Origin of the sequence: Qipengyuania citrea (genome assembly GCF_009828015.1) — a bacterium.
In the GTDB taxonomy this organism is placed as follows: Bacteria; Pseudomonadota; Alphaproteobacteria; order Sphingomonadales; family Sphingomonadaceae; genus Qipengyuania; species Qipengyuania citrea.
Window position 1 is genome coordinate 1 of record NZ_WTYG01000005.1, and the last position, 48,746, is coordinate 48,746.

57 protein-coding genes, 2 tRNA genes and 4 pseudogenes are annotated in these 48,746 nt (G+C 62.4%); 26 read left to right on the forward strand and 37 right to left on the reverse strand.

Translation table 11 applies throughout. The features are described 5' to 3' along the window. Positions 1-32 precede the first annotated feature (32 nt). The 5 genes and pseudogenes from GRI55_RS13590 to GRI55_RS13610 form a co-directional block, all read right to left on the reverse strand. Positions 33-1,120: pseudogene (locus GRI55_RS13590) on the reverse strand (IS3 family transposase); the annotation flags it as partial. A gap of 409 nt (positions 1,121-1,529) precedes the next feature. Further along, entirely contained in the window at positions 1,530-2,837 is a 1,308-nt protein-coding gene (tviB, locus tag GRI55_RS13595; protein ID WP_237452559.1) for a Vi polysaccharide biosynthesis UDP-N-acetylglucosamine C-6 dehydrogenase TviB, read from the reverse strand. Next, entirely contained in the window at positions 2,834-3,850 is a 1,017-nt protein-coding gene (locus tag GRI55_RS13600; protein ID WP_160767549.1) for an NAD-dependent epimerase/dehydratase family protein, read from the reverse strand. The genes tviB and GRI55_RS13600 overlap by 4 nt, the downstream gene beginning before the upstream one ends. Positions 3,851-4,221: 371 nt before the next feature. Further along, positions 4,222-4,481 (reverse strand): annotated as a pseudogene (locus tag GRI55_RS15050) (glutamine--fructose-6-phosphate transaminase (isomerizing)); the annotation flags it as partial. Between the two features lie 23 nt (positions 4,482-4,504). Next, on the reverse strand, positions 4,505-5,230 hold the full coding sequence (locus GRI55_RS13610; protein WP_063510573.1) for a queuosine precursor transporter: 726 nt from the start codon (positions 5,228-5,230) through the stop codon (positions 4,505-4,507). A 61-nt stretch (positions 5,231-5,291) separates the two neighbouring features. Here GRI55_RS13610 and GRI55_RS13615 point away from each other — a divergent pair. Continuing rightward, positions 5,292-5,368, forward strand: a tRNA-Arg gene (locus GRI55_RS13615). A 100-nt stretch (positions 5,369-5,468) separates the two neighbouring features. On the opposite strand, the gene GRI55_RS13620 is transcribed toward GRI55_RS13615, so the two are convergent. The 10 genes from GRI55_RS13620 to leuC form a co-directional block, all read right to left on the reverse strand. After that, positions 5,469-5,798 (reverse strand): Hpt domain-containing protein, encoded by a 330-nt coding sequence (locus GRI55_RS13620; RefSeq protein WP_160767551.1) that lies wholly within the window; start codon positions 5,796-5,798, stop codon positions 5,469-5,471. Positions 5,799-5,947: 149 nt separating this feature from the next. After that, positions 5,948-8,347 carry an ATP-binding protein gene (locus GRI55_RS13625; RefSeq protein WP_160767552.1) on the reverse strand — a complete coding sequence of 800 codons (2,400 nt, stop codon included), beginning with the start codon at positions 8,345-8,347 and terminating at the stop codon, positions 5,948-5,950. 262 nt (positions 8,348-8,609) lie between these two features. Continuing rightward, positions 8,610-9,398: an NUDIX hydrolase gene (locus GRI55_RS13630; RefSeq protein WP_202392519.1), complete on the reverse strand. Its 789-nt coding sequence runs from the start codon at positions 9,396-9,398 to the stop codon at positions 8,610-8,612. Positions 9,399-9,688: 290 nt separating this feature from the next. Continuing rightward, the gene (gene grxD / locus GRI55_RS13635) at positions 9,689-10,018 is read right to left on the reverse strand and encodes a Grx4 family monothiol glutaredoxin (protein ID WP_050600158.1); all 330 of its coding nucleotides are present in this window, start codon (positions 10,016-10,018) and stop codon (positions 9,689-9,691) included. Positions 10,019-10,052: 34 nt separating this feature from the next. Continuing rightward, positions 10,053-10,286: a BolA/IbaG family iron-sulfur metabolism protein gene (locus GRI55_RS13640; RefSeq protein ID WP_050600159.1), complete on the reverse strand. Its 234-nt coding sequence runs from the start codon at positions 10,284-10,286 to the stop codon at positions 10,053-10,055. A 4-nt stretch (positions 10,287-10,290) separates the two neighbouring features. Continuing rightward, positions 10,291-10,617: a DUF1476 domain-containing protein gene (locus GRI55_RS13645; protein WP_050600160.1), complete on the reverse strand. Its 327-nt coding sequence runs from the start codon at positions 10,615-10,617 to the stop codon at positions 10,291-10,293. A 92-nt stretch (positions 10,618-10,709) separates the two neighbouring features. Beyond that, on the reverse strand, positions 10,710-11,708 hold the full coding sequence (locus GRI55_RS13650) for an NADPH:quinone oxidoreductase family protein (protein WP_063507103.1): 999 nt from the start codon (positions 11,706-11,708) through the stop codon (positions 10,710-10,712). Then, on the reverse strand, positions 11,705-12,310 hold the full coding sequence (leuD, locus tag GRI55_RS13655) for a 3-isopropylmalate dehydratase small subunit (protein ID WP_063507104.1): 606 nt from the start codon (positions 12,308-12,310) through the stop codon (positions 11,705-11,707). Before leuD ends, GRI55_RS13650 begins: the two co-directional genes overlap by 4 nt. A 79-nt stretch (positions 12,311-12,389) precedes the next feature. After that, complete coding sequence (locus tag GRI55_RS13660; protein ID WP_063507105.1) at positions 12,390-12,548, reverse strand: hypothetical protein; 159 nt, start codon at positions 12,546-12,548, stop codon at positions 12,390-12,392. 6 nt (positions 12,549-12,554) lie between these two features. After that, complete coding sequence (gene leuC / locus GRI55_RS13665; RefSeq protein WP_160767554.1) at positions 12,555-14,012, reverse strand: 3-isopropylmalate dehydratase large subunit; 1,458 nt, start codon at positions 14,010-14,012, stop codon at positions 12,555-12,557. 91 nt (positions 14,013-14,103) lie between these two features. On the opposite strand from leuC, the gene GRI55_RS13670 reads away from it, so the two are divergent. Continuing rightward, entirely contained in the window at positions 14,104-14,529 is a 426-nt protein-coding gene (locus GRI55_RS13670) for an acyl-CoA thioesterase (protein ID WP_063512490.1), read from the forward strand. Between the two features lie 49 nt (positions 14,530-14,578). Beyond that, positions 14,579-15,097, forward strand: a complete 519-nt coding sequence (locus GRI55_RS13675; protein WP_050600166.1) for a sterol desaturase family protein — start codon at positions 14,579-14,581, stop codon at positions 15,095-15,097. Between the two features lie 33 nt (positions 15,098-15,130). Here GRI55_RS13675 and GRI55_RS13680 read toward each other — a convergent pair whose 3' ends face one another. From GRI55_RS13680 to GRI55_RS14925, 14 genes are all read right to left on the reverse strand, one after another. Continuing rightward, a complete protein-coding gene (locus tag GRI55_RS13680) occupies positions 15,131-15,289 on the reverse strand; it encodes a YqaE/Pmp3 family membrane protein (RefSeq protein ID WP_082835542.1) in 159 nt (52 codons plus the stop codon). Between the two features lie 73 nt (positions 15,290-15,362). Then, positions 15,363-15,713 carry a YbaN family protein gene (locus tag GRI55_RS13685; RefSeq protein WP_160767555.1) on the reverse strand — a complete coding sequence of 117 codons (351 nt, stop codon included), beginning with the start codon at positions 15,711-15,713 and terminating at the stop codon, positions 15,363-15,365. A 1-nt stretch (position 15,714) separates the two neighbouring features. After that, positions 15,715-16,122, reverse strand: a complete 408-nt coding sequence (locus tag GRI55_RS13690; RefSeq protein ID WP_050600168.1) for a SufE family protein — start codon at positions 16,120-16,122, stop codon at positions 15,715-15,717. Between the two features lie 41 nt (positions 16,123-16,163). After that, positions 16,164-16,340 carry a hypothetical protein gene (locus GRI55_RS14920; protein ID WP_197458260.1) on the reverse strand — a complete coding sequence of 59 codons (177 nt, stop codon included), beginning with the start codon at positions 16,338-16,340 and terminating at the stop codon, positions 16,164-16,166. Continuing rightward, the gene (locus tag GRI55_RS13695) at positions 16,337-16,576 is read right to left on the reverse strand and encodes a hypothetical protein (protein ID WP_050600169.1); all 240 of its coding nucleotides are present in this window, start codon (positions 16,574-16,576) and stop codon (positions 16,337-16,339) included. Before GRI55_RS13695 ends, GRI55_RS14920 begins: the two co-directional genes overlap by 4 nt. A 30-nt stretch (positions 16,577-16,606) precedes the next feature. Further along, positions 16,607-16,882: a hypothetical protein gene (locus GRI55_RS13700; RefSeq protein ID WP_050600170.1), complete on the reverse strand. Its 276-nt coding sequence runs from the start codon at positions 16,880-16,882 to the stop codon at positions 16,607-16,609. Beyond that, positions 16,879-17,193 carry a hypothetical protein gene (locus GRI55_RS13705; RefSeq protein ID WP_082847669.1) on the reverse strand — a complete coding sequence of 105 codons (315 nt, stop codon included), beginning with the start codon at positions 17,191-17,193 and terminating at the stop codon, positions 16,879-16,881. Before GRI55_RS13705 ends, GRI55_RS13700 begins: the two co-directional genes overlap by 4 nt. Beyond that, complete coding sequence (locus GRI55_RS13710) at positions 17,193-17,504, reverse strand: hypothetical protein (RefSeq protein ID WP_050600343.1); 312 nt, start codon at positions 17,502-17,504, stop codon at positions 17,193-17,195. The genes GRI55_RS13705 and GRI55_RS13710 overlap by 1 nt, the downstream gene beginning before the upstream one ends. 11 nt (positions 17,505-17,515) lie before the next feature. Then, positions 17,516-17,854 (reverse strand): hypothetical protein, encoded by a 339-nt coding sequence (locus GRI55_RS13715; RefSeq protein WP_160767556.1) that lies wholly within the window; start codon positions 17,852-17,854, stop codon positions 17,516-17,518. Beyond that, positions 17,851-18,162: a hypothetical protein gene (locus GRI55_RS13720; RefSeq protein WP_063507109.1), complete on the reverse strand. Its 312-nt coding sequence runs from the start codon at positions 18,160-18,162 to the stop codon at positions 17,851-17,853. Before GRI55_RS13720 ends, GRI55_RS13715 begins: the two co-directional genes overlap by 4 nt. A 31-nt stretch (positions 18,163-18,193) precedes the next feature. After that, positions 18,194-18,571 carry an envelope stress response membrane protein PspC gene (pspC, locus tag GRI55_RS13725; protein ID WP_050600174.1) on the reverse strand — a complete coding sequence of 126 codons (378 nt, stop codon included), beginning with the start codon at positions 18,569-18,571 and terminating at the stop codon, positions 18,194-18,196. Beyond that, positions 18,568-18,864 carry an envelope stress response membrane protein PspB gene (gene pspB, locus GRI55_RS13730; RefSeq protein ID WP_050600175.1) on the reverse strand — a complete coding sequence of 99 codons (297 nt, stop codon included), beginning with the start codon at positions 18,862-18,864 and terminating at the stop codon, positions 18,568-18,570. The genes pspC and pspB overlap by 4 nt, the downstream gene beginning before the upstream one ends. Positions 18,865-18,868: 4 nt before the next feature. Further along, positions 18,869-19,666 carry a phage shock protein PspA gene (gene pspA, locus GRI55_RS13735; RefSeq protein ID WP_197458143.1) on the reverse strand — a complete coding sequence of 266 codons (798 nt, stop codon included), beginning with the start codon at positions 19,664-19,666 and terminating at the stop codon, positions 18,869-18,871. A gap of 95 nt (positions 19,667-19,761) precedes the next feature. After that, positions 19,762-19,914 (reverse strand): hypothetical protein, encoded by a 153-nt coding sequence (locus GRI55_RS14925; RefSeq protein WP_197458144.1) that lies wholly within the window; start codon positions 19,912-19,914, stop codon positions 19,762-19,764. Positions 19,915-20,083: 169 nt separating this feature from the next. Between GRI55_RS14925 and pspF the strand changes: the two genes are divergently transcribed. The 9 genes from pspF to rbfA all read left to right on the forward strand — a co-directional run bounded on the left by pspF (position 20,084) and on the right by rbfA (position 28,647). After that, on the forward strand, positions 20,084-21,109 hold the full coding sequence (gene pspF, locus GRI55_RS13740) for a phage shock protein operon transcriptional activator (RefSeq protein WP_160767557.1): 1,026 nt from the start codon (positions 20,084-20,086) through the stop codon (positions 21,107-21,109). A 199-nt stretch (positions 21,110-21,308) separates the two neighbouring features. Further along, positions 21,309-21,887: a ribosome maturation protein RimP gene (rimP, locus tag GRI55_RS13745; RefSeq protein WP_050600178.1), complete on the forward strand. Its 579-nt coding sequence runs from the start codon at positions 21,309-21,311 to the stop codon at positions 21,885-21,887. Continuing rightward, complete coding sequence (gene nusA, locus GRI55_RS13750) at positions 21,887-23,548, forward strand: transcription termination factor NusA (RefSeq protein ID WP_063512485.1); 1,662 nt, start codon at positions 21,887-21,889, stop codon at positions 23,546-23,548. Before rimP ends, nusA begins: the two co-directional genes overlap by 1 nt. After that, positions 23,529-24,281 carry a DUF448 domain-containing protein gene (locus GRI55_RS13755; RefSeq protein WP_063507174.1) on the forward strand — a complete coding sequence of 251 codons (753 nt, stop codon included), beginning with the start codon at positions 23,529-23,531 and terminating at the stop codon, positions 24,279-24,281. Before nusA ends, GRI55_RS13755 begins: the two co-directional genes overlap by 20 nt. Continuing rightward, positions 24,281-26,848, forward strand: a complete 2,568-nt coding sequence (gene infB / locus GRI55_RS13760) for a translation initiation factor IF-2 (RefSeq protein ID WP_160767558.1) — start codon at positions 24,281-24,283, stop codon at positions 26,846-26,848. The genes GRI55_RS13755 and infB overlap by 1 nt, the downstream gene beginning before the upstream one ends. 17 nt (positions 26,849-26,865) lie before the next feature. Further along, a complete protein-coding gene (locus GRI55_RS13765; RefSeq protein WP_050600182.1) occupies positions 26,866-27,297 on the forward strand; it encodes a PaaI family thioesterase in 432 nt (143 codons plus the stop codon). Next, on the forward strand, positions 27,297-27,707 hold the full coding sequence (locus tag GRI55_RS13770; protein ID WP_063507176.1) for a PaaI family thioesterase: 411 nt from the start codon (positions 27,297-27,299) through the stop codon (positions 27,705-27,707). Before GRI55_RS13765 ends, GRI55_RS13770 begins: the two co-directional genes overlap by 1 nt. Next, the gene (locus tag GRI55_RS13775) at positions 27,707-28,246 is read left to right on the forward strand and encodes a DUF1697 domain-containing protein (RefSeq protein ID WP_160767559.1); all 540 of its coding nucleotides are present in this window, start codon (positions 27,707-27,709) and stop codon (positions 28,244-28,246) included. The genes GRI55_RS13770 and GRI55_RS13775 overlap by 1 nt, the downstream gene beginning before the upstream one ends. After that, positions 28,246-28,647, forward strand: a complete 402-nt coding sequence (rbfA, locus tag GRI55_RS13780; protein ID WP_050600344.1) for a 30S ribosome-binding factor RbfA — start codon at positions 28,246-28,248, stop codon at positions 28,645-28,647. Before GRI55_RS13775 ends, rbfA begins: the two co-directional genes overlap by 1 nt. 70 nt (positions 28,648-28,717) lie before the next feature. Here the strand turns inward: rbfA and GRI55_RS13785 are convergent, their stop codons facing one another. Then, the gene (locus GRI55_RS13785; protein WP_160767560.1) at positions 28,718-30,367 is read right to left on the reverse strand and encodes an AbgT family transporter; all 1,650 of its coding nucleotides are present in this window, start codon (positions 30,365-30,367) and stop codon (positions 28,718-28,720) included. Positions 30,368-30,469: 102 nt separating this feature from the next. Here GRI55_RS13785 and GRI55_RS13790 point away from each other — a divergent pair, with 102 nt between their 5' ends. From GRI55_RS13790 to GRI55_RS13815, 6 genes are all read left to right on the forward strand, one after another. Next, complete coding sequence (locus GRI55_RS13790; RefSeq protein WP_160767561.1) at positions 30,470-31,075, forward strand: thymidine kinase; 606 nt, start codon at positions 30,470-30,472, stop codon at positions 31,073-31,075. A 25-nt stretch (positions 31,076-31,100) separates the two neighbouring features. Further along, complete coding sequence (locus GRI55_RS13795) at positions 31,101-31,793, forward strand: site-2 protease family protein (RefSeq protein ID WP_160767562.1); 693 nt, start codon at positions 31,101-31,103, stop codon at positions 31,791-31,793. Further along, positions 31,790-32,866, forward strand: a complete 1,077-nt coding sequence (gene truB / locus GRI55_RS13800; RefSeq protein WP_160767563.1) for a tRNA pseudouridine(55) synthase TruB — start codon at positions 31,790-31,792, stop codon at positions 32,864-32,866. The genes GRI55_RS13795 and truB overlap by 4 nt, the downstream gene beginning before the upstream one ends. A 5-nt stretch (positions 32,867-32,871) precedes the next feature. After that, complete coding sequence (rpsO, locus tag GRI55_RS13805) at positions 32,872-33,141, forward strand: 30S ribosomal protein S15 (protein ID WP_050600188.1); 270 nt, start codon at positions 32,872-32,874, stop codon at positions 33,139-33,141. Between the two features lie 173 nt (positions 33,142-33,314). Then, on the forward strand, positions 33,315-35,591 hold the full coding sequence (pnp, locus tag GRI55_RS13810; protein ID WP_160767564.1) for a polyribonucleotide nucleotidyltransferase: 2,277 nt from the start codon (positions 33,315-33,317) through the stop codon (positions 35,589-35,591). 67 nt (positions 35,592-35,658) lie between these two features. Next, positions 35,659-36,339, forward strand: a complete 681-nt coding sequence (locus GRI55_RS13815) for a spermidine synthase family protein (RefSeq protein WP_063511853.1) — start codon at positions 35,659-35,661, stop codon at positions 36,337-36,339. Here GRI55_RS13815 and GRI55_RS13820 read toward each other — a convergent pair. The 3 genes from GRI55_RS13820 to GRI55_RS13830 form a co-directional block, all read right to left on the reverse strand. Then, entirely contained in the window at positions 36,336-36,857 is a 522-nt protein-coding gene (locus GRI55_RS13820) for a DUF1993 domain-containing protein (RefSeq protein ID WP_160767565.1), read from the reverse strand. The two genes, GRI55_RS13815 and GRI55_RS13820, sit on opposite strands and share 4 nt — an antisense overlap. Positions 36,858-36,923: 66 nt before the next feature. Further along, the gene (locus tag GRI55_RS13825) at positions 36,924-38,108 is read right to left on the reverse strand and encodes a GGDEF domain-containing protein (RefSeq protein ID WP_160767566.1); all 1,185 of its coding nucleotides are present in this window, start codon (positions 38,106-38,108) and stop codon (positions 36,924-36,926) included. Between the two features lie 127 nt (positions 38,109-38,235). Beyond that, positions 38,236-38,931 (reverse strand): GcrA family cell cycle regulator, encoded by a 696-nt coding sequence (locus tag GRI55_RS13830; RefSeq protein ID WP_063505260.1) that lies wholly within the window; start codon positions 38,929-38,931, stop codon positions 38,236-38,238. 178 nt (positions 38,932-39,109) lie between these two features. Here GRI55_RS13830 and GRI55_RS13835 point away from each other — a divergent pair, with 178 nt between their 5' ends. Further along, positions 39,110-39,901, forward strand: coding sequence for an ABC transporter permease (locus GRI55_RS13835; protein WP_307020276.1), 792 nt, complete (start codon positions 39,110-39,112; stop codon positions 39,899-39,901). A gap of 18 nt (positions 39,902-39,919) precedes the next feature. Here the strand turns inward: GRI55_RS13835 and hspQ are convergent, their stop codons facing one another. Next, complete coding sequence (hspQ, locus tag GRI55_RS13840) at positions 39,920-40,300, reverse strand: heat shock protein HspQ (RefSeq protein WP_050600194.1); 381 nt, start codon at positions 40,298-40,300, stop codon at positions 39,920-39,922. Between the two features lie 162 nt (positions 40,301-40,462). On the opposite strand from hspQ, the gene GRI55_RS13845 reads away from it, so the two are divergent. Continuing rightward, positions 40,463-40,552 (forward strand) — tRNA-Ser (locus GRI55_RS13845). A gap of 351 nt (positions 40,553-40,903) precedes the next feature. Further along, positions 40,904-42,199, forward strand: a complete 1,296-nt coding sequence (locus GRI55_RS13850; protein ID WP_160767568.1) for a tyrosine-type recombinase/integrase — start codon at positions 40,904-40,906, stop codon at positions 42,197-42,199. Positions 42,200-42,483: 284 nt separating this feature from the next. Here the strand turns inward: GRI55_RS13850 and GRI55_RS13855 are convergent, their stop codons facing one another. The 3 genes and pseudogenes from GRI55_RS13855 to GRI55_RS15320 form a co-directional block, all read right to left on the reverse strand. Next, entirely contained in the window at positions 42,484-43,323 is an 840-nt protein-coding gene (locus GRI55_RS13855) for a hypothetical protein (RefSeq protein WP_237452560.1), read from the reverse strand. A 123-nt stretch (positions 43,324-43,446) separates the two neighbouring features. Then, positions 43,447-43,648 (reverse strand): annotated as a pseudogene (locus tag GRI55_RS15055) (IS3 family transposase); the annotation flags it as partial. Between the two features lie 307 nt (positions 43,649-43,955). Then, positions 43,956-44,288 carry a S41 family peptidase gene (locus tag GRI55_RS15320; protein WP_370873309.1) on the reverse strand — a complete coding sequence of 111 codons (333 nt, stop codon included), beginning with the start codon at positions 44,286-44,288 and terminating at the stop codon, positions 43,956-43,958. Between the two features lie 314 nt (positions 44,289-44,602). On the opposite strand from GRI55_RS15320, the gene GRI55_RS13865 reads away from it, so the two are divergent. From GRI55_RS13865 to GRI55_RS13885, 5 genes and pseudogenes are all read left to right on the forward strand, one after another. After that, entirely contained in the window at positions 44,603-45,247 is a 645-nt protein-coding gene (locus tag GRI55_RS13865; protein ID WP_160767571.1) for an SRPBCC family protein, read from the forward strand. Next, entirely contained in the window at positions 45,247-46,428 is a 1,182-nt protein-coding gene (locus GRI55_RS13870; RefSeq protein ID WP_160767574.1) for a zinc-dependent alcohol dehydrogenase, read from the forward strand. The genes GRI55_RS13865 and GRI55_RS13870 overlap by 1 nt, the downstream gene beginning before the upstream one ends. 2 nt (positions 46,429-46,430) lie before the next feature. After that, complete coding sequence (locus GRI55_RS13875; protein WP_160767572.1) at positions 46,431-47,225, forward strand: SDR family NAD(P)-dependent oxidoreductase; 795 nt, start codon at positions 46,431-46,433, stop codon at positions 47,223-47,225. A gap of 44 nt (positions 47,226-47,269) precedes the next feature. Continuing rightward, positions 47,270-47,887 (forward strand): flavodoxin family protein, encoded by a 618-nt coding sequence (locus GRI55_RS13880; protein ID WP_063512069.1) that lies wholly within the window; start codon positions 47,270-47,272, stop codon positions 47,885-47,887. A gap of 43 nt (positions 47,888-47,930) precedes the next feature. Next, positions 47,931-48,746 (forward strand): annotated as a pseudogene (locus tag GRI55_RS13885) (SDR family oxidoreductase); the annotation flags it as partial.

The following is a 48,746-nucleotide window of genomic DNA, read 5'->3' on the forward strand; positions in this document are numbered from 1 at the left end:
TGACATGACCCCTAGCGTTCCTCCAGCTGGGATTAGAGTCGATCGGGTTTGTTGCGCATGGGTGCGGTTGAAGCAATGAGCTGCGTGGCGGAGCCCGTCGGGCGTAGCGACGCAGCTCATTGCTTATTCAGTTTGGCGACGAACGCCGCCGGGGTTGCGTAGCCAAGCGCTGAGTGTGGTCTCTCACGGTTGTAACCCTCGATTCAGGCCGCGATCTCGCGCCGGACATGAGCAAGGGTGAGGAAGAGCGTCTCATTCAGCAGTTCATCGCGCATGCGGCCATTGAAGTTCTCGCAGAAGCCGTTCTGCACAGACTTCCCTCGCGCGATGTAATGCCATTCCACGCTGATCTTCCGCACCATGCCAGCACCGCGTTGCTGGTCAGCTCGATACCGTTATCGCTGACGATCATCCCAGGCTTGCCGCGCCCGGCGATCAGATCCGCCAGCTCGCGCACGACGCTGCGATTAGAGACCCTATGTATCCGGCACCGCTCGCAGGCACTTTCTAGGCATATCATCGGCGATACTGGGCACGCGGAACCGGCGCCCAGACGCCATCTGATCATGCACAAAGTCCAGGTTCCAGCGCCGGTTCGGCAGAGCCAGGATCGGAGCCGGCGCTTTGGTCCCGACAGCGCGTTTGCGACTGCGTCGCCAGCCCTTCCTCCTGATGATGCACTGGGTCTTCTTGCGGTTGACCATCACGCCCTCCCGGCGCAGCAGGATGTGCAGACGGCGATAGCCGAACCGACAACGCTGGTTGACCAGTTCGCGCAGCTTCTCACGAAGCGCGGCGTCATTCTCCGGCGTGGAACGGTAGCACATGCTCTTGCAATCAGCGCCAATGATCCGGCACGCCCGCCGCTCGCTCATCTCATGGCGGTCCTGAAGATGAACCATAGTTTCCCGCTTCCCGCCGAGCACTAGAATTGCTTTGCCACCAAGTCCTTTGAGGCAAACCAATCGAGCATCGCATCCGCCAACAACCGCTTCAGCTTCGCGTTCTCGCTCTCAAGCGCTCACACACGTCGACACTCGGTAACCTCTAGCCCGCCATACTTCGACTTCCAAATGTAGATAGTCACTTCCGACATCCCGTGTCGATGAGCCAGGTCAGCTCGCTCCCAATCGCAGGAAAATCAAAGGGACACGTCACAACACAACGACTAAGGCAGCACGTCAAGCGATACAGCCTAGTTAAGCGAGCTTTTGTACGTTGTTCTGGTACTATGGGTGCGACTAGAAGCCCGGTACCAAACGAAATCGGCTGACCTCCACCTTTGATTTGTCGAGTGGGTCGGAGATCGCCAGATGCTCATAACTGCCCGGCGATGCACATCGGCGTCGACACCTTTCATTGCCGCCCCAAGTCCCTATAGGGCCTCTCACCTTGCCCGGCTAACTGCAGAGCGCAGCGAGCTGAGTGGCTTTGCGACAGATCCGAACCATCAACCGCGGGACAAAGGTCCAGAGGATTACTTTCCACATAAGCGCTAAGTAAATAAAGTAAGTTCCCGCCCGAATGCCTTACAGTCGCAAATCAGAAAAACCCTCATCTACCAGATATTTCAGATCATAAATTACCCGGTTCGTCCGACAGAACGTTGAAATTCGTTCCGCGCCAAGCGCCTTAAACTCTCTATGGGCAACAGCCAGTACTACACCGTCGTAAATATTTTCGCCGGGCGAGTCGATTAAATCCAAGCCATACACAGACTTTGCCTCAAAAGGATCAGCGAGTGGGTCGAAAACGTCAACACATACGCCGAAGGAGGCGAGCTCATTGATTACGTCGACGACCCGTGTATTTCTAAGGTCCGGGCAATTTTCTTTAAAGGACAACCCCATTACTAAAACCCGGCTACCATTAACCTGAATGCGCTTTTGTAGCATCGCTTTAATCATTTGGCCGGCTATATAAGTTCCCATCCCATCGTTCAGTCGGCGGCCGGCCAGAATTATGTCAGGATGGTAGCCAATCTCCTCAGCTTTATGAGTTAGGTAGTATGGATCTACTCCGATGCAATGCCCGCCCACCAAACCGGGGCGAAACGATAAGAAATTCCATTTCGTTCCTGCTGCTTGTAGCACCGCCTCAGTATCGATTCCCAAACGATTAAATATAATAGATAGCTCGTTAATCAATGCTATGTTGACATCGCGTTGTGTATTCTCAATTACTTTGGCGGCTTCAGCTACTCGTATCGATTCGGCAGGGTATGTTCCTGCAGTAATAATTGATTTATAAAGATTGTCGACTAACGTTGCGACGTTATCTGTCGATCCAGAAGTCACTTTGCGAATGTCAGGTAGGCGATGCTCTCTGTCGCCAGGATTGATCCTCTCCGGGCTATAGCCGCAGAAAAAGTCATAGTTATAGGTCAGGCCTGAACATTGTTCGAGAACTGGAACGCACTCTTCCTCTGTCGCGCCAGGATAAACTGTAGATTCATAAATAACGACGTCCCCTCGTTTAAGAAACCTGCCAACAGTTTTCGATGCGTTTAATAGCGGTGAAAGATCAGGACGCCGATGCACGTCTATTGGCGTTGGAACCGTGATAATGTAGATATTACATTGAGCTAGCTCCGTCGGATCAGTTGAAAAGTGAAGCCCCTTTGCTGCTGCGAGTTCATTCGCATCAGTTTCAAGCGTCACGTCTCGACCTCGTTGCAATGCCTCTATTCGAGCCTCATTGATGTCAAAACCCAAAACTTCCCGTTTACGAGCAAATTCAACCGCTAGTGGGAGGCCAACGTAGCCCAATCCTATCACAGCGATCCTTAAGTGTTCAAATGAAGGAAGTGTCGCTACACCAAGCATTTCTGATTTCATTTTCCCGAATACTCCCGAAACCATGCTACAAAATCGGTGATGCCGGTGCGAAAATCCGTTCTAGGGCGATAGCCAGTCAGCTGTTCAAGCAACGAAGCATTAGCCCAAGTTGCCGGGACGTCGCCCCGCTGCATCGGCAGATAATTACGCTCTGCCTTGAAGCCCAATACTGCTTCGATTGCTTCGATAAAATCGAGTAGTCGGACTTTGTCATTGTTACCTATGTTGACAATGCGAAATGGCGCGACGGGGCTCAACGAATCGCCCGGCACAATGTCTGAATGGGCCGCCGGTCGCTCGGGTGCGGTGTCAATCAGCAAGCGGATCGCGCGAACCAGATCGTTGACATGTGTAAAATCCCGATACATGTCTCCATGGTTGTAGATATCGATGGGTTTACCATCGAGCATAGCATCAACGAATTTATAAAGTGCCAGATCTGGGCGGCCCCAAGGGCCATACACCGTGAAAAATCGAAACATAGTTGTCGGCAAGTTCCACAGGTGAGCATACGCGTGCGCCATGGATTCATTGGCCTTCTTGGTCGCCGCGTAAATCGTCAATTGGGTGTCAGCCTTTTCAGTTTCGACGAACGGCATCTCTTCGTTCGCGCCGTAAACTGAGGAAGTGGAAGCCATCAGTAGATGCTGGACCTTGAGCCTGCGGGCGGCTTCCATCACATTGAAAGTGCCAACAACATTGCTGTCGAGATAGGCGCGTGGATTTTCGAGACTATAACGAACGCCAGCCTGCGCAGCTAGGTGGACGATGACATCTGGCGCGAATGCATCTATCGTCGCGTCGAGCAAACCCTGATCCTCAAGCATGCCCTCGGTCGCCATAAAGGCAGGGTCCTCGCAGAGGCGGCGGTGACGCTCCCGTTTCAGCTGAACATCATAATAATCTGTCATCCCGTCATAACCGGCAACGACAAAGCCCTCGGACAGCAGCAGCTTGGCGAGGTGAAAGCCGATAAACCCGGCTGTACCACTTATGAACACTTTGCTTGGCAAGAAGGTCCCCTAGGATTACTCGGCTTCAGTGCGAGTCAGTCACCCAGAGCGCTTGGCGCGCACAAGGGACGATTGCAAGCATCAGATGAAAGCAATTTGTTTGCCCGTTGGGAGGAACGAAAATGTGGCCACGGACCAGCAGCGTGGGGATCACTCGACTGTCACCGCATTGGCGGGAATGCGAGGCTGATAGACGGCTGTCCTTGGCGCAGACTACGTGATAGGCCTACAATATCAACCGTATCGCATAGACCAGCGCACGTTGACCAGCGACACGTTGAGCGGTTAGCCACTGGGCATCTCGATGATGGCGATGCAGACCGCGCCCGCTGCTGCCAGTCTATCAGCGTCCGAGACCAGCGCGTGCCGTCGCGCGCGCGGAATTCGTTCGCGACATTGAAATCGACCGGTGCGCGAGCGATCTGTTCGAACCAGTATTTGGCGACCATGCGGTCTAAAAGGCGGTGCGCGATGCGACTATGGCTACCCGGCGGATCTTCGAGATGTCGAAATCGAAAAGCGGCAACGCGATCGGATTGTCCGACTGGGGCAGGTAGGAGCGCAGCGTCGGCGCGACCACGGTCGGCTGCTCGAAGATTTCCTCCTGCATGAAGTCGCGGCAATCGCCCTTGCGGTCCCGGCCTCCCGCCGTGTTCAGCGCTTGCTGGATGCAAAAGGCGAGAAGTCGGTATCGGTGTCGAACAGCTCGACCCCTTCGGCGCGTTTGAGCGCGCCGACCGCGGCATAGGTGACTGGGGTCAGCAGCGCCTCCCACAGCGTCTTGATCGCCCATTGCGACAGCACGACCTGCCACAGCAGCTCGACTGGCCATCCGGCCAGGCCCCAGAAGGCCAGCGGGTAGAAGATCAGGCTGTCGAGACCCTGGCCGATCACCGTCGATCCGATCGTGCGCATCCACAGATGGCGCCCCTGCGTCCACACCTTCATCTTGGCGAGGACATAGCTGTTGGCGAATTCGCCAGCCCAGAAGGCGACCATCGACGCGAGTACGATCCGCCAGCTGTTGCCGAACACGAACTCGTAGGCTTCCTGTCCGGGCCAGCCCTCCGCCGGCGGCAACTGCACCACGACCCACGCCATGAAAGCCATGAAGAGCAATGCGGCAAAGCCCGTCCAGATGACCCGCCGTGCACGGGCATAGCCGTATACTTCGGTCAGGATGTCACCGATGATGTAGCTGACCGGGAAGAACAGCACCCCGGCGCCGAACGACCATTCGCCGATGACCGGCAATATGACGTAGCTCGGTTTCGATGCGCCGATTAGGTTCGACAGCAACAGGATGGTGACGAAGGCCGCCATCACCAGATCGTAATAGCGAAAATGCGGTGCGGGCGTATTCGTCGGAGCGTTTTCCATCGCAAACACGGTTAGTGCCGATTGGCCTGCCGTGAAAGGCACGTTATGGCAGCCCCGGAGCGCGCCCGTAGTTCAACTGGATAGAGCACGAGCCTTCTAAGCTTGGAGTTGCAGGTTCGAGTCCTGCCGGGCGCGCCAATTTCCCGAGAGGGAGACCTTGCGCCGTTCTTGCAGGATGGCGCTTGCGGTCGGATCGCAATCGATCTCCCGTCTATCCACTTACCGGGTCCCCTGCGCTTCAGGACGGTGGGGTTTCGCAACCTGCCAGGCGTGGCCGCAGCATTTCGAGCAGCTGGCGGGTTTCCTGCTGGTCTGCGGATTGCAGGAGGCGGCGTTCATCGACCCGGCACCGTTCGCCGAGGTCGGCTTCGCCGAAATAGGCGGCCACCCCGGTGACCTGGTGGAGAAGCTCGGCAATTTCCTGCTTCTGCTCAGCATCGATAGAGTGGCTGGCAAGAGCGGCATCGACCGCGTCCAGGCTGGCTTGTCGGCGCTGTTCGAACAGGGCGCGCAGTTCGGGATCCGTTTCCTCTTCGATCGGGTCGTCCACGGGCGGCCTACCTTTCATCGCCGGTTTCCTCCGTCATGCGCCTCCCGAGCGCTATTATCCCACCCGCGCGCTTGCCGGGCCGCGCACCGCAAAGTCTGCCTGCAAGTCTGCGGCTTGGCAACGGCCGATCACCCCGCTTGCCGGAGTGCCCGCGCGCGGCTGATCGCTCAGGTGTCGAACCAGTGCCGCAGTTCGTCGAGAGCGCGACCGATATTCGCGTCGTCGGCGGCAAGCTTCAGATCCCGTTCGATCCGGCCTGCAAGCTGGCCGAGTTCTTCGTCACCGAAGTATTTGGCGATGCCGGCCATGACGTGGAGCTTGTCGCGCAGCAGGTCGCATTGCGCGGAACCAAGCATGTCCTCGCCCTCGAGCGCGGCAAGCTGGTTACGCAGTTCGAGCTTGCGCTGTTCGTACATGTTCCGGGCATCGTCCACATCCACCGAAAGGTCGGTTTCCGCCAACTCGCCGGATCCCGGCGTCGGTTTGGTGAGCCATTGTTCGAGACAGGGGCCAAGCCGTTCGGCCGAGATCGGCTTGGCGACATGGTCCTGCATGCCGGCTTCCATGCACAATTCGATATCGTCGGCATAGGCATTCGCGGTAACCGCGATGATCGGCAGTTCGCGCGGACCGACGCCATTCGCGCGGAGCGCGCGTGACGCTTCGAGCCCGTCCATGACCGGCATCTGCATGTCCATCAGCACGGCATCGAACGGTTGGCCCTGCGCCTTCGCCTCCATGACCTGCTGGACCGCCTGCTGACCGTCGTCGGCGACCTGCGTTTCCACTCCCAGGCGCGAGAGCATCGCGACGATGAGCTTCTGGTTTATTTCCGCGTCCTCCGCCAGCAGCACCCGCCGCCCGGCCAGCGCCGTGCGGTAGCTCGATGCCGAGTTGTCCTGTTTGGCGGCGGACTTCTGCGCAGGGCATTTCGCCAAGGGCAAGACAAGTTCGAAAGTCGACCCCTTGCCCGGCGTGCTCTCGGCGGTCAGCCGGCCGTCCATCAGTTCGGCGAGTTGGCGCGCAATCGCCAAGCCGAGCCCCGTGCCACCGCCCGAAGCGCTGGCCTTGCCCTTGCCGAAATTATCGAGCTGCGCGAATTCCTCGAAGATGTAGGCAAGCTGGTCGGGCGGCACGCCGATACCGGTATCGATCACCCGGAACACGATCTTGCCGTCTTTTTCGCAGGCCTCCACGCGCACCGATCCGCGCTCGGTGAACTTGATTGCATTGCCGACGAGGTTGAGGACGATCTGGCGGATGCGCAACTTGTCGCCAATGCCTTCGGGCATGTCCGGGGGGACATCTATGTCGAGCTTGATACCCTTGGCCTTGGCATTGGGTTCGAACAAGCGCGCGCTGCTGCGTACGATATGCCCGAAATCCACCGGTTCGCGGGTCAATTGCATCCGGCCGGCCTCGATCTTCGACAGGTCGAGCAATTCGTTCAGCAGGCGCAGCATGGCCTTGCCCGAATCCGAAATCATCCGCGCATAGTCGTGGTGCTCTTTCTCGAGCTCGCTTTCGAGCAGCAGATCGGCGAACCCGATCACGCCGTTCATCGGCGTGCGGATTTCATGGCTCATATTGGCCAGGAAATGTGCCTTGGCCTGCGAAGCACGCTCGGCAATGTCGCGCGACTGGCGGAGTTGCTCTTCGGCCTCCACCGTTTCGGTGATATCCTTGAAAATGCCGAATACCGTGACGACTTCGCCTGTTGGGGCGGTTTCGGCATTGCCCAGGCTGGCCACATGGCGCAGCTCACCGTCGGGGCGCACGATACGGGCCTGGAATTCGAAATTGGCCCCTTCGGAAAACGCCTTGTCGACCATTTCCGAAACCCGCGCGCGATCTTCTTCACAGTAGAAGTCGAGACCGGAAGCCACGTCGGGGACGAAGTCCTTGTCCACGCCATGGATGCGATAGACCTGATCGGACCAGAACAGCGTGCCTTCCTGCACGTCGACCCGCCAGTGTCCGATATTGGCGCTCTCCTCTGCCATCTGGAGCAGGCGGTTGTTTTCGCGCAATTGCGCGTTGCGCTCGCTGTCGCGCAATTTCTGGCGTCGCCGTCCGCCGATATCGCGCACGACGCCCACGAAATCGCGTATCTCGCCATCGTCGCACCAGCGCGTCGTCATATGCGCTTCGAGCCACACGTAATGACCATCGGCATGCTTGTGGCGGTAAGTGGTCAGCGTCGACGAAACCTCGCCGTTGAACAGCTTTTCGCTGGCTTCCATGGTGAGCGCGCGGTCATCGGGGTGGATGGCGTTGATCGGCGAGAGGCCGATCATTTCCTCGGGCGTGAAACCCAGCAGCCACTTGCATGACGGGCTGACATAGCGGCGGACGCGATCGGGACCGATGGCCACGATCATGTCGGGCAGACCCTCGACGACTTCCTCGATCGTGGGGGCGGCAGGCTCGGTCTTGGCGGGCAGACCAGCGACGGCTTCGGTCTTGCCGCGGTTGCTGCTGCGTGCGGTACGCCACAGCGCCAGCAGCACGACCGAGACGGCACCGAGAGCGAAGCCGAGCAGACCCGATTGCAAATCCATGCTCATGTCTACGACGCCCGACCCCGAGTTTTGCGCACTATTGCTCCTGCGGTATGCAAGATAGCGGCTGTTGGTACAATCCCGCCGGAAAGAACCGAAAAGGCCGTCGAGAAATGGCGGGCACTATCAACAGGCTGTACATGACGGGCGCTTAAAAAAGCTTTGGGCCGCAATGTGGGAAACCCTGATGTTTTTCGCATAAAAGCGCTCTGGCCAGACGGGTCGCATTACGGATCGCCAGCCCGGGGGCCTGGTCGATCCGGCGAGATTAGCCGCGCGCCGCATTCTCCAGCGGTTCGCCGGTGACCGGATAGCCGAAATCCTCACCTATATGCAGCCATGACCGGCCATCGGTATCGTCGATGAAGGGGGTAATGGTGCGCACGGGGATGGCTTCCGCCTGCGCGCGCGCGGCCGCGAAACTGTCGAACATCGCCAGCCGTTCGAGATTGCGCCGAGTCGGAAAGATCACCTTGATGTCACCCTGTTCGGCAGCGTCGAGCGCACCTTGTGCGCTGATCCAGAACAAATGCGTGTTTTCCGACAGGTCGGCTTCGATCTCGACCGCCCCGGTGCCCAAATCGGCCAGATAGAAGCGCGTATCATAGACACGCGGGATCCGTTCGTTCTTGGGAAACCAGCGCGCAAACGGCACCAGCTGGTCCAGATCGAGTTCCCAGTTGAAATGTTCGAGCACGGGGGCAAGCTCGCCGGTTTGCTGAAGGAACCGGCGTGCGGCACGCGCCTTGTCGGCATCGATTTCGCCCGCAAGCCCGATCGCGAGACCCGTCTCCTCCAGCGTTTCGCGAACCACTGCGACCTGGTGGGCCGCCTCTTCGGGATCGAGCGGTCCGCCGATCCGCGCGCCGAGATCGAAATCGGCGGGATCGACCCGGCCGCCCGGGAACACCGCCATGCCGCCGGCGAATACCATTTCGCGCGAACGGATCGTCATCAGGATTTCCGGCGGGCCGCCGGCCGGCGCATTGCGGAATATGACGACGGTGGCAGCGGGAATGCCTTCGGGCCCGGCTTGTGGTTGTTCGCTCATGCCCATGTTGTGGCGGGGGGAGGGGGGAATGCCAAGCGCAAAGGTAAACAGCGCCTGTCGGGCTATTTTACACTAAGCATCGCGGGAAAAATCGCGTTTACCATTGAGGTGCGCCGGATAGCAGCGTTGCATGGAGTTTGGCACGGGGGATGCATATCGATGGGTATCATGTTCGGTCTTCAACGGAATGCTCCCCCCAGCATCCGGACGAACAAAAGGCCCGCCCGGTTCTCCACCCGGCGGGCCTTACCCGTTCTGGGAGGATACGGCGCGCGTGACGCCGTATCGCAAAATCATCAAGACGCCTTGGCGACCTGCTTTTCGTCGAGCATCTGCTGGAGTTCGCCGGCTTCGAACATCTCCATCATGATATCGCTGCCGCCCACGAATTCGCCCTTCACATAAAGCTGCGGGATCGTCGGCCAGTCCGAATAGGCCTTGATACCCTGGCGGATCTCCATGTCCTGCAGCACGTCGACGCTGTCATAGGCGACACCGCAGTGATCGAGAATGGCCACCGCGCGGCTGGAAAAGCCGCACTGCGGGAAGAGCGGCGTGCCCTTCATGAAAAGCGTGACGTCGTTGGCGCCAACGATGTCGGCGATGCGCTGGTTGGTGTCGGACATCGGCCCGTCCTTTGTATGAATCTGGTGGTCGGAATCAGGTGGGGGCTTGGGTGGTGAGTTGCAAGGCGTGCAGTTCGCCGCCCATGCGCCCGCCCAACGCGTCATACACCAGCTTGTGCTGCTTGACGCGTGTCAGCCCCGCAAATTGGGGCGCCGTGACCTTGGCCGCCCAGTGGTCGTTATCGCCCGCAAGGTCGCGCATCTCGACGCTGGCACCGGGCAGGGCTTCCTCGATCAACGCGACGATGTCGTCGGCAGCCATCGGCATCCGATCAGGCCCCGTCGCTCATGAACTGGCGCCGCGCTTCGACAGCGCATTCTTCCAGCTTGGTGCGGATATCGGACTCGCTGACGTCGCAGTCGGCCGCTGTGAGATCGCCCAGCAGCTTGCGGATCACGTCTTCGTCGCCCGCTTCCTCGAAATCGGCCTGCACGACCGCTTTCTTGTAAGCGTCGGTTTCCTCGTCGGTCAGTCCCATCAGGCCTGCCGCCCATTCGCCGACCAGGCGGTTGCGCCGGGCGGCGATCTTGAAGGCGTTTTCCTCGTCAAAGGCGAACTTGGCTTCCTCGCCGCGCTCGCGATCCTTGAAATCGGTCATGATGGTCCTCTCGGGATGGAATCTTGGGGGCCGGAATAGGCCCGGCCCCGCAAGCCCGCAAGGGCGCTTGTGTGATCCTCCCGCGCGAGCAGCTATTCCATTGTGACCACGAGCTTGCCGATCGCGCCGCGGTTTTCGAGCTTGGCGATGGCCTCATGTGCGCGTTCGATCGGATAGGTTTCGCTGACCAGCGGATTGATCTTGCCCGCCTTCCACAGGTCGAACAGTTCCTCGATATTGCGCTGATTGCGCTCGGGCTCGCGCGCGGTAAAGGCGCCCCAGAACACGCCGCGGATGTCGCAGCTCTTGAGCAGGGTGAGGTTGAGCGGCATCTTGGCGATCCCGGCGGGGAAGCCGATCACGAGGAAACGGCCTTCCCAGGCGATCGCGCGCAATGCGGGTTCGGAATAATCGCCGCCGACGATGTCGTAGACGATATCCGCGCCATTGGGGCCGACCGCCGCCTTGAAGTCGCTCGCCAGTTGCTTGGAGGTATCCTTGTCGAACGGCGCGCGCGGATAGATCACTACTTCGTCGGCGCCGTGCTGCCTGGCGACTGCGCCCTTTTCCTCGGTCGAAACCGCGGCCACGACGCGGCAGCCATAGGCCTTCGCCAGTTCGACCGCCGACAGGCCGACACCGCCCGCTGCGCCGAGCACGAGGACGGTTTCGCCCTCCTTGATATCGCCGCGGTCCTTCAGGCCGTGGATCGTGGTGCCATAGGTCATCAGCAGCGCGCTGGCTTTTACCAGGTCGATCCCCTCGGGCACCTTGAACAGCCGTTCGGCCGCCACCGCGACCTTTTCCTGCAGCCCGCCATTGCCGATGCCGCACATCACGCGGTCGCCCACGGCGAAGCCTTCGACGCCCTCGCCCAGTGCCTCGATCGTGCCCGAGATCTCGCCACCCGGAGCAAACGGGCGGGGCGGCTTGAACTGGTACATGTCGCGGATAATCAGCGTGTCGGGAAAATTGATGGCGCAGGCAGCGACCTTGACCAGCACTTCGCCCTTGGCGGGGGTGGGGGCGTCGATATCCTCGACGACCAGGGTTTCGGGTCCGCCGGTTTCCTTTGAAAGGACTGCCTTCACGCTGCTTCTCTCCTCTGTGGTTTGTCGAGCCAGGGCAGGGCGCCCCCGCGCGTCTGTTCGTGTTGTGTGATGGCGCTTTCGCTGCCCAGCGTCAGGCCGATCTCGTCGAGTCCCTCGAGCAGGCAGCGTTTGCGGAACGGATCGATCTCGAATGCGAAGCGATCCTGGAATGGCGTTGTGACGACCTGGTTCTCGAGGTCGATGGTGATCGGCTGCTCTTTCGCGACCTCGAGCAGGCGATCGACATGTTCCTGCGGCAATTCGACCGCGAGGATACCGTTCTTGAAGGCGTTGCCGGCGAAAATGTCGGAAAAGCTGGGCGCGATCACTGCGGCAAGACCCATGTCGAGCATCGCCCATGCGGCATGTTCGCGGCTCGATCCGCAGCCGAAATTGTCGCCCGCGATCAGGATCGGCGCCTGCGCGAAATCCTCGACATCGAAGGGGTTGCCCGGGGTTGCGCGGATCGTCTCGAACGCGCCTTCGCCGAGGCCTTCGCGGCTGACCGTCTTCAGCCAGTGCGCGGGAATAATCACATCGGTGTCGATATTTTTCAGCCCCAGCGGAATCGCGCGGCCTTCGATCGTGGACACGGCTTTCATCGCACGGCCCCCGCCACGCGTGGCGCAGTCCCAAATCCTGATTTCGGCGCCATGGCTCTCCCCCCAGCGACGTGTGAGATCAATCGGTTTCGGGATTTTCCCCCGAAGGGATCGGACCCGGCTGGCGCGGTCCGTTCTTCTTTTCCTTGCGCTTGTTCGCATAGAGCAAGGCTGCGGCAACGGCGGCGGAGCCGATGGCCCCGACGATGGCGGCTTTTCCGGAAAGCTTCTTGGTCATCGGTTCTCAATGGTCAGCCACCGTTCGCTTGGCAAGGGGTAGCTTGCGCACATCGGCGAGCCGCCCCGTAACCGCGGCGGCAGCCGCCATTGCCGGGCTGACCAGATGGGTGCGTGCGCCCGGCCCTTGGCGGCCGACGAAATTGCGGTTGCTGGTCGATGCGCAGCGTTCGCCGGGTGGTACCTTGTCGGGATTCATCGCGAGACAGGCCGAACAGCCCGGTTCGCGCCATTCGAAACCGGCGTCCGTGAATATCCGATCGAGTCCCTCGGCTTCGGCGGCCCGCTTGACCAGTCCCGAACCGGGCACGACAATCGCCCAGCGGACATTGAGCGCCTTGGTGCGGCCCTCGAGCACCTGCGCCGCGGCGCGCAGGTCCTCGATCCGGCTGTTGGTGCAGCTGCCGATGAAGACATTCTCGACCGCGATGTCCTCGATCCGCATGCCGGGTTCCAGCCCCATGTAATCGAGGCTCTTGCGCGCGGCTTCCTGTTTGGAAGGGTCGGCGAAGCTGGCGGGTTCGGGGACGGTGCCGCCGACCGGCACGACATCCTCAGGGCTGGTCCCCCAGCTGACCGTCGGCTCGATGTCGGCGGCATCGATCACGACCGATTTGTCGAACACCGCGCCATCGTCGGTCACCAGCGAGCGCCACCATGCGACTGCGCGGTCCCAATCGTCGCCGCGCGGCGCATAGGGGCGGCCGCGAAGGTAGTCGAAGACGATATCGTCGGGGGCGATAAGTCCGGCGCGGGCACCGCCTTCGATACTCATGTTGCAGACCGTCAGGCGGCCTTCGACGCTCATCTTGCGGAACACCTCACCCCGGTATTCGATGACATGGCCGGTGCCCCCGGCAGTGCCGATGACGCCGATGATATGCAGGATCAGGTCCTTGGGCGTGACGCCCGGGCCCAGCGCGCCATCGACGCGGACTTCCATCGATTTCGAGCGGCGCAACTGCAGCGTCTGCGTGGCCAGCACGTGTTCGACCTCGCTGGTTCCGATCCCGAAGGCCAGCGCGCCGATGCCGCCGTGCGCGGCGGTATGGCTGTCGCCGCATACGATGGTCGCACCGGGCAGCGAGAAACCCTGCTCGGGGCCGACGACATGGACGATGCCCTGCTCGGGCGCGACCGCATCGATGTAATCGATTCCAAATCCGGGGGCGTTGCGTTCGAGCGCGGCGAGCTGGGCAGCGCTTTGTGCATCCTCGATCGGCAGCCGCGAACCATCCGCGGCCACCCGCGGCGTGGTGGGCAGGTTATGGTCGGGGACCGCCAGCGTCAGGTCGGGACGGCGCACCTGCCGTCCGGCCAGGCGCAGCGCGTCGAAGGCCTGCGGGCTGGTGACCTCGTGAACCAGGTGACGGTCGATATAGAGCAGGCAGGTGCCATCGTCGCGCTGTTCGACGACATGCTGGTCCCAGATCTTCTCGTAAAGCGTGCGCGGTGTGTTGCCCATGGCCCGGGAATGTGCGGGAGGAAGCCCACCTGCGCAAAAAGGCAAAACAAGAGTCTTCCAAACTTAACCTTTCCCTGCTCTACTGACATGAATGTCAGCAAAGCCATTCACCTTTCCGATCAAGGTCCTCCCGGACGATATCGATTTCATGGGGCACGTGAACAACGCGCGCTATCTCAACTGGGTGCAGGACACCGTGCTCGCGCACTGGCAGAAACTCGCCCCCGCCGAGGAAGTGGCCAGCAAGGCCTGGGTCGCGCTCAAGCACGAGATCACCTATCGCCGCCCGGCCTTTCTCGACGATGATGTCATTGCCGAAACCGTGCTGGAGAAGATCGCCGGCGCGCGCAGTTTCTACAATACGGTGATTCGCCGCGGCGAAGACGTGCTGGCCGAAGTGCAGAGCATGTGGTGCTGCATCGATGCCAAGAGCCTGCGACCGGCACGAATCAGCCGCGAAGTCGCCGAAACCTGTTTCGGCCTGCCCGGCAAGCCGAAGGCGCAAACCGGCAGCTAAAGCGCCGACCGCCCTTTGCCTGCCGCGCGCTAGCTCCTATATTCACGCAATGGCCGTTTTCATCCCCGCACTGATCGTTCTGGCGACCGTGGTCGCGATGGAATGGGTCGCATGGGCGAGCCACAAATACATCATGCATGGCTTCGGCTGGGGGTGGCACCGAGACCATCACGAACCGCACGACAATCTGCTTGAGAAAAACGATCTCTATGCGGTCGTCGGCGCGGCGATGAGCATTTCGATGTTCGCGCTGGGCAGCGAATGGGTGATGGGCGAGGGGGCCTGGTGGCCGGCCACGTGGATCGGGCTCGGCATAATGGCATATGGCCTCATCTACACGCTGGTGCATGACGGGCTGGTTCACCAGCGCTACTTCAAATGGGTCCCCAAGAGCGGTTACGCCAAGCGTCTGGTCCAGGCGCACAAGCTGCACCATGCCACGATCGGCAAGGAAGGCGGGGTCAGCTTCGGCTTCGTCTTCGCCCGCAGCCCGGCAGCACTCAAGGCCGAATTGCGCCGCCAGCGCGAAGCGGGCATCGCCATCGTACGCGAAAGCGCCGGAGCCTGAGGCCCCGGCGCTTCCAGTCCGCCGTGTGCGGTCTTACTTGGCGTAGTTTACATACAATCCGTGGATCAGGCCGGGGATATAACCCAGCAGCGTCAGCACCAGATTGATCAGCGCGGTCTTGCCGAGCCCGTGCTTGGCGGCAACGCCGAGCGGGGGCAGCAGGATGGTCGCGATAAGAATAAGAATTGCCATGGGAAATGTCCTTTTGTCGTCCCTCCCGTCGTTCGGGTCATCAACGGGCCGGGGCGCGCGCGGTTCCGCCGGCCTATTCGTTGCGCGTGGCAATCCAGCTGCCGCAGATCACCAGCACGGCGACTGAAATCCAGTACCAGGGATGGCCGAGCGTATACCAGGTGAACACCGCGCCAGTGGCCATCGCGCCGATCGCCATGGTCTTCGACCTGCGGCTTATCGCACGGCGCTCGCGCCAGTCTTTCACATGCGGCCCCCAGTGGGGATGATCGAGGATCTTCTGCTCGAGCTCGGGATTCGACCGGGCGAAGAAATAGACTGCCAGGAGGAGAAAAGGCACGGTCGGCATGATGGGCAAAGCCGCACCCACGGCGCCAAGCCCGACGGCAAGGAAGCCGAGGCCCTTGTAGAGCGGCCGTTTCAAGTCACCCGGCCGCGATTCGCGCCGCGTGCTCCCGGACGAGTGCAATCATGTTCGGCACGCCCTGCGTGCGATTGCTCGACAGCTGGTTCTTGAGATCGAAGGGTTCGAGCGCGCCAGCCACGTCCATGGCCGCCACTTCGTGGGCAGGGCGATCCTGGACGGCGGCAATCACCAGCGCGACGATCCCCTTGGTGATCGCAGCGTTGCTGTCGGCCAGGAAGTGCAGCGTGTCGGCCTCGCCGGTGGGATAGACCCACACCTGTGCCGAACAGCCGCGCACCAGCGTGGCATCGGTCTTGAGGGCATCGGGCATCGCTTCGAGTTCGCGGCCCAGTTCGATCAGCAGGCGATAGCGTTCGTCGCCTTCGAGGAACTCGTATTCTTCGGCGATGTCGGAAAGTGTGCGCATGCCGCGCCTTTAGCGGGCGTGCCTGCGGGCGTCCATCGGGCTTAGCCGAACAGGCCGCCGGGCCGGGTGAGCGCATGGTAGAGCACGTAGAACCAGCCGAAAAAGCCATGGATCGCGGCCCAGACGATCGAGCCGTGCAGGCTCCAGCTGATGGCCACCGCAATCGCACTGCCAAGGCCGATCCCGGCGCGCGCGGCGTCGGTGCGGACCACGGTCACAGGTCGACGCCGCTGGCGATGGCTTCGAGTTTCTTGATCCGTTCCTTCAGGTCGGCCAGCTCGATCCGCGCCGCGCCGATCGTCGATCCGCTGTCGGGCCGGTCGGCCGCGGGGTGGCGGTCCAACTCCTCGCGCTTGAGCGCCAGCCAGCCCTGCCAGGCGCGCAGGAGGGCGGCGGCCACGATGGTCAGGCCGACCAGCGCTGCGCCTGCGATTATCAAAGTCGGTTCGAACATAACCTCATGTCCTCCTTGAACCTCGCCGCCTCAATCGGACTGCTTGTCGCGCAGTTCTTCGATTTCGGCGGCGATCTGCTTGGTTTGCCGTGCATCGAGCGAATTGTTGTCGGTCGCGATCCGTTCGAGCACCTTGATGCGTTCGCGCAATTCCTCGACTTCGCGTTTCTCGGCGGCAGAGATACGATCCTCGCTCTCTTGCTGCCGGCCGCGTTCGATGCGTCCCATTGCCCGGTAGCGCTCGCGCATGATGGCGGCGATCGTGGCAATCGCGACGATTGCGACAATGGCGGTCCAGAAACTCATCGGGTCGCTCCCTGCGGCATGGTGCGGACCTCGATTTCCTGCAGGTCGCGCAATTCGTCGATCTGCGATGCCAGCGCGTGATTGCCGTCGGTGGCAATGCGTTCGAGCACGCGGATGCGTTCTTCCAGCTGGCGATGTTCGGTATTGCCCGTGGCCGCTTGTCCGGCCTTGGCTTCGGCGATCCGCGCTTCCAGCTCGAGCCTCTGCAACTTGTGGGCCCGGCTGCGGTTGCCCGCGACCGTACCGAAGGTCAGCACGATCAGCAGGATGGCGAGCACGAAACCGAAGATCAGAAGCAGGTCGGCATCCATCAGTTGGCATCCTTCGTGTCGCGAAGGCGATCGATCTCATGAGTAAGGTGATAACCGCTGTCGGTGACGATACGTTCGACATTGCCGAGCCGGTCCTTCACCGAACCGAGTTCGGCGCGCAGTTCGGCATTTTCCTGTGTGAGCAGCTTCACCCGTTCGACCGCCTGGTCGTTCTTGGGATAGACCGACTTGCCCCAGCTGTTTTCGAGCGGGTAGCCGTTCTTGATCCGCATCCAAGTGGTCGTGACCCAGGCAATCGAGATGCACAGAACGCCAACTGCCAAGAACGGGGCCAAGGCCTCAACCAGCATAGCCTTTTCCATCACGCCTTCTCCCCGCGCTTGCGGTTCAGCGGCTCGCCGGCATCGCTTGCCGGCTTGTCGCGCAGCGCCTCGATCTCGTCATGCAGCGAATAGCCGCGGTCGGTGACGATCTTTTCGAGCACCACCATGCGGTCCTGCATGGTGTCGAGCTTGTCGTGCAGCTGGCGGTTCTCGGCTTTCAGCGCCTTGGTTTCCGCCGTGTCGCTGCGTTCGGTCTTGCCGCCCCATTCATCCTCGAGCGAATAGCCGTGCCTGGCACGGATCCAGTTGTTGATCAGCCAGCCACCGGTGCTCAGCGCGATGATGGCAATGACGAATTCGGGTCCACCCCAATTCATGACTTGTGTTCTCCCTGTTTCATATCGAGCGGTGTTCCGCTGTCGGTCGCTTCCACGCTGCGCTGGTCGCGCAGGGCTTCGATCTGTGTTGCCACGTTGTAGCCGCTGTCTGTCACGATGCGTTCGAGCACCCGGACCCGTTCTTCGAGATCGCCCACGCGGCTGGCATATTGGGCGGCCTTTTCGGCAGTGCTTTCGGCGGTCGCGCTGAGCTGCATCTCGGCCATCTTGTGCTGGTGGCGGGTCCAGATTGCCAGCCCGCCGATCAGGAACGGCGCCAGCGGAATGAGATAGGCCCAGTCGAACATTGCTTGTGCTCCCCCTGTGTCGGTCGCCGGATTACCGGAGGCGTTCGATCTCGGCGGTCAGCCGCGGGTTGTTGCTGACGTAGAAGGTTTCCACTTCGGCCAGGCGGCGGTCGACGTCCTTCATCCGGGCGCGGATTTCGCGCGCGGTACGCTTGGGGTTCTGCCGCACGCGCTGCCAGTAGGTCTGCTCTTCGCGGTCGACATAGAGGTGCGCAGGCTTCTTGTTCAGCAGCAGGCCAGCGATGAAGTAGAACGGGATCGTCGATCCGCCGGTCATGAAGGTCAGGCCGAGAAAGCCGAGCCGGACCCAGAAGGCGTTGACCCCGGTGTAATCCGCGATGCCCGAGCAGACACCCATGAGCTTCGCGTTCTGTTTGTCGCGGTAAAGCGTCGTGCGGGGGCTGTTCACTGGCTGGCTCCTTTTTTCTCGGCAATCAGCTGTTCGAGTTCGCGCAGCTGCTGGTTGTCCTGTTCGCTGTCGTGGACGATGCGCGCGGGACGGAATTCGGGGTTGTCGCTGGCGACGAGGCGTTCGACCGTGTCCATCCGGTCGTCGAGCCGCTTGGCGAGGTTGTAGAGTTCCTCGAGCAGCGCTTCGTCGTCGCCGGTGATCGTCGCGGAGGTCTTCCACTTGGTGATGTAGTGGAGGATGATCCACGGAAGCCCGATGAAGATCGCGGGAATGATGATAATCTCTTCCATGGGTTCAGTCCTCCTTGCCGGCGCTGCCCTTGCCGAGCGCCTTTTTCATCTGTTCGAGTTCGTCGTCGATCGCATCGGCGCCCTCGAGCGCGGCGATCTCGTCTGACAGGCTGGGCTTGTCCGACTGATCGGCAATGTTCAGCGCATCGGCGCGGCCTTCGGCATAATCGACCCGGCGTTCGAGCTGGTCGAAGCGGCTGAGTGCATCGTCGACGCGTTCGTTGGTCATCAGGCTGCGCAGCTTGACGCGGTTCTCGGCGCTTTCGAGACGCGCGGCGATCGCGGTCTGGCGGCTGCGGGCTTCGCGCAGGCGGTTCTGCAGCTTCTGGATGTCCTGCTCGTAGGCGCGCAGCGCATCGTCGAGCACGGCGATTTCCTGCTTGAGCTGCTCGCTCATGTCGCTGGCTTTCTTCTTCTCGACCAGCGCGGCGCGGGCAAGATCCTCGCGATCCTTGGACACGGCCAGCTGCGCCTTCTCGCCCCAGTCCGCCTGGAGCTTGTCCAGCTTGACCGTGTGCCGGTGCATTTCCTTCTGGTCGGCAATCGTGCGCGCGGCGCTGGCGCGGACCTCGACCAGCGTTTCCTCCATTTCGAGGATGATCATCCGGATCATCTTCTGGGGGTCGTCCGCCTTGTCGAGCATGTCGTTGAAATTGGCAGCGATGATATCGCGGGTGCGGCTGAAAATGCCCATTAAAGGTGCTCCACTGGAAAAAAAGTCCGATCCCTTCGACCGTCCGCTGTCGCGCGTCGGAGTTGGCGAGCGGCGCAGCCGTTCTACCTCCTCCTCGATACGCGACAAGCGAGGGCGGGCCGAAGCGTCGCCGGTGTCGTTGTCCCGGCGGTTTTCGGGGGACTGCCGCTCCGGCCCTAGGGGATCATGATCGGGGGGCAGGGTCATGCAATCTCGACCTGTTCATATGCGGCCAGCACCGGCGTGGGCGTCGTCACCGCGATCTGCGAGCTCAGTACGACGAAGGTGGCCATCGCAGCGATGCTGGCGATCGCGGCCTGTCCAAGCTGGCTGCGGAAGAAGCTGCGGTTGTACATCTGTGGGTTACCTCCCTTGGGGCCGGTGGGCCAATTGCTGTTGTCCTAGGTTAAGCAAGCGGTGTGCCAAACCCCGGAAACGGGAGGATAGCGTGGGTTTTTCCAGATGCATCAAATAGCGTGTTGGTTTTTCTTGCCAAGCATTGGGAAATATTCCTATCTCTTGGCCATGGAGCGGGGAAATCAGTTTGTCGGCCAGTCGGGGGCGTTCCTCGATGCGGTCGAACGGGCCAGCCGGGCAGCGCCGATGCGGCGGCCCGTGCTCGTCGTGGGCGAGCGCGGAACGGGCAAGGAACTGATCGCCGAACGCCTGCATCGCCTTTCCACCCGCTGGGACGAACCGCTGGTCGTCATGAACTGCGCCGCCTTGCCCGAAACGCTCATTGAAGCCGAACTGTTCGGGCACGAGGCGGGCGCGTTCACAGGTGCTACCAAGGCGCGCGCCGGAAGGTTCGAGGAAGCCGACAAGGGCACGCTATTTCTCGACGAACTGGGCACTTTATCGACCGGTGCGCAGGAACGGCTGCTGCGCGCGGTGGAATATGGCGAGGTCACGCGGATCGGATCGAGCCGCCCGATGCGCGTCGACGTGCGGATCGTCGGCGCGACCAACGAGGACCTCCCGGCCAAGGCGGAGCAGGGCGAGTTTCGCGCCGACCTGCTCGACCGGCTGAGTTTCGAGGTTATCACCCTGCCGCCGCTGCGCGTGCGCGAAGGCGATGTCGAGGTGCTGGCCGATTATTTCGGACGCCGTATGGCCGCCGAACTCGGCTGGGAAGGCTGGCCCGGTTTCGCGCCGCATGTCGCCGACCAGCTCGAACGGCACGACTGGCCGGGCAATGTGCGCGAATTGCGCAATGTTGTCGAGCGCGCGATCTATCGCTGGGACGATTGGGACCAGCCGATCGGGCACGTCGTTTTCGATCCCTTCGACAGCCCGTGGAAACCCGCCGGCCCGGGTCCGCGCAAGGACAGTCCGGCGCCGCAGTCGGCTGCAACGGCCGCGCCTGCCATGCCCGATTTCGATCTCGTCGCGGACCTGCGCGGAGCGGTGGATGCGCATGAGCGCGCGATCGTCGAGCATGCGCTGGGCAAGCACCGCTGGAACCAGCGCCAGACTGCCAAGGCGCTCGGCCTGACATACGACCAGCTGCGCCATTGCATCAAGAAGCACGGGCTGACCGACGACGACTGACCGGTGCGGGGCCGGCCGGGCGCCCGCCAAGCTGTTGCAATCGCGCGCTGTTCGGCGCTTCCCGCTTACCGCTTGCTTTTTGCAGGACTCGCGCCTATCTGGCTGGGCATCCCGACATTGTCGCGACACTGGAGGGGCTGGCGCCGCGAGGGGCCGGCACGAAACCCCATTGTCGCATGGGGCGCGTATTGGAGACTGCATGGCCGATTTGGACCGCTTGACCGAAGTAATCGAACCCGAGGCACAGGCCCTTGGATTCGAGCTCGTGCGCGTCAAGATGATGCCGTCCGAAGCCGGTGATGGCGGCGAGGCGCTCCAGATCATGGCCGAAGATCCCGCCACGGGCCAGCTGGTGATCGAACAGTGCGCCGCCCTGTCGCGCCGCGTGTCCGATCGGATCGATGCGCTCGAAGAGCAGGGCGATGTGCTGATCGCCGGGGCCTATCACCTCGAAGTATCGAGTCCGGGGATCGACCGGCCGCTGACCCGGGCCAAGGATTTCGCCAATTGGGCCGGGCACGAAACCAAGATTTCCATGGCCAAGAGCTATGACGGCCAGCGCAACCTGCGCGGCGAACTCAAGGGCATCGACGGCGACATCGTCACCATCGAAGACCGCAAGCAGGGGCTCGTTACGGTCCCCCGCGACCAGATCCATTCGGCGAAGCTCGTCTTGACCGACGAACTGATTGCCGCCACCCAGCCGCTCGACACGAGCGGTGCCGACGAAATTGTCGAAACCCCCGACATTCCTGACGAAGAAAAGGCAGACGACTGATGGCCAGTGCCATTTCCGCCAACAAGGCTGAACTCCTCGCGATCGCCAACTCGGTCGCTTCGGAAAAGATGATCGACAAGGCGATCGTCATCGAGGCGATGGAAGAAGCGATCCAGAAATCTGCCCGCAACCGTTATGGTGCGGAAAACGACATCCGTGCCAAGCTCGATCCGCTGACCGGCGATCTGCGCCTGTGGCGCGTCGTCGAGGTCGTCGAGGAAGTCGAGGACTACTTCAAGCAGATCGATCTCAAGGCCGCCGAAAAGCTGCAGGACGACGCCAAGGTCGGTGACTTCATCGTCGATCCGCTGCCGCCGGTCGATCTCGGCCGTATCGACGCGCAGAGCGCGAAACAGGTGATCTTCCAGAAGGTCCGCGATGCCGAACGCGAGCGCCAGTATGAAGAATTCAAGGACCGCGCGGGCGAAGTCATCACCGGCGTGATCAAGTCGGTCGAGTTCGGCCATGTGATCGTCAACCTCGGCCGTGCCGAAGGCGTGATCCGCCGCGACCAGCAGATCCCGCGCGAAGCCGCGCGGGTCGGCGAACGCGTGCGCGCGCTGATCACCAAGGTGGAACGCAACAACCGCGGCCCGCAGATCTTCCTCAGCCGCGCGCATCCCGATTTCATGCGCAAGCTGTTCGCGCAGGAAGTGCCCGAAATCTACGACGGCATCATCGAGATCAAGGCCGCCGCCCGCGACCCGGGCAGCCGGGCCAAGATCGGCGTGATCAGCCACGACAGCAGCATCGACCCGGTCGGCGCCTGCGTCGGCATGAAGGGCAGCCGCGTCCAGGCGGTCGTGCAGGAACTGCAGGGCGAAAAGATCGACATCATCCCGTGGAGCGATGACGGCGCGACCTTCATCGTCAACGCGCTCCAGCCGGCCACCGTCGCCCGCGTCGTGCTCGACGAGGAAGAGGGCCGCATCGAAGTCGTCGTTCCCGATGACCAGCTGTCGCTCGCCATCGGTCGCCGCGGCCAGAACGTGCGTCTCGCCAGCCAGCTGACAGGCAACCAGATCGACATCATGACCGAGGAAGAAGCCTCGGAAAAACGCCAGAAGGAATTCGCCGAGCGCTCGAAGATGTTCGAGGAAGAGCTCGATGTCGACGAAACGCTGTCGCAGCTGCTCGTCGCCGAAGGCTTCGCCGAACTCGAGGAAGTCGCCTATGTCGAGCTCGACGAGCTGGCGGCGATCGAAGGCTTCGACGAAGACCTGGCCGGCGAATTGCAGAACCGCGCACAGGAAGCGATCGACCGCCAGGAGGCCGCGCATCGCGAGGCACGCCGCGAACTGGGCGTCGAGGACGACCTCGCCGAACTGCCGCACCTCAGCGAAGCGATGCTCGTGACGCTGGGCAAGGCGGGTATCAAGACGCTCGACGACCTGGCGGATCTCGCCACCGACGAGCTGATCCAGAAGAAGCGCGAAGCCCCGCGTCGGCGCAACAATGCCGACGGTCCGCCGATGCGCCGCCCCTCGGTCCGCGAACAGGACAAGGCCGGCGTGCTGGGCGAATACGGGTTGAGCGAAGAGCAGGGCAACGAGATCATCATGGCTGCCCGCGCGCACTGGTTCGACGACGAAGAGGAAGCCCCGGCACCTGCCGCAGCGACCGACACGCAGGAGGCCGCCGATGCGGACTCCACCCAATGAGCGCCTGACGTCCGACATCGCTGGCACGCCCAAGGCACGGAAAGCTTCCGAGCCCGAACGGCGGTGCATTCTTTCGGGGGAGACCGCCCCGCGCGAAACACTCGTGCGGCTGGCGGTTTCGCCTGCCGGACTGGTGCTGCCCGATGCGCATGAAAAAGCGCCCGGACGCGGCGCCTGGACCGGTGCCCCGCGCGCGGAATTCGCAGCGGCGCTGGCCTCGGGCAAGCTGAAGGGAGCGCTGGCGCGCGCGTTCAAGACCGGCGATCTGGAATTGCCCGAAACGCTGCCGCAGATGGTCGAGGATGCGCTGACTCGCGTGCTGCTCGACCGACTGGGGCTCGAAATGCGCGTCGGAAGCCTTATCTTGGGCACCCAGCGCATCGCGGAAGCGGCGCGCGGGGGCTCAGTGGCCATGCTGTTGCATGCTAATGATGCCAGCGAAGACGGGCGCAAGAAGCTCGACCAGGCGTGGCGCGTGGGACGCGATGCGGAAGGGTCGGGCGAGCGCGGTCTCGAACTGCCACTGGACCGGAGCGCTCTGTCTGTGGCATTGGGCCGCGACAATGTCGTCCATCTGGCGCTGGCCGATGATGCTGCGGTCGCGAGGGTCATGAAACCGCTGACGCGCCTCATGCACTATCTGGGGCATGACCTGCCCACCGCTGAGCGGCGCGCCTCCGTATGCGCGCCGGATGACGAACTGAACGAGACGAACGAGAGAAACGAGCAATAATGAGCGACGACGACAAGAAACCAGCCCGCAAGCCGCTGACCCTCAAGGGTGCTCAGCCGGGCGAGGTCAAGCAGACCTTCAGCCACGGCCGCACCAACAAGGTCGCGGTCGAGGTGAAGCGCCGCCGCAAGCTCGTGAAGCCCGGCGAAACCCCGCCTGCTGCGCCGCCCCCGCCGCCGCCGCCGCCGCCGCCTCCGCCGCCCGCTCCCGAGCCGGCACCGGCACCGGTGGCCAAGAAGGCTGCGCCGAAGAAACCGGCTGCGCCCGCCGACGAAACCCCGCAGGAACGCGTCGCGCGTCTGCAGCGCGAGGCCGAGGAAGATCGCCTGCGCCAGAGCGAGGACGCACGCAAGCGCGAGGAAGAGCAGGCCCGCCAGGCTGCCGAAGACCAGAAGAAACGCGCCGAAGAGAAACGCAAGGCCGAGGAAGAGGCCGCCAAGGCCGCTACCGAGGAGGCGCAGAAGCCGGCGCAGAAGCCGGCGCAGCAGCCCGCGGAAGAACCCGCTGCGGCTGCTGGCGAAACCGCGGCGGAAACGCCTGCGGGTGACAAGGCCGCTGCCGGGACCCCGTCGCCGGCGCCGCGCCGCTTCACCCCGGTTGCGCGCCCCGAGCCCAAGAAGCCCGAGCGCAAGAAGAAGGACGACAAGGCCGCGCGCACTGCCGAGAAGCCGGACAAGCGCCGCGCCGGCAAGCTGACGGTCAACAAGGCCCTCAACGAGGACGAAGGACGCCGTGCACGTTCGCTCGCCGCGCTCAAGCGCGCCCGCGAAAAGGAACGCCGCATGCAGGGCGGCCCCTCGAAGCCGCGCGAAAAGCAGGTCCGCGATGTCATCGTCCCCGAAGCCATCACGGTTGGCGAACTGGCCAAACGGATGGGCGAAAAGGGTGCCGATCTCGTCAAGGAACTCTTCAATCTCGACATGATGGTGACCGTCAACCAGACGATCGACCAGGACACTGCGGAATTGCTGGTCGACCAGTTCGGCCACAACATCCAGAAGGTCTCGGAAGCCGATGTCGACATCGCCAATGTCGATGACGTCGATCCGCCCGAGACGCTCAAGCCGCGTCCCGCGGTGGTCACGATCATGGGCCATGTCGACCACGGCAAGACCAGCCTGCTCGACGCCCTGCGCGGCGCCAATGTCGTCAAGGGCGAAGCCGGCGGCATCACGCAGCATATCGGCAGCTACCAGGTGAATACGAAGGGCGGCGATACGATCACCTTCCTCGACACGCCGGGTCACGCCGCCTTTACCGAGATGCGCCAGCGCGGTGCCAATGTCACCGATATCGTGGTGCTGGTGGTGGCGGCCGATGACGGCATCATGCCGCAGACGATCGAGGCCATCAATCACACCAAGGCCGCGGGCGTCCCGATGATCGTCGCGATCAACAAGATGGACAAGCCCGAAGCCAATCCCGACAACATCCGTACGCGTCTGCTCGAACACGAAGTGATCGTCGAGAAGATGTCGGGCGATGTGCAGGACGTGGAAATCTCGGCCAAGGAGAAGTCCGGTCTCGACAAGCTGCTCGACGCGATCAGCCTGCAGGCCGAACTGCTCGAGCTTAAGGCCAATCCCGACCGCATGGCCGAAGCCACGGTCATCGAAGCGCAGCTCGATAAGGGCCGCGGCCCGGTGGCCACCGTGCTCGTCACGCGTGGTACGCTGGAGCGCGGCAACACCTTCGTGGTCGGTACGCAGAGCGGCCGCGTCCGCGCGATCGTCAACGACCAGGGCAAGCAGATCAAGAAGGCCGGTCCGTCGATGCCGGTCGAGGTCCTCGGCCTTGGCGGCGTGCCGTCGGCCGGTGACGTGCTGAGCGTGGTCGAGAACGAACAGCGTGCCCGCGAAGTCGCCGAATACCGCCAGGAAAAGGCAACCGAGAAGCGCACCGCGCTGGCCCCGACCAGCTTCGATACGATGTTCAACAACCTCGCGTCGAATGTGGTCGAGTTCCCCGTACTGGTGAAAGCCGATGTGCAGGGTTCGGTGGAAGCCATCACGACCGCGTTGCACAATCTGTCGAACGATCTCATCAAGGTCCGCGTGCTGCACGCCGGCGTGGGTGCGATCACCGAAAGCGATGTCCAGCTGGCGGCTGCTTCGAACGCGCCGATCATCGGCTTCAACGTGCGTCCCAACGCCAAGGCGCGCGAACTGGTGAAGCGCGACGGCGTCGAGATGAAGTATTACGACGTCATCTACCACCTGACCGAGGAAATCGCGAAGGAGATGGCAGGCGAGCTGGGTCCGGAACGGATCGAACATGTCGTGGGCCGTGCCGCGGTCAAGGAAGTGTTCCGTTCGGGCAAGAAGGACAAGGCCGCCGGCCTGCTGGTCGAGGAAGGCGTCATCCGCAAGGGCCTGTTCGCCCGTCTCACCCGCGACGACGTCATCGTTTCGGCAACGACCATCGCATCGCTGCGGCGCTTCAAGGACGACGTGGACGAAGTCCGCGCCGGGCTCGAATGCGGCGTGGTGCTGGCCGATACCAACGACATCAAGGCGGGCGACCAGCTCGAAGTCTTCGAAGTCGAGGAGCGCGAACGCACGCTGTGACCGGGGGCTGAGGACGGATGGCGAAAATCCACGAAGGCAGGCGTTCGCCATCGGCCGAGCTGATGGCGAGCGACTTCGTCTCCTTCGATGTGGAGCGGGGCGAGCTGACCACGCGCTACACCCCGCCGCCGAGCTTCGCGAGCCCGCGCGGCGCGGTGCAGGGGGGCCTCATCGCGGGGTTCCTCGATGAAGTGATGGGCGGGGCGCTGCTTGCCGTTACCGAAGCCCGCTTCGGTGCGGCGGAGCAGCGCCTGCCGCTCAATCTCGACATGAACCTCACCTATCTGCGCATGGTCCCGATGGAAACCGTCACTGCCAGGGGACGCGTGCTCAAGTTGGGCAAACGGGTCGCCTTCCTCGAGGGCGAGCTGTTCGACAAAGATGGCAATCTGCTGGTGCGCGCCACTTCGAGCGCCATTCCCACGCCGCTGCCGGGAAAGGACGACTGATGGCCGACAATGCCATCCTCGGCGCACCGCACGCCAAATTGCTGGGCGTGAAGTTCGACCATTTCGACAAGGACCGCGAGGAAATCACCTTGCGTTTCCACGCGCCCGACAGCTTCATCACCCCGCGCGGCAGCGTGCAGGGCGGGCTTGTCGCGGGCTTCCTCGATGAGGTGATGGGCTGGGCGCATGTCTGGGCTACCGACCACGAAGAGGCGCCGCTCAATCTGGACATCTCGATGAGTCTGCTGAAGCCGGTCATGGCCGGGCCGGTCATCGGCAAGGGCCGTGTGATCCGCCGCGGGCGCAAGGTCATCTTCCTCGAAGGCGAACTGTTCGATGAGGCGGGCAAGCTGCTCGCCCGCGCAACCAGCACCGCAATCCCCACGCCGCGCCCGGGCGGGTCCGCCTGATGGGGCGTCATCTCGCTCTGCTCGGGTCGATCAATGTCGGCGGCAACCGTATCACGATGGCGGATCTGGTCGGCGCGCTGACCAGGCACGGCTTCGCCGATGTCGAGACCGTCGTCGCCAGCGGCAATATCCTGTTCGACCCGCCAACCGGCGTGTTGGAAAAGGAACTGCCCGACCGGATAGCCGATATCGTGCGCAGCGAATTGGGCGTCGATACCTTCGCACTGGTACTCAGCGCCGCCGAACTCGAAGCGGCGATCGCGGAAAATCCCTTCTCCGGCACGGGCGAAGACAAATTCGTCCACGTCCACTTTCTCACCGCGCAGCCCGGACCGGAACGCTTCGAACGGCTTCTTGCCGACCATGCCGGGCGCGGGGACGAGCGGATCGCCCCCGGAACACGCGCACTCCATATCGATTATGTGAACGGTGTCGGCACCAGCAAGCTGACTGCCGCCTTTATCGAGCGCCGCCTCGGCTGCCAGGGCACGGCGCGCAACATGCGATCGCTCAAGCGACTTACCGAAAGACTTGCCTGATGGCCCGAAACGACTCCACTCCCGAACAGCAATCGGTCCGCGTCCTCAAGGTGGGCGAGCGGGTCCGCCATATCCTGTCCGAACTGCTCGCGCGCGGCGAGGCGCATGACGACGTGCTGTCCGCCAGCAACATCGCGGTGACGGAAGTGCGCATGACACCCGACCTGCGCAACGCCAAGGCCTATGTGAAGCCGCTGCTCGGCGAAGACGAGGGCCAGGTGCTCAAGGCGCTGCGGACCAACACCGCGTTCTTCCAGAAGGAAGTCGCGCAGCGGCTCGGTCTGAAATTCGCCCCCAGGCTCAATTTCCAGCCCGACGAGAGCTTCGACGAAGCCAGCCGGATCGAAAAGCTGCTGTCCGACCCCAAGGTCGCGCGCGACCTCGACGATACCGACGACTAGGCGCGCGCCCGGGGTTCCATGCACCTGCGGTTCGTCATTCCCGCGCTGACGGGAATGACGAACGCATGGATCAATTCATGAGCGGCGCCGCGGGTGCCGCGACTTCCGGCAGCATGTAGCCGACCGGCGCATCCGGCCCGAGCGGAATGCCGAGGTAGAACCACAGCACGATCAGCACCGTCCCCGAGATGAGCAGCCAGACCGAATAGGGGATCATCATCGCGGTCAGGCTGCCCAGGCCGAAGTCCTTCTGCCAGCGCTGCGCGAAGACCAGGATCAGCGGGAAGTAGACCATCAGCGGGGTGATGATATTGGTCGCGCTGTCGCCGACGCGGTACGCCGCGGTCGCGCCTTCCGGGCTGATCCCCAGCAGCATGAGCATCGGCACGAGGATCGGCGCAAGCAGTGCCCACTTGGCGCTTGCCGAGCCCACGAACAGGTTGAGCAGCCCGGTGAACAGCACCATCAGGCCGAGCACCAGCGGCAGCGGCAGGCCGGTCGACTGGATCGCCGCCGCGCCATGCACCGCGCTGATAAGGCCGAGGTTCGACCAGCCGAACATCGCCACGAAATGCGCAGCGGCGAAGGCGAGCACGAGGTAATAGCCCATGTCCTTCATGCTCTCGGCCATCATCTCGACCAGGTCGCGGTGCGACCTGATCTTGCCGGTCGCGCGGCCATAGGCCCAGCCGGTCAGCAGGAACAGCAGGAAGAAGGCGGCGACGAGGCTGCGGTAAAGCGGCGCAAGCTGCGTATGGATCGAACAATCGGCCGCAGGGACCGCCTCGCACGCGGCTTCGTCGACCAGCGGCGTGCCCGGGGCGAAGACCATCAGCAGCCAGAGCGCGACCACGAACAGCGCGGCATAGCCGGCATGCCGCAGCCCCTTGGCCGCCAGCGCGCCGCTTTCGTCGGCGGGATCGGGGCTCATGTCGTCGGCCTGCGCGCCGGCAGTCGCGCCGCCTTTCCACGGGCCGAGCCGCGGTTCGACGATCTTGTCGGTGACATACCAGATGATCGGCAGGTACACGAAGGTCATCACGCTGATGAAGAACCAGTTGCCCGCGATATTGGCAGTCCACAGCGGATCCAGCGCGCTCGCGCCCACCGCCTCCTCGGTGATCCCGAACAGCAGCGCATCGAGCTGGCCGGGCGAGATATTGGCCGAGAAACCGCCCGATACGCCGGCGAATGCGGCGGCGATCCCGGCCAGCGGATGGCGCCCGGCGGCGGCGAAAAGGATGCCGGCAAGCGGGATCAGCACGACATAGCCCGCATCGGCAGCATGGTTGCCGAGCATTGCGACCAGCGCAACCACCGGGGTGAGCAGTGCTTTGGGCGCGCTCTTCACCGCTTTCGACATGCCGGCGGCGAAGAAACCCGAACGTTCCGCGACGCCCGCGCCCAGCATCACGACGAGCACGTAGCCGAGCGGGTGGAAGTGCGTGAACGTGGCGGGCATTTCGACCCACAGGCGCTGGATGTTCTCGGGCGAAAGCAGGCTGACCGCGTCGATCCGCAGCGCGGACCCGGTCGCATCGTCGATGGCGGTGGGGTGGAAGGCCGACACGCCCGAGAGCGCCGCGACGATCGAAACCACCACCAGCGCGATAATCAGGTAGAAGAAGATGAATACCGGGTCGGGCAGTTTGTTGCCCGTCCGCTCGACCCAGCCCAGAATGCCGGTCTGGGTGTTTTCCGCTGTCGTCGCTTCAGCCATCGAAGTTCCCTGATCTCTTGTCGTCTCTCGTCGGGGCGATCATCCCCGATCGCATGTGACGCCCTTCTTAACAGCCACGCCGCCGGGGGCTAGGGCCAGCGCATGGCCAAGCTCTATTTCTATTATGCCAGCATGAATGCGGGAAAGAGCAGCACGCTGCTGCAGGCCGCATTTAACTACAACGAGCGCGGAATGCGGGTCTCGCTGTGGACCGCTGCGCTCGACGACCGGCCGGGTTTCGGCGCGATCTCGAGCCGGATCGGCCTGGCCAGCGAAGCGCATCGCTACGACGCGCAAACCGATATCGAAGCGCGCGTGCTGGGCGACCATGCGAAGGAGCGGGTCGCCTGCGTGCTGGTCGACGAAGCGCAGTTCCTGTCCGAAACGCAGGTATGGCAACTCGCGCGGCTGGCAGATGCGGCGGACATTCCGGTGCTGTGTTATGGGCTGCGTACCGATTTCCAGGGGAAGCTGTTCCCCGGCTCCGCCACGCTGCTGGGCATTGCCGATGCGCTGGTCGAGCTGAAGGCGGTGTGCGATTGCGGGCGCAAGGCGATCATGAACCTGCGCGTCGATGCGGAGGGACGGGCAGTGAGCGAAGGCGCCCAGACCGAAATCGGCGGTAACGACCGTTATGTCGCGCTGTGCCGCCGGCACTTCGTGGACAAGCTGGGCGGGGCCTATCCCGGCGAACCGCTGGCGGGTTAGTCCGGCGCACCCTATCTAGCTTGCCATGACCGAAACGCTTCTTCTCGCGGTGATTCTCATCCCGTGCCTGATTGTCGCCATCGTGTTTCACGAAGTCGCGCATGGCTGGGTCGCGCTGGCGCTGGGCGATCCCACCGCCAAGGAACAGCGGCGGCTGTCGCTCAACCCGATCCGCCATGTCGACCCGATCGGCACGCTGCTGGTGCCCGGGGCGCTGGCGCTGTTCGGCGGGCCGATCTTCGGCTGGGCCAAGCCCGTCCCGGTGCGCGGCGAACGGCTGCGCGATCCGCGGTTCGGCATGGTCGCGGTGGCGGCCGCCGGGCCGGGCACCAATCTCGTGTTGGCATTGGTCGGCGCGCTGTTGCTCGGCGCAGTATCGGGGGCGATCATCGCCGCCGGCGCCATGCCGCCCGAATGGCTGGTCACTGCGGGCGGGACATTCATCCTGATCAACGTCTTCCTCGCCTTGTTCAACCTGCTGCCGATCCCCCCCTTCGACGGTTCGCACATCGTCGGCGGTCTGCTGCCGCGCAAATGGGCGGGCAATTGGCAGAAGCTGCAGTCGCTGGGCATGCTGTTCTTCGTCGTCCTGATCGCCGCGACCTGGGCATTCCCCGATAGCGGGCTGATCGAGAACACCGTCCTGCCGCCGGTGCTGTGGCTGCAGGAACATTATTTCTCCATCGCCGAATGGGTCGCACGCGGGATCGCCGAATGACCGATCGGAAGGCGCCTCCGCATGGCTGGCTGATCCTCGACAAGCCGCGCGGGCTGGGTTCGACGCAGGCGGTCGGCATGGTCAAGCGCGTGCTACGCCAGGGCGGCTATGCCAAGACCAAGGTCGGGCATGGTGGCACGCTCGACCCGCTGGCCGAAGGCGTGCTCCCGATCGCATTGGGCGAAGCGACCAAGCTTGCGGGCCGCATGCTCGATGCCGACAAGATCTACGCCTTCACCATCCAGTTCGGCGAGGAAACCGCTACGCTCGATACCGAGGGCGAGGTCACCGAGCGCAGCGATCGCCGGCCGCCGATGGCAGCGATCGCGGGCGTGCTCGACCATTTCACCGGCCCCATCGAACAGGTGCCGCCCGCCTATTCGGCGCTCAAGATCGATGGCAAGCGCGCCTATGACCGTGCCCGCGCGGGCGAAACGGTCGAAATGAAGACCCGCGCCGTGACAGTTCACGACCTTTATCTTGCCGGTCATCCCCGCGAAGGCGGGGATCCAGATAAGGGCAGCTCTCTCCCTCGGGGGCGGCTGGTCCCCCGCCTTCGCGGAGGTGACGATAGTGATGCTGGCCTCGTCAGCACATTCCAGACCACTGCCGGGCGGCCCGACCCCTACGATCCGCAGGCGCCGCTCGAACTGGCGGACAGCGTCACGCTGGTCGCGCATGTCTCCAAGGGGACATACATCCGGTCGCTGGCACGGGACATCGCACGCGCGCTTGGCACGCTGGGTCACGTAACCTATCTCAGGCGCATCAAGGCCGGCCCGTTCCGCGAGGAACAGGCGATTTCGCTGGACAAGCTTGAGGAAATCGCTAAGGGCGCGGCCATCGAGAACCTTCTCTTGCCGCTCGAGGCCGGACTGGACGACATCCCGGTTCTGACACTCGATCCCGACAGCGCGCAGGCGGTCCGCCAGGGCCGGGTATTGTCGGAACTGCCCCATACCGACGGGCTCCATCTCGCCAGCTTGCACGATGTGCCGGTGGCCCTGGTGGAAGTCGACGGTGGCACGGCCAAGGTCGTGCGGGGTTTCAACCTGCCGGATGTCGCGGAGTAGAATACATGTCGGTTACTGCCGAAAAGAAACAGGAAATCATCAAGGACAACGCCCAGGCCAAGGGTGATACCGGTTCGCCGGAAGTCCAGGTCGCCATTCTGACCGAACGCATTCGCAACCTGACCGAGCACTTCAAGTCCAACCATAAGGACAATCACTCGCGTCGCGGTCTGCTGATGATGGTCAACAAGCGCCGCAACCTGCTCGCCTATCTCAAGAAGACGGACGTCGAGCGGTACAATGCGCTGATCCAGAAGCTGGGTCTTCGCAAATAAGAGTTTCTCGAAGGGGTGGCTCAGGCCGCCCCTTTGTTTATCCGGCCTGCGCGCAATACGGCGCGGGGCTGGAAAATGGAGGCGCGAAAAGCCTCGGACCGGACCGGGACGGAATACCCGGCACAGTAGGCCCCGCACCGCAATAAGGCCGTGCGGGTTCATAAGGAAAATACATGTTCGACACGAAAACCGTATCGCTGGAGTGGGGCGGAAAGACCCTCACCCTCGAAACCGGCCGCATCGCCCGTCAGGCTGACGGCGCCGTTCTGGCCACCTATGGCGAAACCGTGGTGCTGTGCGCCGTGACCGCCGCCAAGAGTGTACGCGAAGGGCAGGACTTCTTCCCGCTGACCGTCCACTACCAGGAAAAATTCTCCGCTGCGGGCCGTATCCCCGGCGGCTTCTTCAAGCGCGAAGGCCGCGCTACGGAGAAAGAAACGCTCACCTCGCGTCTCATCGACCGCCCCGTACGGCCGCTGTTCCCCGAAGGTTTCTACAACGAAATCAACGTGATCTGCCAGGTCCTGTCGTATGACGGCGAGACCGAGCCCGATATCGTCGCGATGATCGCCGCTTCGGCTGCGCTGACCATCAGCGGCGTGCCCTTCATGGGCCCGATCGGTGCTGCACGCGTCGGTTTCCGCAATGGCGAATACGAACTCAACCCGAGCCTCGAAAGCGCGCTCGACGAAGAAGGTCGCCTCGACCTCGTCGTTGCCGCAACGCAGGACGCGGTGATGATGGTCGAATCCGAAGCCAAGGAACTGACCGAAGAGGAAATGCTCGGCGCCGTCATGTTCGCGCATGAGGAAAGCCGCAAGGTCATCGGCGCGATCGTCGACCTGGCCGAGCAGGCCGCCAAGGAACCGTGGGAAATCGACACTTCGGACGATACCTCGGCGATCAAGGAAAAGCTGCGCGGCATCGTCGGCGACGACATCGCCGCCGCCTACAAGTTGACCGACAAGTCGGCGCGTTCGGATGCGCTCAACGATGCGCGGGCCAAGGCCAAGGAAGCCTTCGCCGAAGAAGAAGCGCAGACGCAGATGGTCGCCAACAAGGCGGTCAAGAAGCTGGAAGCGGAAATCGTTCGCGGCGCCATCCTCAAGGACGGCCAGCGCATTGACGGCCGCAAGCTCGATCAGGTCCGCCCGATCGAGGCGATGGTCGGCCTGCTGCCCCGCACGCATGGTTCGGCGCTGTTCACCCGCGGTGAGACGCAGGCGATCTGCACCACCACGCTGGGCACCAAGGATGCCGAGCAGATGATCGACGGTCTCGAAGGCCTCTCGTACAACAACTTCATGCTGCACTATAACTTCCCGCCCTATTCGGTCGGCGAAGTGGGCCGCTTCGGCTTCACCAGCCGCCGCGAGACCGGTCACGGCAAGCTTGCATGGCGTGCGCTGCACCCGGTGCTGCCCAAGCATGAAGACTTTCCCTATACCATCCGCATCCTGTCGGACATCACCGAGTCCAACGGCTCGTCCTCGATGGCGACCGTCTGCGGTGGCTGTCTGTCGATGATGGATGCCGGCGTTCCGATCGAACGCCCGGTGTCGGGCATCGCCATGGGCCTGATCCTCGAAGGCGACGACTTTGCGGTCCTGTCGGACATCCTCGGTGACGAAGATCACCTGGGCGACATGGACTTCAAGGTTGCCGGTTCGGAAAAGGGCATCACCTCGCTCCAGATGGACATCAAGGTCGCCGGCATTACGCAGGAGATCATGAAGACCGCGCTGGAGCAGGCCAAGGGCGGCCGTGCACACATTCTCGGTGAAATGAACAAGGCGCTGACCGGCGCCCGCACCGAGGTTTCCAAGCACGCCCCGCGCATCGAGACGATGCAGATCGACAAGTCGAAGATCCGCGACGTCATCGGCACGGGCGGCAAGGTGATCCGCGAGATCGTTGCCGAAACCGGCGCCAAGGTCGACATCGACGACGAGGGCGTGATCAAGATCAGCTCCTCCAACGCCGACGAGATCGAAGCCGCACGCAAGTGGATCGAAGGCATCGTCGAAGAGGCGGAAGTCGGCAAGGTCTACAATGGCAAGGTCGTCAACATCGTCGATTTCGGCGCCTTCGTGAACTTCATGGGCGGCAAGGACGGTCTCGTCCATGTCAGCGAAATGAAGAACGAGCGCGTCGAGAAGCCGACCGACGTCGTGTCGGAAGGCCAGGAAGTGAAGGTCAAGGTCCTCGAGATCGACCAGCGCGGCAAGGTCCGCCTGTCGATGCGCGTAGTCGACCAGGAAACCGGCGAAGAGCTGGAAGACACCCGCCCCGCGCGCGAACCGCGCGGTGACCGTGGCCCGCGTGGCGGCGGTGGTGGCCGTGGCGGCGATCGCCGCGGTGGCCGGGGTGGCCCGCGCCGCGACCGCGATGGCGGCGGGAACAAGGACGGGGGCGGTGAAGCCCACGTGCCCGACTTCCTGAAGGACTGATCCTTCGCTAGGCATTACAGGGGGTCGCGGGTCCGCCCGCGGCCCCCTTTGCTATGGAGAATAGACGATGCTTCCGCGCGAAACGCTCGCCACTGCCCAGGTCCCCGACGGCGAAACGCTGACGCTGGTCAGCCACGGCCGCGATTTCATCATCATGCTCGGCCGCGACGAGCTGATGGGGACGCGCATGCAGTTTTCCGAAGAACAGCTGGCCGAGCTGACGCTGGCTGAACTGGATGCGCCGCGCCCGCGGGTGCTGATCGGCGGCTATGGCATGGGCTTTACCTACCGCGCGGCGCTGGCCAAACTGCCCGAGGGCGGCGCGGTCACGGTGGCCGAAATCGTCCCCGACATCCTCGAATGGGCTGCAGGGCCGCTGGCGCATCTGACCGGCGACAGCCTGTCCGACCCGCGCGGCGAAGTGGTGATCTGCGATGTCGCGGCGTTGATCGACGATGCCAATGACGGCACGACGCCGAAATACGACGCCATATTGCTGGATGTCGACAACGGTCCCGACGGGATCGTGCGCGATGCCAATTTCCGGATCTATACGAAGACCGGGCTGGGCAAGGCGCGCGATGCGCTGCGACCCGGCGGTATCCTTGCCGTGTGGTCGGCCGCGCCCGACCACAAGTTCACCCAGCGGCTCAAGGACAGCGGCTTCAGCGTCGAGGTGCGCGAAGTGCGGGCGCGGCCCAACAACAAGGGGCCGCGCCACACGATCTGGTTTGCGCGCAAACGCTAGCGCTTGATCCGCATCCGGCCCATGAAGTCCATCTTGCCCACGGGCAGGCCCTTCATCCGCAGGATGTTGTAGGCGGTGGCGCAGTGGAAATAGAAGTTCGGCTGGCTGAAGGTGAGCAGGAAATCCTCGGCATTGAAATCCATGCCGCGGTCCTTGAACTCGAACCGCATCGGTTGGCCGATCCAGCCTTCCATTTCCTCTTCGGTCAGCGCTTCCAGCATTTCGCGCGCGCCCGATAGCTTTTCGCGCAACGCGCCGAAGCTTGTCGGCGGCGGGTTGAGATCGGGCGAATAGAGCCCCGCCCGCACGCCCTCGATCGACCCCTGTGTATGCTCGGCCACGCATTTGACCTGGTAGGACCACGGCAGCATGTCGTCGAACACGCGCGCATTGATGAAGTCGTCATGCTCGCAATCGTGCTCGCTGCACCATTTTTCTGCTGTATCGACCAAGTGGCGGGCGGTCCCAAGCATTTGCAGGGCGCTCGGAACATAGGCAGCGTGTAGCGAAAGCGGCATGTAAGTCTCCTCTCTGAAAGCGCGCGAACATAGGCAAGATGCCCGGCGATGCCAGCGGCAATCGCGTCAGACGCCGTGCACCAGGCGCGGCTGTGAATGCTTCCCGTCCTGCCACAGCAGCAGCTGGTCCCTGCCGGCGTCCTTCGCCGCGTAGAGCGCCTCGTCGCCGCGCTTGACCGCGCTGTCGAGCGTGTCGTTCGGCCGCACTTCGGTCAGCCCGGCGCTCGCCGTGACGGGGAAGGGGACCTCAGGGACCTTTTCAAGTACCGACAGGGTAATCTGCCGCCGGACGGTCTCTGCCAGCCGTTGATAATCCTCGCCATAGATCAGCACGACGAACTCCTCTCCGCCCTGCCTCGCGGGGAATACGTTCTCCTGCTTCAGGCCCTCGGCAACCGCGATCAGGACCTCGTCGCCGGTATCGTGGCCGAACATGTCGTTGATGCGTTTGAAATGATCGCAATCGATGACCGCCAGCGCGGCAGGGCGCGGATGGGCGGGATCGCGAAAGCGCAGCGCGAGCCCGCGTCGGTTGGCTATCTCAGTCAGCGGATCGGTAGCGACCGCGATTCGCGCTTCGCTGACGTCGGCCCAGGCTTCGTCGCGTTCGCGCTTGACCGTGAGATAGCCGTTGATGACGCCGCCAGCAGTAACCATGAAATCGACCAGCACCGCAAGCAGCGCGGCCACCGGCCAATAGGGAACGGGCGCGCCGGTACTCAACTCATACGCAAGGACTAGCAAGCCGAGGATGATCAATGGTGCATAGCCGACAGCCTGATACTGCGCGAACCTGCTGCCTGATCGGACGGCTGCCGCAAGACCAGCCGTCATGCCGAGGATCATCGTGAGCAGAAGGAGGTCGTGCACCAGGTCGAAGCCCGGCCATAGCGGCGCCAGGGCTGTAGCGATCGCCCCGACGACGCCGACGATGAAAAGGGTCCGCAGCCAGTAGCGAATCCGCGCAAATCGAGGCCGGTTTTCGATATAGGCGGCGAGAAATGGTCCGGTGCTGCCGATCGCGATCGACAAGGCGATCTCGCCGATATCGGTCCGGAATTCGCCCCCAAGTGTCGGGCTGGTGAGCGCTACCGGGAACAAGGCAACGCTCATTATCGCGAAACACAGCGCGCGCAATGCTGCCCAAAGCAGGAAGCTGCGCCGCACCAACGGATACACTGCTAGAGCCAGCAGCCCGACAGTCAGTGCAATCCCCAAGAACGCGCCAAGACCGACGCTACCCCATTCCATCTCTTCCGCCCCCCAACGGTTCCGCACACCAAGCCGCCCCCCGCGCTGCGGGAGGTGGCCGAGTGTCCTTGGGTGTAAACGCCGTCCCGTTGTGGGCTAGGCGAGGAGCGACCCGCTAAAATCTCGGTTAGCGTACCCGCGGTCCGCCGAACGGCAGCGGCGGAGGAGGACGGCGCGCGCCGCGCGGCAGCTGGGCCTGGTAGGCCCGGCCGCAGTGTTCGACGCAATAGGGGAAGCCGGGGTTCACGGCCTCGCCGCAGAAATGGAAATCGGGTTCGCCCGGGTGTCCCATCGGCCAGCGGCATACCTTGTCCGACAGATCCAGCAGGCTGGTCTTGTCGGCGATTTCGGGGCTCGGCTTGGCCGGGACCAGGCGGCGCGGCGGCGCTGGGGGAATCGGGGGCTGCTGGTCACCGGGACCCTGGCGCAGGAAGCCACCCGGCCCGACCGAGACGATCTTGGGCAGGTTGGAATTCTTGTTCGGCATCGGCTGCGACGGGTTGCCGGCATCCTGCCGCGGTGCAGGCGGCGGTGCTGCCGGTTCCGGCGGGGCGGCCGGCGCAGCAGCAGCGGCCGGCTTGGCTGCGGGCTTCGCCGCTTTCTTGGGCGCCGGTGCCTTGGGCGCGGCCTTGGGGGCAGCGGCGGCCTTCTTCTTGTCGTTGGCCTTGACCGGCGACGGGCGCGACTTGAGACCGAGGCGGTGCGCCTTGCCGATCACGGCATTGCGGCTCACCCCGCCCAGCTCGTCGGCGATCTGGCTGGCGGTCGAACCGCCTTCCCACATCTTCTTAAGCGTTGCGATCCGTTCGTCGGTCCAGCTCATGTACAGTCCTGTATCTCGTGTCTTGGCGCCGCGGCTTGCATGCCGTGACGCTTGGGCCTAGGCGCGCCCTATGGTCGATCAAGCTCAGCCCAAATCGCTCGGAAGCGATCATCCGGACGCATCCTTCGTCGAAGGTAATGCCGGAGGGGAGAGCAGGTTTCCGCCGCGGGGTCGCCCGGTGATCCGCGGAATCAACCGGATTGGCCTGTGGAGCCTCTATATGAAGGAGGTCCGCCGGTTTCTCAAGGTCCAGACGCAGACAATCTGGGCCCCGGCAGTCACCACGGTGCTTTTTCTCGTGATCTTCTCGGTCGCGCTGGGGCGGGGCGGGCGCGAGGTGCTGGGCGTCAATTTCCCCACCTTCGTCGCACCCGGCCTGATTGCCATGGCGATGATGCAGAACGCCTTCGCCAATTCCTCCTTCTCGCTGCTTTCCGGCAAGATCCAGGGGACCATCATCGACCTGCTGATGCCGCCGCTGTCCGAAGGCGAGCTGATGTGCGGTATCGTAGGGGCAGCGATGACCCGCGCAGTGGCGGTCGGCTTCGTCGTCGCGGGGGCAATGATGCTGTATCCCGGAGTGAGCCTGGCGATGGCGCATCCCTGGGCGGTGATGTGGTTCGGGCTGATGGGCGCGATGATGCTCGCGCTGCTTGGCCTGCTCGCATCGATCTGGGCGGAGAAATTCGACCACAATGCCGCGGTGACCAATTTCGTCGTCGCGCCGCTGGCGATGCTGTCGGGGACGTTCTACGTCATCGACCGGCTTGCACCGGCCTTCCAGGCGGTCAGCCGCGCCAATCCCTTCTTCTACGTGATCTCGGGCTTTCGCTACGGCTTTCTCGGACGCAGCGACATCGGCGATGCGGCGGCGGTGACGATGGCCGCGCTGGGCCTGTTCGCGCTCAACGCAGTGCTGGCCTTCGCCACCTACCGGATCCTGAAGTCGGGCTGGAAGATCAAGAACTGATCGTTCGCCGCGCGCCGCTCAGTGGGTCAGGCTGACCCGCATGCGGTAGCGCCCGTTTTCGAACTGTTCGAAATACTGGTGCACATCGGGGTGCGACACCGGCCCCGAAACCGAATCTGTCACCAAATTCTGCTGGCTGACGTAGGCGACGTAATCGCTGTCATCGCTTTCGGCGAGCAGGTGGTAGAACGGCTGGTTGCGATCGGGGCGGATATCCTCGGGGATCGCCTCGTACCATTCGTCGCTGTTGGCGAAGACCGGGTCGATGTCGAAAATTACGCCGCGGAAATCGAACACGCGGTGTTTGACCACGTCACCGATGGCGAAGCGGCTCTTGACGCGGCGCGGCACATCGATGGTGCGACCGGCCTGGGCGGAGAAATACTGTGCTCGTTCCATGAGAAGCGACGATATGGGGTCCAGGCGCCTGCTTACAATGGCGATTGGCGAAGCTTCCCCCGAATTCTGACGAAAAGGGGCTTGGCAAGGCACAGGCGCTCGGCTAATCGGCGCGCCTTGCTTCGACCGGGGCCCTGGGCCCGAAGCGCACCCGACATATGCGGAGAGGTGGCAGAGAGGTCGAATGCGCTGCACTCGAAATGCAGTGTACTGGCAACAGTACCGTGGGTTCGAATCCCACCCTCTCCGCCATTCATGCTTATCATCTGCGATCAGGTATGATCAAAATTGTTAGTCTTCCGGGCCTTACGGCAACCAGGAGATATCTTTCTTGATCACGCGATATCAGCCAACATCACACGGCAGGGGGTATGCAAGGGGGTATCGATATGCGGAACAGGGGGTATCGCAAAGCTTCGGCGATCGACCACTCCAAACGGTATCGTAGGCGAAAATTGGCAGCCTTGCCTTTCGCGTCCCGCTCAATCGCGATCATTAAATATCAATCAATTCCAGAAGGATAGCACCTTCTTGAACGCGGAGCGTTCGTAGGACAGCTGGTCAGAAGCTTGTGGTAATCAAGTTTCGAAGAAAGATCAGAGAATGTTGACGGATGCTCAGTGCAAGGGCGCAAAAGGTGGCACCAAACCTTATAAACTGACGGATTCGAGGGGGCTCTACCTTCATGTATCGCCGACCGGACACCGGTCTTGGCGGCATAAATACAGATATGGCGGCAAGGAGAAGCTTCGCACGCTTGGGAGCTATCCAGATGTCGGACTCAGGGAGGCACGTGAACTTCGCGACGAGGACAAGCGTTTGCTCAGAGGAGGAAAGGATCCGATTGTCGAGGCCAAGCGCGCATCGCTCGCTAGCCGCCTAGCTGCGGCTCATACCTTTGAGGCCGTTGCGCGCGAATGGTTTTCAAAACAGGAACTGCGCTGGAAGCCGGTCCATGCGAAGGACGTCATTGTAAGCTTGGAGCGCGATGTCTTCGAAGACATTGGTTCGCTTCCAATTACGGCAATTGATGCGACCCATGTGCTCGCGACCTTGCAGAAGGTCGAGGACCGCGGCGCTATTGAGACCGCTCATCGGCTGCGCCAGCGTATTTCAGCGATATACGCTTATGCAATCGCGAACGGCGATGCCACATCCGATCCTGCCGCTTCGCTCGTAAAAGTGCTCAAGGCTAAACCGTCGAAACGACGCTGGCCGGCGGTGATAACGATTAAAGAGGCTCGAGACGTATTGTCACTCACCGATACCGCCGAAGCCAGTCCGGTCGTCAAGCTCGCTGCGCGCTTCCTAGCGTTGACTGCCCAGAGGCCGGGAATGATCCGGTGGCTCGAATGGAAAGACATTCGCGAGTTCAATCCTGAAGCTGGGGGGTGCGATACCGAAGCAATCTGGATTGCACCGGCGGTCAAAATGAAACAGGAACTGGAACAGCGCGAAGACGAAAGTTTCAATCATCCAGTGCCACTTGGGCTGGCGGCATCGGACGTGCTGCGCGAAGCGTGGAAGTTCAGCGCTGGCAGCAATTATGTATTCCCTGGCGCACATTCCATTCACAAGCCGATGTCGGAAAACGCTCTGAGCTACTTGTTTCTGAGGGAAGGTCTACGAAAGCGCCATGTTCCTCATGGCTGGCGTTCCACGTTCAGCACGATCATGAACGAGTGGATCGTTGAGCATGGTGGGCCGCGAGACCCGCTGATTATTGATCTGATGCTCGCCCACACGCCGACCGGATTGTCGGGCAGTGAGCTTCGCTACATGCGGGCCGGCTTCATTGACCGGCGCCGCAAGCTTGCGGCGATTTGGACTGATATACTGCTATCCGACGCATTAGCCGTCGGACAAATCGGTGAAGGGCGGCGGCGGCGCAAGGCCTGACCATCAAGCCTTGCGAACGCGGCGACGGCTCATAATCCACGCCCAAACCTCCTCGCCCAACCACTTGACTGAACCGCCGATCTCGAAAGGTTGCGGGAAGTCAGGAAGCTTGCTGTAGCGCCGCGCGCTGACCACGCTGACATTGCACATATCTGCGATTTGCTTGCAGCACACGAATTTAGGTCCAGTGTATCTCATGAAAGTCCTCTATTGCTTAGGACGTTCTCTTTGGATCACACTGGCCTATCTGAAATCAGACAAAAATGATTCTGGCGGGTTACTTGTCACCGTGATTGCAACACCTTGCGCACAGTCCCGACCGACGGCGGATAATAGCCGTGGGGATCAACCGGCACTTCACTTTGCTCGTGGAACTCCCTGTAAACCCGGTGTATGAAGCGCAAGAAAGGCGAACTCGGCCCCGATGCCGTGTCATGAGCGGTCGGCTGCGACGCCAAAACCTCTTCGTAGAGCGCCGCGAGATCGCGAATAAAGGCTTTTTGCTCCCTGTTCGGCTTGTTGCCGGGGCGCATACCAACGGGCCCAACTCCTTTCTGCTTAGGCTGCTTTTGAGCGCGAACATATTCCTCACGGATCGCCTCCACTTCATTGTGGAGGGCTGCGATACCGGGAAGACCGGGTGTCATCCGAAGGTCTGACAAAGGATTACCGATAAATTTTGGAGAAGTGAGGTCATCGAACTGGTCTTCACCCATTTCGGCGCGAAACCGTCCGTGTAGGGCCTTCGCAAGCCTCTGAAGTGTTTCAGCCCGAACTGGTTCGACTTCGTTGGTTTCAATCTTGTGTCGCTGAATCTGCCCAGCAAGTTCATCAGCAGCTTGTGCGATCATTTTCGCACCATCTCGAATAGTGCGAAGGCAAGAAAGATAGGCTAGTTTGTCTAGACCTTCATGGGCGTTTTCATGCGCAAGCAGATAAGCCAAACAAAGTTGAGCCAATTTAGCGTGGCCATTTTCATCAATCTGATCAACGATCGCCGCGGTGAGGTTTTTAGGGAGAGCCTTTCCTCGGCCAGCAGAATAACCGGATGAGAACGCATCAAGTGCAAAATTGCGGTCGAAAACGAGTTGGGCTGCTGCGAAGCTTACAGCCTTTTTTCGCATCTCATACGTGTTAGGCCGGTCGGGTGTATTTGTTGGGTCCGTAGGTGCCATCGACTTATCTAGCACCGAATAGCCCCTAGTTTTCTAGACAATTTTTGCTTTCGAAATCGGTTGCCGTACGAATTATGCGGGTGCCAGCATTCCGTTCTGACCTGCTTGCGTGCCGCGGTGTAGAACATCGCAATGTCATCGAACGCGTTCCGTCGGGCTTCTCATGGGGTTGTCAGGTTCGGCATCGAATGCGCTTTCGCTTAAGCGACGAGAGAAAGGTTTCTGCTATCGCGTTGCCGTGGCAGATGCCGCGCCGGCTCATCGAATGCTCAAGGAACGACCTGTCAGTCAGGCCTCCCACTCCAAAGGGCCTATCTGGGCCGCTGATCTCATAGAGGCTCAGAGGTTTCGGGATGGGACGGACCCCGCGAATAGATTGGCGAGGCCCTCACCCCGCGTTGTGAAGTTTTCTGGGCAGCCCGATCAACGCTCTGAGCGGAGAACGCATGTGTCGGCTAAGGCGCACCACAGACCGTCTTGAGGTGGGCCGCCTGCGGACTGGCTGCTTCTGGATCAAGTAGGTCGCAAAGCGGTCATAGCTGCGGCTTGAGGAATTGGACCATCTGATCAGTCGGAAGCGATTATCTCGGCCAAGCTTCTACCGCCCGCCAATGTCCCTCGATTAGAGCGCCGCCAGAATAAATCTCTAGCGCTGTCGACGGCTTGATCCCGGCCTCCTCATAAACTCTACCGTCGGGCGCGGCAAAGTCCTCGTTCGAAAACTCGAGCAACCAGCCGTTGGGCAGTCGCTTGACCAACGGAGTGGAGAACGCACCGCGGGTTGTAGCCCCGGCATGCACTATGCGAGGGTTCTGTCGCAGGGCCAGCATGGCAAGCTCTCCCCCGCTCATCGTGACATCACTGGTGAGCAAGTATACTGGGCCGGCGAAGCGCGGCTCTGACGGCGCAGGCAATCGGGAGCTTCATCGGACCAACTCTCGTGAGCGGAATAATCGAAAAATGGGAGAACAGGCGATGTTCGCCATTGTGGCGGTTCCATCCTTCGTGATTGCGCTCTGGCCCCGCCGCTTGTCAGCCCTGCCGACTATCCGCTCGAACCCGGCAAGCGATTGCGATTTCTAAAACGCGTCTGACAGCTAGATCCGGCCCGCAGCGGCGCCAAAGAGTGTCTTCATAGAATTGAACTCAACCCACCAACGTCTCGCCGTGAATGTCCGGAACGGTTTGAGCGGAAATTCGCTGCGTCATCATGTCGCGGAGAAAATCTATGTCTCAAAATTACAAAATCGGCGCTGGACTGGGCGGCGTTGTTCTTACTGCTGGAGCGATCGCATTCGGAGCGTTCCTGTCCAACAGGCATCAGAATCGCGGATATGACGATGCCGCCAATCATACCAAGCGCCAGCCTGAAGGCTATAACGCGCAGGTCGGCCGATCGGTAACCATCCGCAAGCCACGAGCCGAGCTGTTCGCGTTCTGGTCGGATTTCGCCAACCTGCCGCAATTCATGGAGAATGTGGAAGCGATCGAAGCCGGTGCAGACGGCGCGTCGACCTGGCGGATCAAGGCCCCCGCGGGTCAGGCGGTCGCGGTGAAAACCGAAATCGCTAGCAAGAAGCAGGACGTGCTGATCGCGTGGCGCTCTGTCGAGGATTCCGAGATCGAAACCAGCGGCGAGGTTCGTTTCGAGGATGCACCGGGCAAGCGTGGAACCAGAGTCAGCCTTATGATGGCCTACGACCCGCCCGCAGGCGCGCTCGGCCGAGCGGTGGCGAAGCTGTTCCTACGTGAGCCGCAGGTCCAGGCCCGGCATGATCTGAAGCGTTTCAAGATGCTCATGGAAACCGGGGAAATAGCGACATCGGCGCGAACGCGGGACGAAACGCGCGCGGCCAAGCAGGAGAACGGATGATGCGAGCACTTACCTGGCATGGAACCAACGACGTTCGAGTGGACACGGTCAGCGATCCGGAAATCATCAATCCCCGCGATGCGATCATCAAGATCACCAGCACGGCCATCTGCGGGTCCGACCTTCACCTATACGATGGCGTCATTCCCGGCGTGGCGCCGGGCGATGTGCTGGGCCATGAATTCATGGGCGAAGTCGTCGAGACGGGGTCTGCGAGCGATCTGAAGAAAGGGCAGCGCGTCGTCGTGCCCTTCACGATCAGCTGCGGCGGCTGTTTCCATTGCAAGCAGCAGCAATATTCGGCCTGCGACAATTCCAACCCGGCTGAAAAGCAGGATATGTCGGCGACGCTCTACGGCCAGCCGATGGCCGCGCTGTTCGGCTATTCGCACCTGACCGGCGGCTACTCGGGCGGACAGGCCGAATACGCCCGCGTGCCCTTTTCCGATGTCGGCCCGATCGTCGTTCCCGACCATCTGGAGGACGACCAGGTGCTGTTCCTCTCGGACATCCTCCCGACCGGCTGGATGGCGGCGGAAAATGCCGACATCCAGCCCGACGATACGGTTGCGGTGTGGGGCTGCGGCCCGGTCGGATTGTTCGCGATCCAGTCGGCCATCGTGATGGGCGCATCCAGGGTGATTGCGATCGACCACTATCCGAACCGTCTCGCACTGGCGAAGCAGCTGGGTGCGGAGATCATCGACTTCCGCGAGACCGATGTGCGCGAAGCCCTGATGGAAATGTCCGGCGGGATCGGCGTGGATGCCGTGATCGACGCGGTCGGCATGGAGTCGCACGGCTTCGCTATCGACAACATGTTCGACGTCGTGAAGCAGAAGGTCGGCATGGGCGCCGACCGCGCGAGCGCGCTGAAGCAGGCGATTCTCGCGGTCCGGTTCGGCGGCAAGGTCTCGATCCCCGGCGTCTATGGCGGGATGACCGACAAATGGCCGCTCGGGGCAATGATGGAAAAAGGCCTGCAGGTCCGTGGCGGCCAGACACATGTCCAGAAATATACCAAGCCGCTGCTCGAGAAGATCGAGGATGGCACGCTCGATACCACGTTCCTGATCAGCCACCGGCTGCCGCTCGAACAGGCGGCCGAGGGCTACAAGAATTTCAAGGAGCAGCAGAATGAATGGACCAAGGTCATTCTGAAGCCCGGGATGGAGAACTGATCATGGCCGGGAAAATCGACAAGCTGTCCGGGCTATGCGTGATTACCGGTGCTTCGAGCGGCATCGGGCTTGAGCTCACGAAACTGGCGGCCCGCGATGGCTGCGACCTGATCCTCGCCGCCGACCGCGATCTTGGCGCGGCCCAAGCCACCGCGCGGCAGTGCGGTGCCGCAGGCGTCGAGACGGTCGAAGCCGATCTCGCCACCCCCAAAGGCCTCCAGGCCCTCGTGACGGCGATCGGCGATCGCACGCCCGAAGTCCTGCTTGCCAATGCCGGCCACGGGCTGGGCGAAGCGTTCCTCGATCAGGAGTGGAAGGACATCGCCCATGTCATCCATACCAATGTGACCGGCACGACATGGCTCCTGCACCATATCGGACGGAAAATGCGGGCGAAGAATGCCGGTCGCATCCTTGTGACCGGTTCGATCGCGGGGCACATCCCCGGCGCTTTCCAGCTCGTTTACAATAGCACCAAGAGCTACGTCGACTACTTCTGCTTCGGGCTGCGCAACGAGCTTAAGGATACCGACGTGGTTGTTTCGTGCCTGATGCCGGGGCCGACCGATACCGATTTCTTCGACCGCGCCGGGATGGAGAACACCGATGTCGGCAAATCGGACAGCAAGGACGATCCCGCAATGGTCGCCGAGGCGGGCTACAAGGCCCTTCTCGAAGGCGACGCCCACACGGTCAGCGGCTTCATGAACAAGATCCAGGATATGTTCGCCGGCGTGATCCCCGACACGGTGCTTGCCCAGATGCATCGCCGGATGGCCGAACCCGGCGATCGCTAGGGCCGCACGCCTTCGCCAATCTGCAACAACCGAGGAGAACACCTATGCCTCTCACCGCCATCGCCCTGAACTGCTCGCTCAAGAAATCTTCGGACGAAGCAAGCTCGACCGATGCCATGATCGCCGTGCTGCAAGAGCATCTGGCCGAGCAGGATGTCGAACTGGCCGAAACCATCCGCATCGCCGATTACAATGTCCCCCCGGGCGTGACGTCGGACGAGGGCGAGGGCGACGACTGGCCGGGTATTCGCGGGAAAATCCTGAGCCATGACATCCTGGTCTTCGGCGGGCCGATCTGGATGGGCCAGATCGGGTCGGTCGCCAAACGCGTGCTCGAACGCATGGATGCCTTCACCAGCGAAACCGATGACCAGGGCCGGATGCCGAGCTTCGGCAAGGTGGCGATTGCCGCGATCGTCGGCAATGAAGATGGCGCGCACTGGAGCTCGGCACAGCTGTTCCAGTCGCTCAACGACACCGGCTGGACGATCCCGGCGGGCGCGGCCTGCTATTGGGTCGGCGAGGCGATGGGCAACACCGACTTCAAGGAGCTGGCCGAAACCCCCGATGCGGTGACCGAGACCGCACAGATGTGCGCGATCAATGCCGCACATCTCGCGAAACTTCTCGCAGGCGACACCTACCCCGGGACGAAGTCCTGACGGCCCGGAACGCTCACACTCTGTAATCTCTTGGGAGACCATCATGGGACAAGGAACCACCAACCGGATCAAGCCGCCCCTGCCTGAGCAGCAACAGCGTGTTCCGGGCGCGACCGAGGCAATGCACCCCAAGCCCGATCACGGCGAAGACAGCTACGAGGGCTCCTGCCGTCTCGAGGGAAAAAAGGGTCGTCATCACCGGCGGTGACAGCGGGATCGGCCGCGCGGTCGCAATCGCCTTCGCGCGCGAAGGCGCGGATGTGCTGATAGCCTATTTGTGCGAGGATCACGACGCGCAGGAAACGAAGGAATGGGTCGAAAAAGCGGGGCGAAAATGCGTCCTGATGCGCGGCGATATCAGCGATGCGGGGCATTGCCGAGCGATAATCGACGAGGCTGTCCGCACCTTCGGCGGTATCGATGTGCTGGTGAACAACGCTGCCCACCAGATGACTTTCGAGACATTGGAGGACATTCCCGACGAGGAATGGGAGCGGACCTTCGCCACCAACATCCACGCGATGTTCTATCTCGCCAAAGCCGCCTTGCCCCACATGGGTGAGGGCAGTTCGATCATCAATTCGGCGTCGATCAATTCCGACCAGCCCAATCCCACGCTGCTGCCCTACGCGACCACGAAGGGGGCGATCCAGAATTACACGGCCGGCCTCGCGCAATTGCTGGCAGACCGGAAAATCCGGGTGAACTGCGTCGCGCCCGGCCCGGTCTGGACACCGCTTATCCCCTCGACGATGCCGGAAGAGGACGTCGCCGAATTCGGGAAGGATTATCCGCTCGGCCGCCCCGCGCAGCCCGCCGAACTCGCGCCTCCATACGTCATGCTGGCGAGCGATGAAGC

What these genes read in the sequence shown, in the direction of transcription:
- GRI55_RS13790 (WP_160767561.1), top strand. Translation starts at nt 30,470, where the DNA reads ATGGCCAAGCTCTATTTCTATTATGCCAGCATGAATGCGGGAAAGAGC.
- GRI55_RS13870 (WP_160767574.1), top strand. Translation starts at nt 45,247, where the DNA reads ATGCGAGCACTTACCTGGCATGGAACCAACGACGTTCGAGTGGACACG.
- GRI55_RS13640 (WP_050600159.1), bottom strand. Translation starts at nt 10,286, where the DNA reads ATGCCGATGGCTGCCGACGACATCGTCGCGTTGATCGAGGAAGCCCTG.
- GRI55_RS13625 (WP_160767552.1), bottom strand. Translation starts at nt 8,347, where the DNA reads ATGAGCATGGATTTGCAATCGGGTCTGCTCGGCTTCGCTCTCGGTGCC.
- GRI55_RS13700 (WP_050600170.1), bottom strand. Translation starts at nt 16,882, where the DNA reads ATGAGTTTCTGGACCGCCATTGTCGCAATCGTCGCGATTGCCACGATC.
- GRI55_RS13865 (WP_160767571.1), top strand. Translation starts at nt 44,603, where the DNA reads ATGTCTCAAAATTACAAAATCGGCGCTGGACTGGGCGGCGTTGTTCTT.
- GRI55_RS13875 (WP_160767572.1), top strand. Translation starts at nt 46,431, where the DNA reads ATGGCCGGGAAAATCGACAAGCTGTCCGGGCTATGCGTGATTACCGGT.
- GRI55_RS13675 (WP_050600166.1), top strand. Translation starts at nt 14,579, where the DNA reads ATGGCCGTTTTCATCCCCGCACTGATCGTTCTGGCGACCGTGGTCGCG.
- pspB (WP_050600175.1), bottom strand. Translation starts at nt 18,864, where the DNA reads ATGGAAGAGATTATCATCATTCCCGCGATCTTCATCGGGCTTCCGTGG.
- GRI55_RS13630 (WP_202392519.1), bottom strand. Translation starts at nt 9,398, where the DNA reads ATGGGCATGAGCGAACAACCACAAGCCGGGCCCGAAGGCATTCCCGCT.
- GRI55_RS13690 (WP_050600168.1), bottom strand. Translation starts at nt 16,122, where the DNA reads ATGCGCACACTTTCCGACATCGCCGAAGAATACGAGTTCCTCGAAGGC.
- GRI55_RS13680 (WP_082835542.1), bottom strand. Translation starts at nt 15,289, where the DNA reads ATGGCAATTCTTATTCTTATCGCGACCATCCTGCTGCCCCCGCTCGGC.
- GRI55_RS13710 (WP_050600343.1), bottom strand. Translation starts at nt 17,504, where the DNA reads ATGCTGGTTGAGGCCTTGGCCCCGTTCTTGGCAGTTGGCGTTCTGTGC.
- truB (WP_160767563.1), top strand. Translation starts at nt 31,790, where the DNA reads ATGACCGATCGGAAGGCGCCTCCGCATGGCTGGCTGATCCTCGACAAG.
- nusA (WP_063512485.1), top strand. Translation starts at nt 21,887, where the DNA reads ATGGCCAGTGCCATTTCCGCCAACAAGGCTGAACTCCTCGCGATCGCC.
- GRI55_RS13795 (WP_160767562.1), top strand. Translation starts at nt 31,101, where the DNA reads ATGACCGAAACGCTTCTTCTCGCGGTGATTCTCATCCCGTGCCTGATT.
- GRI55_RS13815 (WP_063511853.1), top strand. Translation starts at nt 35,659, where the DNA reads ATGCTTCCGCGCGAAACGCTCGCCACTGCCCAGGTCCCCGACGGCGAA.
- GRI55_RS13825 (WP_160767566.1), bottom strand. Translation starts at nt 38,108, where the DNA reads ATGGAATGGGGTAGCGTCGGTCTTGGCGCGTTCTTGGGGATTGCACTG.
- GRI55_RS14925 (WP_197458144.1), bottom strand. Translation starts at nt 19,914, where the DNA reads ATGTACAACCGCAGCTTCTTCCGCAGCCAGCTTGGACAGGCCGCGATC.
- leuD (WP_063507104.1), bottom strand. Translation starts at nt 12,310, where the DNA reads ATGAAAGCCGTGTCCACGATCGAAGGCCGCGCGATTCCGCTGGGGCTG.
- GRI55_RS13670 (WP_063512490.1), top strand. Translation starts at nt 14,104, where the DNA reads ATGTCAGCAAAGCCATTCACCTTTCCGATCAAGGTCCTCCCGGACGAT.
- GRI55_RS13660 (WP_063507105.1), bottom strand. Translation starts at nt 12,548, where the DNA reads ATGACCAAGAAGCTTTCCGGAAAAGCCGCCATCGTCGGGGCCATCGGC.
- GRI55_RS13695 (WP_050600169.1), bottom strand. Translation starts at nt 16,576, where the DNA reads ATGTTCGAACCGACTTTGATAATCGCAGGCGCAGCGCTGGTCGGCCTG.
- grxD (WP_050600158.1), bottom strand. Translation starts at nt 10,018, where the DNA reads ATGTCCGACACCAACCAGCGCATCGCCGACATCGTTGGCGCCAACGAC.
- leuC (WP_160767554.1), bottom strand. Translation starts at nt 14,012, where the DNA reads ATGGGCAACACACCGCGCACGCTTTACGAGAAGATCTGGGACCAGCAT.
- GRI55_RS13770 (WP_063507176.1), top strand. Translation starts at nt 27,297, where the DNA reads ATGGCCGACAATGCCATCCTCGGCGCACCGCACGCCAAATTGCTGGGC.
- GRI55_RS13720 (WP_063507109.1), bottom strand. Translation starts at nt 18,162, where the DNA reads ATGTTCGACTGGGCCTATCTCATTCCGCTGGCGCCGTTCCTGATCGGC.
- GRI55_RS13705 (WP_082847669.1), bottom strand. Translation starts at nt 17,193, where the DNA reads ATGGATGCCGACCTGCTTCTGATCTTCGGTTTCGTGCTCGCCATCCTG.
- GRI55_RS13880 (WP_063512069.1), top strand. Translation starts at nt 47,270, where the DNA reads ATGCCTCTCACCGCCATCGCCCTGAACTGCTCGCTCAAGAAATCTTCG.
- infB (WP_160767558.1), top strand. Translation starts at nt 24,281, where the DNA reads ATGAGCGACGACGACAAGAAACCAGCCCGCAAGCCGCTGACCCTCAAG.
- GRI55_RS13820 (WP_160767565.1), bottom strand. Translation starts at nt 36,857, where the DNA reads ATGCCGCTTTCGCTACACGCTGCCTATGTTCCGAGCGCCCTGCAAATG.
- GRI55_RS13785 (WP_160767560.1), bottom strand. Translation starts at nt 30,367, where the DNA reads ATGGCTGAAGCGACGACAGCGGAAAACACCCAGACCGGCATTCTGGGC.
- GRI55_RS13850 (WP_160767568.1), top strand. Translation starts at nt 40,904, where the DNA reads ATGTTGACGGATGCTCAGTGCAAGGGCGCAAAAGGTGGCACCAAACCT.
- GRI55_RS13775 (WP_160767559.1), top strand. Translation starts at nt 27,707, where the DNA reads ATGGGGCGTCATCTCGCTCTGCTCGGGTCGATCAATGTCGGCGGCAAC.
- GRI55_RS13645 (WP_050600160.1), bottom strand. Translation starts at nt 10,617, where the DNA reads ATGACCGATTTCAAGGATCGCGAGCGCGGCGAGGAAGCCAAGTTCGCC.
- GRI55_RS13830 (WP_063505260.1), bottom strand. Translation starts at nt 38,931, where the DNA reads ATGAGCTGGACCGACGAACGGATCGCAACGCTTAAGAAGATGTGGGAA.
- tviB (WP_237452559.1), bottom strand. Translation starts at nt 2,837, where the DNA reads ATGAAATCAGAAATGCTTGGTGTAGCGACACTTCCTTCATTTGAACAC.
- GRI55_RS13755 (WP_063507174.1), top strand. Translation starts at nt 23,529, where the DNA reads ATGCGGACTCCACCCAATGAGCGCCTGACGTCCGACATCGCTGGCACG.
- GRI55_RS13610 (WP_063510573.1), bottom strand. Translation starts at nt 5,230, where the DNA reads ATGGAAAACGCTCCGACGAATACGCCCGCACCGCATTTTCGCTATTAC.
- GRI55_RS13765 (WP_050600182.1), top strand. Translation starts at nt 26,866, where the DNA reads ATGGCGAAAATCCACGAAGGCAGGCGTTCGCCATCGGCCGAGCTGATG.
- GRI55_RS13620 (WP_160767551.1), bottom strand. Translation starts at nt 5,798, where the DNA reads ATGAAAGGTAGGCCGCCCGTGGACGACCCGATCGAAGAGGAAACGGAT.
- GRI55_RS13855 (WP_237452560.1), bottom strand. Translation starts at nt 43,323, where the DNA reads ATGCGAAAAAAGGCTGTAAGCTTCGCAGCAGCCCAACTCGTTTTCGAC.
- pspF (WP_160767557.1), top strand. Translation starts at nt 20,084, where the DNA reads ATGGAGCGGGGAAATCAGTTTGTCGGCCAGTCGGGGGCGTTCCTCGAT.
- pnp (WP_160767564.1), top strand. Translation starts at nt 33,315, where the DNA reads ATGTTCGACACGAAAACCGTATCGCTGGAGTGGGGCGGAAAGACCCTC.
- rbfA (WP_050600344.1), top strand. Translation starts at nt 28,246, where the DNA reads ATGGCCCGAAACGACTCCACTCCCGAACAGCAATCGGTCCGCGTCCTC.
- hspQ (WP_050600194.1), bottom strand. Translation starts at nt 40,300, where the DNA reads ATGGAACGAGCACAGTATTTCTCCGCCCAGGCCGGTCGCACCATCGAT.
- rimP (WP_050600178.1), top strand. Translation starts at nt 21,309, where the DNA reads ATGGCCGATTTGGACCGCTTGACCGAAGTAATCGAACCCGAGGCACAG.
- GRI55_RS13715 (WP_160767556.1), bottom strand. Translation starts at nt 17,854, where the DNA reads ATGAATTGGGGTGGACCCGAATTCGTCATTGCCATCATCGCGCTGAGC.
- rpsO (WP_050600188.1), top strand. Translation starts at nt 32,872, where the DNA reads ATGTCGGTTACTGCCGAAAAGAAACAGGAAATCATCAAGGACAACGCC.